Here is a 57,671-nt window from a genome sequence, read left to right as displayed (position 1 = left end):
ATCCGGACAGCGACAGCGGACCGCACCAGGTGGCCGTGCCGGTGGAGACGGTACAGCCCGCATTGGTGCCGGTCGAGGAGAGCGCCATCGAGGCGTACATCGCCGCGGAGGTGGCCGCCGGGTTCGATGTCACATCCGAGGTTCCGTTCCGGATCACTCTGCTGCGCAGCGCACCCGACGATCACACCCTGGTTCTGGTCGCCCATCACATCAGCTTCGATGGGTCGTCGCTCGCACCGCTGGCCGCAGACTTGACGACCGCGTACAAAGCCCGCGTCGGGCAACAGGCACCGCAGTGGTCTCCGTTGACGGTGCAGTACGCGGATTACACGCTGTGGCAACGGAAATTGCTCGGTACCGAGAACGATCCGCACAGTCTGACCGCCGCCCAGATCGAGTATTGGCGCGCGGCTCTCGCCGACTTGCCCGAGGTGCTCGACCTGCCGACCGATCGTGCTCGGCCGGCCAAGCAGTCCTTCCGAGGTGCGACGGTGTCGGCGACGGTGCCCGCGGGCCTCTATCGCGAGGCGATAGCGTTGGCCCGCCGCCACGATGCGACGGTCTTCATGGTGATGCACGCGGCTTACGCGGCGCTGCTGGCGCGGCTTTCGGGGAGCGGCGACATCGCGGTCGGCACACCGATCGCCGGCCGTGGCGAGCCCGGACTGGACGGTCTGATCGGAATGTTCGTCAATACGCTGGTATTGCGGACACGCGTCGAGCCTGCGGTGTCCTTCCTGCGGATACTCGATCAAGCCCGGGCCACCGATCTGGCCGCATTCGAGAACGCCGACATCCCATTCGAACGGCTCGTCGAGGTGCTGAATCCGCCTCGCTCAACGGCACACGCGCCGTTGACGCAAGTCGGATTCTCGTTCCAGAACATCGAGATCCCGACTGTGGAGTTCGAGGGCCTGACGGTTTCGGCCCGGATGGCCGATCCGAGCGTGGCCAAGTACGACCTGCATCTGAACCTCGTCGACACGCTGGGGCCGGACGGTGAACCCGGCGACATGACAGTCGAATTCGGTTACGCGACCGATCTTTTCGATGAGGCGACGATCACCTCGATGATCGACCGCTACCTGCTGCTGTTGCAAGCGATCGTGGCCGATCCCGCCCGCGCTGTCGGCGATATCGACCTGCTGACCGCCGATGAGGCGCGCGCGCTGGCGGCGCGGTCGAGCGGGGAGTCGGCGCGTGCTTCTTCCGCGACGATCGCGTCCCTGTTCGCCGCGCAGGCAGCGGCGAACCCGAACAGCATGGCGGTCGTCGATGCCGAAGATGGTGGCCGGCTCAGTTATCAAGAATTCGCGGCGCGGGTGAATTCGCTGGCCCGGGTGCTGATCGGACGCGGGGTCGGCCCGGGAACCGTCGTTGCCGTCGCGATGCGTCGCAGCGTTGATCTGCTGACCACGTTGTACGCGATCCACGCGGCAGGCGCCGCCTATCTGCCTCTGGATCCAGATCATCCGGTCGATCGGGTGCGTGCGGTGGTCACCGACGCGAGGCCGAGTGCCGTGATCACCCGGCAGGCCGACGAGGCGAATTTGCCCGATGACGTACCGGTGTGGGCGTTCGAGCAGCTCGGCGCCGAGCACGCGGATACATCGATGGTGACAGACGCCGATCGAACTCGGGCCTTGCGCCCGGATGATCTGGCGTACGTCATCTACACCTCCGGCTCCACGGGCGTGCCGAAGGGCGTGGCGGTACCGCATGCCGCGGTGGTGAATCAACTGCGGTGGCTGCGGGATCACTACGGGCTCGGCGGCGACGACGTCATGCTGTTGCGGACGCCGGTCACCTTCGATCTGTCGGTCTGGGAGCTGTTCTCCGCATCGACCTGCGGCGCGGCATTGGTTGTCGCAGGTCCCGACGCACACGGCGACCCAGGTGCCGTGGCCGGGCTGATGGTCGAACATCGCATAACCACCGTGGCTTTCGTGCCCTCATTGCTGTCGGCATTTCTCGATGCCGCCGGGGCGCACGAATTCCCCGACCTACGGCGGGTGCTGTGCATCGGCGAGGCACTGCCGGCCGACACCGTCCGCCGCTTCCGGGAACTCAGCACCGCGCGTATCGACAACCTGTACGGGCCGACGGAGGCTGCGGTCAGCGTCACCGCTCACCGCATCGACACGCTCGACGCCGTTGCGGTGCCCATCGGCATCCCCGAAGCGAATATCGTTGTGCGAGTTCTGGACTCGCGGCTGCACGCGGTTCCCGTCGGGGTGACCGGAGAGCTGTATCTGGGTGGCGTCCAGCTGGCTCGCGGTTATCACGAACGTCCCGGTCTGACGGCAGCGACGTTCGTCGCCGATCCCTTCGATGGTGCCGGCGGTTCTCGGCTGTACCGGACGGGCGACCTGGTTCGCTGGGACTCGGAGGGCAGCCTGCGCTATGTCGGCCGTGCCGACACCCAGGTGAAGGTCCGCGGTCTGCGGATCGAACTCGGTGACATCGAAGCCGCGTTGGTCGCGCACGAGCAGGTGACCGCGGCCGTCGTGCAGGTGCGCGCCGACCGCGGCGAGCAATTCTTGATCGCCTACGTGGTGGCCGCGGAGCTGTTGGACGTCAAGCAGGTCCGGAAGTTCCTGTTGGAACGGCTGCCGGCGTATATGGTGCCCTCGTCTGTGATGCGGATCGACGCGATTCCGCTCACGGCCAATGGCAAGGTCGACTACCGCGCCTTGCCGGTGCCGGACCCGAGAAGCCGGGAATCCGAATACCGCGCACCGCAGGGTTTCATCGAGCAGGCGGTGGCCGGGATCTTCGGCGACCTGCTCGATCTTCCGGAGGTCGGCGCGGACGACAACTTCTTCGACCTGGGCGGAAATTCGCTGGTCGCGGCGCGCGCGCTGAGCCGGATCGGCGATATCGCCGGCGTGGGTATACCGGTGCAGGTGATCTTCGAAGCACCCACCGTGGCCGAGCTCGCCGAACGTATCGTGCAGCTGCGTGCGATACCGAACCTGCCCGCGCCGGCTCGGAAGCCGCGCCCGGACAGCCTTCCGCTGTCGCTGGCACAGGCACGGATGTGGTTCCTCAACCAGTTCGACCCGGATTTGCCCGGATACGTTGTGCCACTGGCGATGAGGCTGGACGGCGTCCTCGACATCGATGCGCTCGCAGCGGCCGTCGGTGATGTCGTCGAACGGCATGAGAGCCTGCGCACCATGTATCCGGCCGTCGACGGCATGGCCTCACAGGTCGTACTCGATGCAGCCGACGTCGTCGGGACCTGGGACCTCGCACCGCAACCGGTCGGTGAGCGCGAGCTGCCGGCCCGATTGTCCGAGTTTTTCGGCGCCGGATTCGACGTGTCGAAGGGTGTGCCGCTGCGCTTTGCGCTGTATCAGCTGTCCGACCAGTCATGGGTGGCCGCGTTGGCCGTCCACCACATCAGTTGCGACGGTTTTTCGGTCGCGCCGCTGGCCGCCGACATCGTCACGGCCTACCGAGCGCGGTCGAGTGGCGACGCGCCGGACTGGGCGCCGCTGGCCGTACAGTTCGCTGATTACGCTCTGTGGCAGCGTGAAGTGCTCGGCTCGGCGGACGACCCGGACTCCTACGTGGCCCGCGATATCGGTTACTGGCGAACGCAACTCGCGGGCGTCCCCGATGTGATCGAAGTGCCGACCGACCGGCCGCGGCCGCTGGTGCAGACGCAACGGGGCGCGGTCGTCTACGCCGTGATCCCGGGTGAGCTGCAGGGCCGGGTGGAGGCGCTGGCGCGGCGCGCCGGAGCCACGACGTTCATGGTCGTGCACACCGCGCTGGCGGTGTTGCTGTCGAGGCTTTCGGGCAGCGACGACATCGTCATCGGCGTGCCTCATGCCGGCCGCGGCCACCGATCGCTCGACAACCTCGTCGGGATGTTCGTCAACACCTTGGTGATGCGCAGCAAGGTCGAGGTCGACCAATCGTTTTCGAGCCTGCTGAACCAGGTGCGACGCACAGCCATCGAGGCTTTCGACCATGCCGCGGTCCCGTTCGAGCAGCTGGTGGAAGCGCTGAATCCCGCCCGGTCGACGGCATATACGCCGTTGTTCCAGGTCATGCTCGCCTATCAGAACATGGCGCAGGCCCGGGTCGAACTTCCGGGGCTCTCGGTCGAGAACGTGGATCCCGGCGACAGTGCCGCGATCTACGACCTGCTGCTGATGATGACGGAGGGGCACGGCACCCACAACGAACCGACCGGCATGACGCTGCGCCTCACGTATGCCACCGACCTGTTCGACGAGGACTCCGTACGGCGTTTCGCCGAACAATTCGTGCGGGTGCTCGACGCCGCCGTGACCGATGCCGATACGGCTGTCGGCGGCATCGAGCTGCTGGATGCCGCGGAGCGGTACCTGGTGCTCGAGCGGTGGAACGACACCGGCGGCCCCGCCGCGGTCGGCCGAACGCTCGTCGACGCCTTCGACGAGCAGGTCGCCCGCACCCCGGATGCACGAGCGATCTGCCTTCCTGACGTCACCGTGCTGAGCTACCGGGATTTCGACACCCACGTCAACCGTCTGGCCCGATGGCTCATCGGCCGTGGCGCAGGCCCGGAAACCGTTGTTGCGGTGGCTATCCGGCGATCGGTCGATCTCATCACGACGCTGTACGCGGTGATCAAGTCGGGCGCCGCGTTCCTGCCGATCGATCCGGATCATCCGAGCGCACGGATCGCTGGTGTGCTGGACGCGGCGCAGCCGCTGCTGGTGCTCACCACATCCGGGGACGGTGACGCACTTCCGGGCGGATTCGAGACCGCACGCATCGATCGAGTCGATGTGGCTGATCTTCCCGGCACTCCGATCACGGATGCGGAGCGACGTGCGCCGCTGCGACCGGACAATGCGGCCTACGTCCTGTTCACCTCCGGCTCCACCGGAGTCCCGAAGGGCGTCGCCCTGACCCATGCCGCGACGGTGAGTCAGTTGGCATGGGCACAGCAGCAGTGGCCGCACGACGCGTCCGATACCGTCTTGTACAAGACCCCGATCACCTTCGATATCGCGGTATGGGAGTTGTTCTGGCCGTTGCAGGTTGGGGCGCAGATCGTGGTCGCCGAACCCGACGGACATCGCGACCCCGCGTATATCGCAGGCGTCATCGCGAATCATCAGATCAGTACCGTGCATTTCGTACCGTCGATGCTCGATGTCCTTCTCGAGACCACCACTACACGGCTGCCGTCGATCCGGCGGGTATTCGTCGCCGGTGAGGCGCTGGCGCAGCGTACCGTCGACGGCTCGGCGCGCGTGTTCCCGCACGCCGAGGTGGCGAACTGGTACGGCCCGGCCGAGGCGGAAGTCGTCACGGCTGCACGTTGCCTGCCGGGTGCGGCGACCCTTTCGACGGTCACGATCGGTACGCCGGTGGCCGGCATGCAGGTCTACGTGCTGGATTCACGGCTGCGACCGGTGCCGGTCGGTGTCGTCGGTGACCTCTATGTCTCGGGTGTCCAGGTGGCGCGCGGTTATCACGCCCGCGTCGACCTCACCTGCGGCGCCTTCGTCGCGGATCCGTTCGGTGCGCCGGGTGAGCGAATGTATCGCACCGGTGACCTCGGGCGGTGGACGAAGGCCGGCGAGCTGGAATACGTGGGCCGCAGTGATTTCCAGGTGAAGGTTCGCGGCCAGCGGGTCGAGCCCGGTGACATCGAAGCGGCGCTGTCCGCGCTCCCGGACGTCGCACGGGCTGTCGCCGTCGCCACCGCCGAACGCATCGTCGGATACGTGACGCTGGTGCCGAATGCGGCGACCGATGGGCGCGCGATTCGTGCCCAGCTCACCCGTTCACTGCCGTCCTACCTGGTTCCGGCCGTTGTACACGTGCTCGAGGCGATGCCGCTGACACCGAACGGCAAGCTCGATCGAGGCGCCTTGCCGCAGCCGGTGTTCGACGACGGCGAGGATGTCGTGCCGCCTCGCACCGAATGCGAAGCAGTCCTTGCATCGATCGTTGCTGAGATGATCACCGATAACGATCGGGTGAGCGTGACGGCGAACCTGTTCGAGATCGGGATCAACTCGCTCTCGGCCGCCCGCATCGCGGCCCGGGCCGCCACAGCGCTCGATGTCGAGGTCGGCATCCGCGACATCTTCGACGAACCGACGATCGCCGGATTGGCCGAACGTCTGGGCGGGCGAACCGGCTCCATTGTGGCCCCGCTCGTAGCCCGGCCGCGGCCGGCAGCGGTCCCATTGGCGACGGCGCAACGGCGGATGTGGTTCCTGAATCAGTTCGATACCGCCTCGGCGGCATACAACATCTGCTTCGCGGCCCGGTTGACCGGCCGGCTGCATGTCGATGCGCTGCAGGCGGCACTACTCGATGTGGTGGAACGGCACGAGCCGCTGCGCACGGTGTATCCCGCCGTCGACGGCGAACCGTGCCAGGTGGTGCGGGATGTGGCCGCCGTGGCCGGGGAGCTGGTGCTGGCCCCGGAGCCGGTCGCCGAGGAGGCGGAGCTGGCCGACCGGATCCGGCAGGCCGTCGAAACAGGTTTCGATGTCGCGCAATCGGTGCCGGTACGGGCACGGGTGTATCGCACCGGCGCCGAGGAGCACGTGATCGTGCTCGTGGTGCATCACATTGCGGCCGACGGCTCGTCGATGGCACCGCTGGCCGGCGATATCTTCACTGCCTACGCGGCACGCGTGAACGACGAAGCGCCGCAATGGCAACCGCTGGAAGTCCAGTACGCCGACTACGCCCTGTGGCATCGCGAAATGCTCGGTGCGGAGGACGATCCGTCGTCGCCGATCGCCCGGCAGATCGCGTACTGGAACGACGTCCTCGGTGATGCTCCGGAACTGCTCGACCTGCCGACGGATCGGTCTCGGCCCGCCACCATGTCGATGGCCGGTGGCAGTGTTGGCTTCGCGTTGCCGGCGCGGCTGCACGAAGACGTCGTGCGGCTGGCGCACCGTGAGGGCGTCACGGTGTTCGTCGTGCTGCATGCCGCACTGGCGATTCTGTTGTCGCGCACCGCGCACAGCGAGGACATCTCGATCGGCTCCCCGATTGCCGGTCGAGGCAGCCAGGCGCTGGACGATCTGGTCGGCATGTTCGTCAATACCGTGGTGTTGCGTACGCGGGTTCGGGACGACCTGTCCTTCCGCGATCTCTTGGCGGAGGTACGCGCCGTCGACGTTGATGCGCTCGCCCACGCCGACGTGCCCTACGAACGGCTGGTCGACGTCCTCGACCGCGCCCGATCCACGGCATATACGCCGCTGTATCAGGTGATGTTCGGGTTGCAGAACATGCGTGCGGCGCGATTCGAGCTGCCCGATGTCGATGTCGAACTGCTCGACCCTGGTATCGCGCAGGCGAAAACCGATCTCACCGTGCTGATGACCGAATGCGTCGACGGTGAACGGCTGGCCGGTATCGACGGCGAGATCATCTATGCCACAGACATTTTCGCGGCATCCACGGCGGAATCGCTCGCCCGGAGGTTCATTCGGGTCATCGAAGCGGTCACCGACGATCCGGGCCGCGTGGTGGGCGACATCGATCTGCTCGACGCCGAGGAGTCCGAACGGCTCCTCCCGGTGCGCGGCGGCGAGACCGCGCCGCCGCGTCTGCTGCCCGACCTCCTGGCCGAGGCCGTCGCAGCAGACCCTGCCGCGGTCGCCCTGATCGGGGACACCGAGACCCTCACCTACATCGAGCTCGATCAGCGGTCCAACCAGCTCGCCGCGCACCTGCTCACCCTGGGAGCCGGGCCGGGGACGTTCACCGCGCTGGCCGTGCCACGGTCGGTCGACTACCACGTCGCCATGTGGGCGATCGCGAAGACCGGTGCCACGTTCGTACCGGTGGATCTGCGATATCCCGCGGAGCGGATTGCGCACATGGTGAACGATTCCGGTGTCACCGTAGGGATCACGGTCGCGTCCGCGCGCATGTCACTTCCGGGCGATGTCCGATGGGTGGTGCTCGACGAACCGGATTCAGCCACCGAGATCGCCGCGCACTCCAGCCGGGCCGTCACAGATGCGGCTCGCGCCCGGGCCCTTCAGCTTCGGGATGCCGCATACGTGATCTACACGTCTGGGTCGACCGGAACACCGAAAGGTGTCGTGGTCAGCCACGAGGGATTGGCCGGCTTCGCCGCCGAGCAGCGGGTCCGCTATCGCGTGGACGCCACGTCACGTGTGCTGCAGGTGGCGGCGCCCGCCTTCGACGCGGTGCTACTCGAGGCATTGATGGCGTGCGCGGCCGGCGGTTGCTTGGTCGTGTCGCCGCCGGAAGTCTTCGGCGGCCCGGATCTTGCCGCACTGATCCGCGAGCATCAGGTGACGCATGCGTTCCTGACGCCCAGCGTGCTGGCAACGATGTCGCCGGCGGACTTCGCATCGGTGCAGGTGCTGGCGGTCGGAGGTGAGATGGTCTCCGCGGACCTGATCGCTTCCTGGGCGCCAGGGCGGCAATTCCACAACATCTACGGTCCGACCGAGACGACGATCGTGGTCACGATCAGCGATCCGGTACAGCCGTCCGACACGATAACCATCGGTGGCCCGATCCGTGGTGTCGATGCTGTGGTGCTCGACGCCCGGTTGCGTCCGGTGCCGGTCGGTGTGAACGGGGAGTTGTACTTTTCCGGTGGTGCGCTGGCGCGTGGCTATCTGAACCGCCCTGCCGCGACTGCGGGTGCGTTCGTAGCGAACCCATACGGTGGACGCGGGTCGCGGATGTATCGCACCGGCGATATCGTCCGCTGGACCGCGCAAGGTGCGCTGGAATACATCGGCCGCACCGACTTCCAGGTCAAGATCCGTGGCCAGCGCATCGAACTCGGCGAGATCGACGCCGCGCTGTTGGCACACCCACAGGTTGCTTCCGCTGTCACCGTGAGCCGCTCGGGACCCGGTGGACAACCCTTGCTCGCCGCGTACATCGTGGCGGAGCACGCGGCGAGCATCGAACCCAGTGTCGTGGTCGATCATGTCGCTGCTGTCCTGCCCGCCCACATGGTGCCGTCGACGATCACCGTGCTCGACCGCATGCCGCTGACTTCGACGGGCAAGGTGGATCGAAAAGCGCTGCCCGAACCCGTTTTCGATACTCGCGACGCCGATGCCGCCGCTGCGGCGACCGACCTCGAGCGCACCATCGCGGCCGCTTTCGCGGACGTGCTCGGCGTTGCGTCGGTCGGCGTGACGAGGTCGTTCTTCGCGCTCGGTGGTGACTCCATCATGTCGATCCAGTTGGCCTCGCGTCTGAAGACGGCAGGCGTCGTCGTGACGGCGCGGGACATCTTCGAGCGCAAGACCGTGCGCGGGCTGGCGCAGGTGGCTGCGGCGGCGGGCCGGGTGTCTCTCGCGGAGCTGCCCGGTGGTGGCGTGGGAGACATCCCCTTCACGCCGATCGTGTCCTGGTTCGTCGAGCGGCTCGGGAGAGCTGATCGGTTCGCGCAGTCGATGCTGGTTCGCTTGCCACGGGACGCGCGAGTCGACGATGTGACCGCGACCGTGCTGACAGTGCTCGAACAGCACGACATGCTGCGGTCGCGAATGCGCGAACGGTGCATGGACGTGCTGCCTCCCCACGCCGCCGATGCCGTCGGCGCGGTGTTCGTGCGCCGCTTCCGAGCGCACGAGGCGCCGGGCAGCGACGGTTTCACCGCCGTAGTGGAAGCGGCGTTGACCGAGGCATCCGGTCGTCTCGACCCCGCCGAGGGCCGGATGTTGCAGGTCGCGTGCCTGCTTCCGGAATCGGGCGTCGAGGCCGATGCCCGTGCCCTCATCGTGATTCATCACCTGGCCGTCGATGGTGTGTCGTGGCGGATACTGCTGCCCGACCTTGTCACCGCTTGGCAGCAGATCGGTCAGGGACGCACGGTCGAGTTGCCGGCACAGGGCACATCGATGCGGCGATGGGCGCACGCGTTAACCGCGGCCGCCATCGACCGTGGCAGCGAACTCGAGCTGTGGCAGCGGATGAGTACCGCAGCCGATCCACTCCTCGGGACCGCGGAATTGGATCCTGCAGTCGACACCCACGCTACGGTTCGGAACCTGACGGTCTCCGTTCCGGCCGCGGTGACCTCGGCGTTGCTGGACTCGGTGCCGCGGTCTGTGCGCGGCAGTGTCGATGATGCGTTGCTGGCCGGGCTGGCCGTCGCGCTGACCCGTTGGCGCAGACGGCGCGGCATTCCGTGCCCGGGCATGAAAGTCCTCCTGGAAGGACACGGCCGCGAAGAGCAGATTGCTCCGGGAGCAGATGTTTCGCGCACCGTGGGCTGGTTCACGAGTGCGTACCCCGTCAGCCTGGACCTGGCCGGAATCGATGACGCGGACCTGCGTACGGCAGTGAAGTCCGTCAAGGATCAGCTGCGCGAGATCCCCGACAAGGGCATCGGGTACGGCCTGCTGCGCTATCTGAACCCAGACACGGTCGACCGGCTGGCGGCGGCGCCCCAGCCACAGATCAGTTTCAATAATCTCGGCCGCGCCGGTGTGGATCTCACGTCGCTGTCGGATCTTGCCTGGGTCCCGACCGATGAGCAGTTCGACCGGCGATCCGCCTTCGATCCGGATATGCCTGCCGCAGCGGTGATCACGATCGACGTCAATATCGTGGACACCGAGATCGGACCGGAGCTGTCGGCACATATCGGCTACGCCTCGCGATTGCTCGAACACGATGATGTGGCCGAACTCGTCGCCGGATGGGTCGACGCCGTGACCGAGATCGCCACCATTGCCGGTGCCGACGACGAGTGGGGATTGTCCCGGGCAGATGTTCCGCTGGTCGACCTCACACAGCGCGATCTGGACGACTTCGCGGACCGGTACGGTCCGCTGAGCGACGTGTGGTCGTTGGCGCCGCTGCAGGAGGGTCTGCTGTTCCACGCCGAATTCGCCGCGGGCGAACTCGACGTCTACACCGCGCAGTCGGTCCTCACCCTCGCGGGCGCGGTCGACGAGAATCGGCTCGAGCGTGCCGCGCAAGCTCTGCTCGAGCGGCATCCCAACCTGCGGGCTGCGTTCACGCGAACGGCCGATGGCGTTCCCGCACAGGTCATTCCGGTCGACGCTGCGGTGTCCTGGCACAGCGTCGATCTCTCCGGCGGCACAAGGGAAGTAGATGAGCTGATCGAAGCCGAGCGGGCGGTCGTGTTCGATCCGGCCGACCCGCCGCTGCTGCGGTTCCTGCTCATTGCCGTCGGGCAGCGTGAGTTCCGGCTGGTGTTGACGGCGCACCATCTGCTGCTGGACGGTTGGTCGTTGCCGCTGCTGTGGCGTGAGCTGATCGGTTTGTATGCCGTTGCTGCACAGCCGGAGTTGCTTGCCCCCGCGGCCTCGTATCGGCAATACCTGGAATGGCTGGACCGACGCGATCGCGACGCCAGCATCGAGGTGTGGCGCGACGCGCTGCGGGAGATCAGCGAGCCTTCGCTCATCGCCGATCCGCGAACGGTGACGACGGCAGACATTCCGATCGATCTGCCAATCGTTGTCGATCGAGCCACCACGGCAGACTTGGTGACATTCGCGCGGGCATGTGGCGTGACAATGGCGACGATCATGCAGTTCGCCTGGGCGGTGGTGCTGGGCAACCTGCTCGGCGTCGAACGTGTGGCCTTCGGCAGCACGGTATCCGGCCGGCCCCCGGAACTGCCGGGCGTCGAGTCGATGATCGGCCTGTTCATCAATACGATTCCGGTCGTCGCCGATGTGCGGCGGGACCTGACCATCGAGGACGCGCTGCGCCTGCTGCAAGCCGGCAACACCCGTCTGCTCGACCACCACTACCTCGAACTGTCGCAGATCATGGCGGCCGCAGGCAGCAGCCAGTTGTTCGACACCCTGGTCGTGTTCGAGTCGTATCCGGTCGACAGCAGTGGCCTGGGCGATGCCGACATCGACGGCATGCGTGTGGTCTCAGCGGACGGCTCCGACGCGGCGCATTACCCGATCACGGTGCAGGCACACCACACCGACAAGCTGTATATCCGAGTCCGCTACCAACGAGCCCGCGTCGACGAGGTGATGGCGGCCGGTCTCGCGGCCCGTCTGGAAACCGTGCTGCGGAACCTGACCAGCGATCCGGCTACAAGTCTCGGCGCGATCGATCTGCTGACCGCGGACGAGCGGCGCGAGCTCGTGCCCGCGTCGGGCGGGAGCACCGTATCACCATGCCGCACAGCGGAGTTGCTGGCTGCGGGCGTGGTGGCGAATCCCGACGCCGTGGCGGTGGTGTCCGGTCCGCGTATGGTGTCCTACGCGGAGCTGGATGCCAGGTCCAACCAGGTGGCGCGACAGCTGATCGCGTGGGGTGTGGGACCGGGTGATCAGGTCGCCCTGGCGATGCCGCGGTCGATGGAATTCGTGGTCGGCCTGTGGGCGGTGACCAAAGCGGGCGCGGCGTTCGTGCCCATCGATACGCGGAATCCGGCCGAGCGCATCGCACTCATGGTGGCGGACGCCGAGATCCGGGTGGCGGTAACGGTCGAGGGGGCGCGAGATCTGCTGCCCGGCACAGTGCGCCCGCTGGTCCTCGACGATCCGGACGCACAGCTGTCGATCGCCGCGCAACCGACAGCCGGCATCACGGACCCGGAGCTCGTGCGTACACCGCACGTTCAGGATGCGGCATATGTTCTCTACACCTCCGGCTCGACCGGAACGCCGAAGGGTGTCGCGGTCACCCACGAGGGTCTTGCGAATTTCGCTGCCGTGCAACGGGACCGGTTCGGTGTCGACACAGAATCACGAGTGCTGCACGCCGCCGCTCCCGGCTTCGATGTGATGGTCCTCGAGGTGCTGCTGGCCCACACTAACGGCGGCGTGCTGGTGGCAGCGCCGCCAGCGGTGTTCGCTGGTCACGAGCTGTCGGAACTGATTCGTACACAGCAGATCTCGCATGCGTTCGTCACCCCCAGTGTCCTGGCGACGATGTCGCCGGCCGGTATGGATTCGCTGCGGGTACTGATGGCCGGGGGCGAGGCGGTATCGCCGGAAACGGTCGAGGTATGGGCGCCGGGCCGAACCCTGCTGAACGGGTACGGCCCGACCGAGACCACGATTCTCGCCGGGATCAGTGCTGCGTTGCGGCCAGGTGGTGCGGTGACGATCGGCGGGCCGAACCGTGGCGTCGAGGCCGTCGTGCTGGATGCGTGGTTGCGGCCGGTGCCGATCGGGGTGGTGGGTGAGTTGTATCTCGCGGGAGCGCAACTGGCGCGCGGCTACGTGAACCGGGCATCGGCTACAGCGGGCGCATTCGTGGCAAATCCGTTCGGTGCGGCAGGTTCGCGCATGTACCGCACCGGCGACCTGGTCCGCTGGACACCCGAGCACACCCTGGAATACCTCGGCCGCCGCGATTTCCAGGTCAAGATCCGCGGCCAGCGCATCGAACTCGGTGAAATCGAAACTGTTCTGGCCGAATATCCCGGGATCGAACAGGCGGTCGTCCTGCGACGGAAAGACCAACGTGGCGTCGACCGGCTCGTCGGCTATCTCGTCACCGACGATGACCCGGATCCGGGCGACCTTCGGGCCGCTGCGCGGTTGCGACTGCCCGCCCACATGGTGCCCGAGGTGTTCATGGTGCTCGACGAACTTCCTTTCACCAGGACCGGCAAACTCGACCGCTTGGCGCTTCCCGTCCCGGAATTCGCGGATGGCGGCGAATGGGTCGCTCCACGCACCGACGCCGAACGACGTGTCGCTGCGGTGTTCGGAAGCGTCCTGGGCGTCGACCGCGTAGGGGCGACGGACAGCTTCTTCGACCTGGGCGGCGATTCGCTGTCCGCCACCCGCGTGACTGCGCAGTTGAGCACCGCATCGGGAGTGCGTCTCGGGGTCCGAGACCTGTTCGAGGCGCCCATGGTCGACGAACTCGCTGCCCGCCTGGCAACCTTCGACCGCGACTCCCGGGTGGCGTTGACGCCGCGGCCCCGGCCTGCGCGCGTACCGCTGTCACCGGCGCAGCAGCGGATGTGGTTCCTCAACCAGTTCGACACCGCTGGCGGCGGGTACAACATCCCGCTGGTGATCCGTCTGCGCGGAGAACTCGACGTCGATGCGCTGCGGCACGCGTGTGAACTGGTCATCGACCGGCACGAGTCGCTGCGGACCAAGTTCCCGATGGTAAACGGACAGCCCTGCCAGGTTGCCGTCGCCACCGACGAGGTCGCTCCCGCGCTGAGTCCGGTCCACATCGACCAAAACCAGGTCATGGACCGGGCGATCACCATGGTCTCGACCGGTTTCGATGTGACACAGGCGCCCCCGTTGCGTTTCGAATTGTTCGCTCTCGACGATCGGGACCACGTTCTGGTCATCTGCGTGCACCACATCTGCGCCGACGGCCAGTCGATGATCCCGCTCGCGCGGGACGTGGCGATGGCATACGAGGCGAGCAGGCAAGGCACAGAGCCGATATGGCCGGTACTTCCGGTCCAGTACGCCGACTATGCACTGTGGCAGCACGAGATGCTCGGATCGGCGGATGACCCGGACTCGGTCATGTCCCAGCAGTTGCGATTCTGGAAGGACACCCTCGACGGGCTGCCCGAGCTGCTCGAACTGCCGACCGACCTTCCCCGGCCGGCGGTCGCGTCCATGCGTGGGCGCGCGGTCGAGTTCGAGGTTCCTGCCGAACTGCACGAGCGGATCATCGCCCTCGCACGCGCGAGAAACGCGACAGTCTTCATGGTCCTGCACGCCGCGCTGGCCGTGCTGCTGTCCAAACTCGCCGGCGTCGACGATATCGCGATCGGCACCCCGGTAGCCGGACGTGGAGAGCGTGACCTCGACGATCTGATCGGCATGTTCGTCAATACCCTTGTGTTGCGGTCACGGGTGTCGACACGGCAGCCGTTCGCCGAACTGCTCGCCTCGACCCGCGAGATGGATCTGGCAGCATTCGCGCACGCGGATGTGCCTTTCGAGCAGGTCGTGGAAGCGCTGAATCCGCCCCGGTCGACCGCGCATCTTCCGCTGTACCAGGTAACGCTCGATGTCCAGAACCTGAGCAAGGCCGCGTTGGAACTGTCGGAGCTGAGTATCGAGCCGCTGGAAAACGGTTTCGAGCAAGCCCAGGCCGACTTGAACGTGAAGCTGGTCGAGCAATTCGGTCAGGGAGGCCGTCCCGGTGGCATGGCGGGACGACTCACTTTCGCCACCGATCTCTTCGTGGACGAGACGATGACTCGGTTCGCTCACGCTTACGTGCGGATTCTGGAATACGTCACTGCGAATCCGGCGGTGCCGGTCGGCGATGTCAATATCGTCGATCCGGTACAGCGGCGCGAATTGCTGGACTCGGCAGGAGAAGAAGGCGCTGTGGTCGCAGATGCGACGCTCGCGCACTTGTTCGCTGCCCGAGCCCTGGCCCAGCCGGACGCTGTCGCAGTCACCGACGGTGTCTCGCAGCTGACCTATGCGGAACTGGATCGGAGGTCTGCCCAGGTCGCGGCTCGGCTGGTCGAACAGGGAGTGGAGCCGGAGTCACTGGTGGCCGTGGCTTTGCCGCGTTCGATCGAACTGGTCGTGGGCCTGCTTGCGGTGATTCGGGCAGGCGCCGGTTATCTGCCGCTCGACGTGGCGTACCCCATTGACCGATTGCGGTTCGTGCTCGACGACGCGCGTCCAGTTGCGGTGCTCACATCCGTGAAGACGGCTTCGGACGTGCCGGAGTGCGCGGTACCGATAGTGCACATCGAGGATTGTGGCGACGCCGCGGTCGGCTCCGTTCCGGTGGTGCCGAACCTGCGGCTGGACAACGTCGCGTACGTGATCTACACCTCCGGGTCCACGGGCCGTCCCAAGGGAGTGACGGTCAGTCACCGCGAAGCAGTCACATTGTTTGCCAATACGGCCGAGCGTTTCGACCTCGGCCCGGACGATGTGTGGACGATGTTCCATTCGTACGCCTTCGATTTCGCGGTGTGGGAAATGTGGGGCGCGCTGCTGTCCGGTGGCAGGTTGGTCGTCGTCGACTACGACACATCCAGGTCGCCGGAGGCGTTCGTCGATCTTGTGGCGCGGGAACGCGTGACGGTGTTGAGCCAGACCCCGTCGGCGTTCTACGGTTTCGCCGAGGCGGAGCGTGAATATCGCGAATCCGGTTGCACGGCTGGTGGACTCGCCCTGCGTTACGTCGTATTCGGCGGCGAGTCGCTGGATGTATCCCGGTTGGCCGATTGGTTTGCGGCTCACGATCTGCGATCACCGTGCTTGGTCAATATGTACGGAATCACCGAGACGACGGTGCATGTCACGTTCCGCGAGATAGACGAGACAAACGTAACCGGGATCGGATCACCGCTGCCGGGGATGCGGGTGTATGTGCTCGACGACCGGCTTCAGCCGGTGCCGATCGGCGTCGCAGGGGAGATCTATGTGGCCGGCGGGCAACTGTCGCGGGGCTACCTGCGCGCCCCGGCTCTGACCGCGGGCCGATTCGTGGCAAATCCCTTCGGTCCGCATGGTTCGCGGCTGTACCGATCCGGTGATCTCGGCCGGTGGAGCAAGTCCGCGCGCGGGCTCGAGTTGACCTACGCCGGCCGAGCGGACGCGCAGGTGCAGCTGCGGGGCTATCGCATCGAACTGGGTGAGGTGGAGTCCGCATTGCTCCGGCATCCTGATGTGGTGCGCGCTGCTGCGGCGGTGCATCGCCATGCGCAGGGCGTCGATCAGCTGATCGGCTACGTTGTGGGCATCGATGGCCAGCCGATCGATCCGGGCGAGGTCCGCGAGACCGCCGCCCAGGTACTGACCAGCTACATGGTGCCCTCGACGGTGATGGTGCTCCCCGATCTGCCGTTGACGGTCAACGGCAAGCTCGATCGAAAGGCTTTGCCCGTTCCCGATTTCGACGTTTCGTCGACCGAGTTCGTCCCACCGCGAACCCATTCCGAGAAAATGATCGCTGACGTTTATGCGCAGGTCTTGGGTATCCAGCGGGTCGGGGCTTCGGATAGGTTCTTCGACCTGGGCGGCAATTCGCTGCTGGCCACGATGGTGGTGAACGAGCTGCGCGCTCGTGGTGTAACGATCGCGTTGCCATGGATGTTCGACGACGCGACCCCGAAGGCACTGGCGCGCAGGGCCGACGAAGCTACGGGCGGCTCCGGTCTGGAGGTGGTGCTTCCGCTTCGCGCGAGCGGATCGAAGCCTGCGATATTCGGTGTGCACCCCGCCGGAGGGTTGGCATGGTTCTACGGCGGCCTGGTCGAGCATCTGGACAAGGATCGACCGCTGTACGGCCTACAGGATCCGCACGTCGTCGCGGGCGAACCGGGTGCAGAATCTGTGGATGAATTGGCCGAACGTTATGTGGCCGAGATTCGCCGAGTGCAGCCGCATGGTCCATACCACTTGCTCGGATGGTCGTTGGGCGGGCAGATTGCGCACGCGATGGCGGTGAAGTTCCAGCGAGACGGCGAACTTGTCGGAACTCTGACCCTGTTGGATTCCGCCGCCAACGTATCGGATCTGTCTGCTGAGTCGACGATCAGCACTGCGGACGAGCAAGCGCCGGGAAGCTTGATGGCAGACCTCCTCGGCGGCTGGCGGGAACTGTTCGAACTCGGCGATATGGTTCAGGCGCACACCCACGAGCAAGCATGGGCAGTCATCCGTAGCCAAGTGGTCGGGACCGGGCTGTTCACTGCCGAACAGACGGATCGGGTGATGGAGAGTTTCGAGACCGCGAGCGACATCGCCGGCGATTACCAGCCTGAGGTTTTCGAAGGAGACCTGCTCTTCTTCACCGCGGGCAAGGACCGCACGGATGTCGACGCTCTCGCCCAGACGTGGCGCCCGTACATCACAGGCAAGATTCACAACACGGTCGTCGACGCACGTCACCTCGAACTCAGTCATCCGCAAGCAATGGCCGTCGTCGGCTCGGTCATGGAAAGTTTCATGAACGAATGCTGATCATCTTCCGACCGGCGCCTACCCGACACCATCGAAAAGGGTTGTTTCGACGGGAAGCGCCGGCATAGCGGCTGATCTGATCTCGGTCCCTTCCTACCGGCCTGGCGGTCCGGCAGGAAGGGACCGACTCATGTCGGAGACATTCGAGTCCGCGGCGAACGAGACGCGGCGGACATCAGGAAGCTGGGCCGGCAGTCGCCGGCCCCGGCTCGAAGAGAGCACATCGCTCCGGTCGGCCCGCTGGTCGATCAGCCGGGCGGGACCGTGCATGAGACCGCCCCTGGCAGGCGGAGACGACCGTGCATGTCGGCTACGGGAGGACATGACCCTGGTCGCGGAATGCGCAACTCCTGCAACGGAGCTCGACCGGAGATGGTGATCGCCGACATCGGGTCCGTCGAGATCGACGTGCCGCACGGTCACCGGAATCGCGCATGAGTCTGGTGTGGTGAAAGTGGACATTGCCGGGCAGCTGATCGGCGATGTCGCCCACATCCGCACATGGGAGGGGTGGCTGGATCGGGCGATCAGCTTCGTGGCGCAGTTGCGGATCAGCCGATGGGCTGGTGGCCGCGGACGCGTGGCCCGGTGTGCACCGGAAGGCGCTCGTAACCGTGCAGGGTGAACAGCGGCCGCCAGGTGGGCGGATCAGTCAATCGCAGGTCCGGAAACCTCTCGAACAGTGCGCGTAGGGCGTGCGTTGCTTCCATACGGGCCAGACCGGCACCCAGGCACACATGGATGCCGTTGCTGAAGGACAGATGATTTTTGGCGTTGTCCCTGGTGATGTCGAAACGTGCCGGGTCGGTGAACACGGCGGGGTCACGGTTCGCGCCGGCCAGTGACAACACCACGGTCGACCCCTTGCGCAACCGAACACCGCCGATTTCGAGCGCGGTACGGGTGGTGCGAGCGGTAGTCTGCACCGGCGGATCGATCCGGAGAATCTCCTCCACCGCATTGGGCCAGAGTTGCGGTTCGGCGCGCAACCGGTCCAGCTGATCGGGGTGGCCCAGCAGCCAGACGATGCCCTTGCCGATCAGATTGACCGTGGTCTCGAAGCCAGCGGCCATCAGCAGGGTCGCCGATGCGCACAGTTCGTAGGTGCTCAGATCGCCCGCAGTGACCAGGCTGCTGAGGATGTCGTCGCCGGGTTCGGCGCGCAGGCGCTCGACGTGCTCGAGGAGATACCGGTGCACCCGCTCCGAAGACTCCATCGCCCGCTGGTGTGTCCGCCAGGAGATCCCGAGGTCGAACAACGGACTGATGTCGTCGCCCCAGCGCAGGAACATCTCGCGGTCGGAGTCCGGGAAGCCGAGCATTTCGGAAATGATCGCTATGGGCACCTGCGCCGCGTACTGCGCCACCAGATCGGTGGGCCCATCGTCGGGCAGCGCCGCGAGCAGTTCCTCGGTAACCGTCTCGATCCTGTCGCGCAGCCGGGCGATGGCACGCGGGGTGAAGGCCGCGGTGACCGGTTTGCGCATCCGGGTGTGCTCGGGCTGGTCGATCACCAGCATCGACGGCGGATCGGCCGGGTTCGGTGGGACGGGCCGGCGCTCCAGCGCGCGCCGCGCGAGCCGGGGCGTACCGAACACGGCCGGCACACCGACACCGAGACGGTTGTCGCGCAGTATCTCCCGGACCATATCGTGATCGAAGGTGATCCATACCGGAAGGGCCCGGTGCAACCCACCCTCCCCGCGCATCTCCTCGATCAGAGCGTATGGATTCTCGATACCCTCCGAGCTGCCGTTCAACCGTGCGAACAGGTCACCACGACGAAACGGTGCCTTCTTGAACAGGCGGATCAGCCCGTGATTGTTGACCCACCGATACACGTACTGCGGTTTCATCGAGCCCCTCCATCGTCGAAGCTTCCCGTCCCTTCTCACCCATCCCGAACGCCGCCTACGCGCATAAAGGTCGGTGAGATCGCCTCGGTGGCAACGGAGTTCTCGGCGCACACCACACCCCGGCAGGGAGGACTTCGCGGCCGCCTTCACCAATCGGCGGACCGATGGAAGCCGGTGCCCACGCCTGTGTTGTGGCCCTCGTCGACCGGTCGGCCCGACTCCAGATCCCCACGACGGCAAATCGGGCCGACTACCGGTGGTTTCAGTCGTCGACCGTCCGCGGGGGTGCGCTGAGTGCTTGCACCGCACCGAGAGATGCGCCTATGCCGGCACCGATGACCGCGAATGGAACCTCCATGAGGGCCATGCCGTAAACGGCGCCTATGGGACCCGCTGCAAGGCCGATTGGCGCAAATGGCAGGCCGATCGCCGTACCCATCATGCCGCCGACGACCCCACCGAACAGCCCGAAGGGGCTCACGACCGCTGCTCCCACCACCGCGCCGGTCACGGCGCCGCCGATCGTTTCTCCTGCGACGCGGTCGGACCGGCTGCGCTCCATTCCGATCGAGTCGAGGAAGGTTGCTGCGCCGGCCTCGGCTTGGGCGGCGCCATCGTTCAGCTGGATTGCCAGCTCACGATTCAGGAACCCCGGTGAATCGACTTGCACGTCACCGAAACGCAATTTGCCCGGCGGGGGCGCAATTGGCGGCACCGGGGCTACCGGCCCGGGCCCGTGCAACGCTCCGAGGGGAGCGAGGTACCTGTTCTCCGGTATCGGCCGCGCCCACTGCAGCGAACTCAGCGTGTTATCCGGAATCCGAAACCCCTGGTACGGATGCACATTGGGTGCTTCAGCCGCGGGCCACTGCACCGGCTGGTCGCCTCCGGGCTGGTCGGGTTGGGTCTGGTCGGGCTGAGTCTGGTCGGGTCGATTCTGATCGGGCTGATTCGGGTCGGGCTGATTCTGGTCTGGCTGATTCGGGTCGGGCTGAGATTGTTTGGTGCGCTCGGTATGCGCGGCGTTCGCGGCCCCGGTTCCCGCCAGCCCGAATGTCAATGGAACTACTCCCGCGACGACCAACGACACCATTTTGTATCGGACCAAGTGGGGAGCTCGATGTTTGCCTGTGCCCATGGATCGCCTTTCATGTGGAAAGAGATTTCAACTCCCACGTACGCGCTGATTCGGCTTCGGGTCAAGCGTCGACGACCTGAGCTACCGCGGCATCGGCGGATATCGACTGCCTCAGGGTTTTCGGACGCATATCAGTCCAGTTCTTCTCGATGTATTCCATGCAGGCGTTTCGGCTGTCCTCGCCGAACGCTCGATGCCACCCGTTCGGGATCTCGGCAAAGCTTGGCCACAAGCAATACTGTTCTTCGTGGTTGATCAGAACGGAGAACTGGCCGTCTTCGTCGTCGAATGGGTTCGTGCTCATTTCACCTCACTAGATAATGGCATTGTGTGCGGATGTATGGCATCTGCCCTGCGTTGTAGAAGTTCGGGCAAAATCGGCTGGACCCGCCGAAATTCCGAACAATTGCAGCATTAATTGCGTAGTGGGGGAGCAGGACAATAATCCCGGGTGCGTACATGCCTTGTACGCACCCGGGATGACTAGATCAGCACCATCTGTTCTCCGTCCGTGCGAGTCGACATGCCCGCAGATCACGCCTGCGAACCGCACAGTATTCGGTACCGGACGGCGCACGGATGGGAACTGGCCGGAAATCTATCCACCGTGGACCAGGACGTCAAGCACTGCCGCACAGCTGGCGTGTCATAGGACTTGTTCGTGCAGAACGGGCAAAATGTGAAGATTGGTCATGGGTGCGGGCCACCGGCGCGGCGAATTGCCCCCATCTACGACGGCCGTAGCTTCGAACTGCACATAGTGTTCCCCGCGGACCGCAGCATGGAAAGGCAAATGTTACGTGCGGCATGCCACTTCGCAGCAGGACCCCCAGCTCCTGGATCGCTGCTGCCCGTCGCTAACTGGGCATGTGACCGAGAGATGCATATATCGGCACCCGGGAAGATCGAATATTGCTTGCTCTCATCAGCGGACTATTCGCTACAAAATGTGGTGAGTTCATTCTGGAGGATTCGTCCATTGATGCCCCAAACGCAGGCGTGGTCGACAAGCGCGAGGTTGTCAGTGGCCGCGACGCTCGTATTCATTACCTCCACTATGGCGGTGGGGTCGGCAGTGGCCGAGCCTGCAGATGGCGCTACCTTGGATTTGCGCTCGTGTCCGAGCCTGTTTCTTCTCGGGGTGCAGGGAACGAGTGACTCGTCGCCCGACACGCCCGTTTCCGTCGATGGTGGCACATTATCGGCGGTCTTCGTTCCGGTAATGTCCGCCGTCGGTCAGGCTGTAGCGAGCCGTGCATATGTTCCTTACCAAGCATCTTTCGGCGGATTCATGCCCGGTAGCCGGGTGCCGTACGCGAAGTCCATGACCGGTGGTCTATCCCGTCTTCGGTCGATGGCCGGCGAAGTCGTCTACCGCTGCCCGAATACAGAACTTGGGTTGGTCGGGTATTCGCAAGGTGCACATGTTGTTTCGATATTCGCGCGCGAGATTGGCGCCGGAGAAAGCCTGGTGCCTGCGGATAAGGTAGCGGGGGTGGCGTTGTTCGGGGATCCGACCCGTAGCCCAGCCGCGCCTGTATTTCCCGGAGATCCGGGCAAGGACCATCCTGACCCGGCCCCCGGCACTGTCGGGACAGAAGTGGCTGCGCTGCCGAAGTTTTCGCTTCCAACGCCGTCTGGTGGAGGCATCGGGCCGGTGCGCGATATCGCCGAAGACTTCGGGCAGCTCACCGGGCGGGTTGCCTCGGTGTGCCTGCCCGGTGACCTCGCTTGCGACGCACCTACCAGGTCTCCGCTGCTGCATATGATCGTGACCATGGTCGGCCAGATCGAATTCACGCCGGCCAACCCCGTCGTGACGCTATCGTCCATCCACCGCGTAATCCAGGCGACAATCGCGAAGACTCTGATGGCAGTGGTGGACGAGGACCTACACGGCTACTCGCTCGGAACGCTGTCGTTGACTCCGGAAAAGACGCTCAGCATCCGCCTGGCCGAAGCCGCTGATCTGCGCGTCCCGGCCGACCTGCAGTCTCGCGAGGCGCTGCTGAAGCTGGCCACCGCTGCGTTCAACACACTCCTTTCGATCACCGGGGCCGTGGTGTCCAGCTCCGAATATGCCGACATCGCCAGCCTTGCGACGCTCGACCCGCTTGCCGCCATCGCCCGGCTGGACAGGGCTATCGGGTCCGCGTCGACCAGCCAGCCGCCACAACAAGATGTGTTCCGCCTGCTCATTGAGATCTTCGATGCTCTCGGACAGATCGGTGCCGACAACGCGGAACTTCTCGACCCGCAAACCTGGCTTCGCTTCGCTGACACCGCTCGCCGCCACGTCGGTTATACCCGCGCCGATGGCGGCGACCGCCCCAGCACTGCAGTGCTCAGCGACTGGTTCACCGCACTGGCTCGTGACTTGGCTGGTCGCAACCTCCCCTCACACAGCAGCGAGGCGGTCGGGTCGGCCCCATCCCAAGGTCCGGCAGGAACCGAGCACGACTCTCCGATCGCGCCTCCTGTCTCTACATCTGCACCGCAGATCGGCACCACTGCCCCGACCGCGGCGCCACCGATCAAGACCAACTCCGACGATGCTCTCGGCTTGCTCGACCGCGTGTCGAGTCGACTAGCGGTGTTGGTCCTGCTCGGTCTCACCGTCGCCCTGGTAGTGGGTCGACGTGTTTCCGATCTCCGCCGCGCAAATCGCTCGCCTGCACGCGACCGTGCCGTCCCGGGAGAAACGGAAGAGGACATCGATCGGAAGTGACCGACGCTGGCAGTGGTGACCGGCTACCTGCCCGGAGTGGCTACCCGTCGTCTGGGGAAGCTCTCGAATCTCTCGGCATCACAAGACTTTCCAGGTTGGAAGTCTCGATGATCGCGTACGGCGTGAACGTTCGTCGAAGCGTTGCGCACCAGGCCACTCGATCAAGCGTCTTACACATTCGTCGGCCCCGCTGATACCGAGTTGCGCGAGAACGAGCGCATGGTCGAGCCGGCAGCGCTGTCGCGCACAGTGAACTTGATGGCGGTCCGTCCGATGAGCTCATGGCTGCTGCGCCTCTGCCTGTTGTCGGCCGCTCTGATGAAGCGTCGAAACTCTTTGGATATCAGGCTCTCTGGCGAATTGAGCGCGGTAGCGGTTGGCGGCGGTGGCAAGTGAACCGGTCGCGGTGGGCCCGAAATGCCCGACGCTGAAACGCCGCCGGGAAGCGCGTAGGAGAGCGCCCCGTGTGGCTACACTCATCGACGCTGCTGAAGGATGGCTGATGGACGGATTTCTCAGCGAATGTTCATCGGCTGCGACCTTTCCGATCGTAAGATGCTGGGAGGTATCGCAACGTGGGGCTGGGAGAAATCGTCGCACGTCGGTGCCGAGCCGCATCCCGGCAAGTGACGCGCTGAGCTGAATAGTTGTCTCGCGAAAACGCCTTGGGTAACTGGCGTGGTGACGCCGCTTCCATGTCGACGACGTTGCCGTGCAGGTGATCTCGAGGATCAGCAGGAGCCAGGTTCACTGTGCTGCGATGCCGCCGAGTGTGAGCGAGAGAAGAAGCGAATGCGACCTCAGCTGGAAAGTGTTCGTGTTCGATGAAAATACGGTATGGATCCACTGCTTACGCACACGCGTAGCGCCTTTGTCACCGGCCATAACCGGCACCAACACGGTCGTCGGCGCGCAAGTCTGCCCAGAGCTGAGAAACCCCGGACACTCTGGCCGTCGTCGGCCCCGACTGAAAGGTTCACCAACGTATGTTGACCACCCTCCAGCCGTTGCGACTCGACGATGACAGGATGGTGACTTGCACGAGTCCGGCCGAGGCGCGCATGCTGTGGCGCGAGGCGATGGCGACGAACGGTTTCTACCGACACGCCGCTGGGCGCCTGCGGCCCGGAGAGATCGTCCTGGATATCGGCGCGAACATCGGACTCACCGCGATGATGTTCGCCGAGTCCTGCCCCGGAATTCGGGTCATCGCGGCCGAGCCCGTACCGACGATTTTCCACTGTCTGCAGCGCAACATGGCCACTCATGTGCCTCAGGGGGTGTCGCTGCAGGTTGCGGTCGGCGCCGTGCCCGGGATCATGCCGTTCACCTGGTACCCGCGAGCGTCGGCCAATTCCGGTCTGTATGCCGACCGCGAAGGAGACGACGAAACGACCAAGATCTTTCTGCGCAACAGCGGCCTGGATGACGAATCGATCGGACACATCACTGCCGGTCTGCACGACGGCCAGCAGATCGACGTGGAGGTCACCACGGTATCGGCGCTACTGGCCGAACACGCCCGTGACGCCGAGATCGGATTGCTCAAAGTGGATGTGGAGCGGGCGGAATTGGACGTATTGCACGGGATTTCCGAAATGGACTGGCCCCGTATTCGCGCCGTTGTGGCCGAGGTTCATGACACCGACGGCCGCCTGGCCCAATTCTGCGAGTTGTTGAGCCGACACGGACTGTCCCCACACAGTAGGCAAGACCCCTGCTTGGCCGGAACCGAATTGCACGAGATCTACGCAGCCCGGTCGTCGGCCAGCTGACCCGATTCGATTGGAAGAGGGACTTTCGAAATAGCGGCGGATCTTGACCTTGGTCCGACTGGCCGAACCTGACGGTTCGGCCAGGAAGGATCGTGCGGTGTCGGAGATGCTCTACGCCGTCGCGAAGAAGGGCGCGGCAGATCCTGCGAAGACCGCGAAAGGCCTTACCGCCAGGGAGATCTCGGCCTACTTCGCCGAGTTATACGGGCGTCGGTGTCCAAGTGCACCGTCTCGGCGATCATACGGGCGAATGTCGCGACCATGGCCGCAAGGCACTGCGGCTCGCGGTCGATTCTGCTGACGATGCTGGGTCGCCGGTGACGCCGAAGTCGCCACTGCTGCAAGCTCATTCAAAGTTTCCAGGGCTCGTCGGTCACGACGATCGGCAGTCTCGCCGCCGTCGGCGGCCAAATTCGAATGATTCGACGACAAACCGTGCTGTCCCGCGTGGGACAGGGACCGGCCACCGGATCTGATCCGCACATTCGAGCTTCCGGAACAGGCCGCTCGTCCGTACCCGTTTCGGCGTCGTCGGCGGCGACACGGACCCTCGCACCCCATGGACGAATGGTGTGGGTCGTTGGCTTTCGGGACCGGCGGTCCCGAATCGCCTCGGCTCCCGGGGCCGCCGGGTTACTTCCAGGCGGCGAGGTCGGGGAGATTGCCGGTGAGGTCGGTGCCGGGGGAGCGGCCGATGAGCCAGGCGGCCAGTGCGGCGGCAGGGCCGGTGACAGTGGTGGTCGGGGTGCCGACCGTGCCGGTGTAGCCGGTGTCGGTGGCGGTCACCGTGAAACCGGTGCCGTCCACGGGTTTGACCTCGCTGATGGATTGGGTCAGGAGGCGGGTGGTGAAGTCCTCGGACCAGTCGGCGGGGGTATAGCCGACGGCGAGATCTACATGGTGGATTTCCACTTCGAGCAGGCGCATCCAGGGGATGCGGGTGGCAGGGATTTCGCCGCCCTGGCGGTTGCGGACGAGGGTGGGCCAGCGGTCGGCGGGCATGACCCGGGCCAGGTCCAGCCAGCGTTCGGCGGAGGCGGTGAAGTCCTCGAGCTGGTCGCGCAGGGGGCGGTTCGCGCCGGCCTCGATGTCGGCCTCGCGGAGGAATTGGCTTGCGTACTGCGGGGTTTCGATGCCGGTGCGGGCCCACAGCAGCAGATTGACCAGGCTGTCGGCATTGCGGGAGAGGTGGGCGAGCACGTGGCCGCGGGTCCAGCCGGGCAAGAGTGAGGGTTCCACCAGGTCGGCGTCGCCGAGGGCGGCGATCGCGGGGAGCAGGCGCTCGGTCGCGGCGGCGACGGTGTCGAGCAGGGCTGCGGTGTCGGCGAGTTGCGCATCGCTGGTCACGAGTCCGACCCTACCCAGTCGGAGCGGTCAATGGCCGGATGAGCGCGCGATGCGCCAATGCCGGGTCGGGATTCCGGAATCCCGTTCGGCCACAACGATTTGCACCGCCAGCGCCACCAGCCACAGCGACATGGCCCCGACCTGGATGCGTTGTGCGATGCCCAGGCCGTAGTTGCCGGGCAGATTGTCGGCGATCAGCATCCACGCCGTCACCGCCGAACCGACGATCAGAATCCACAGTCCGGTGTGCCGCAGAATCGGCCAGCGCCGGTATTTGAAGGCCGCCACGGTGAACGCGATCATCGCGATGTAGATGGAGAACACCGCCAGCGAGCTGGTCAGCGCATGGATCTGGTGCAACTGCGGGAACAAGCCGGTGTCCACATACCGTTTGGGCCCGTTCGGATCGTCCGGCACGATGGGCCATTGCGCGTCCGCGATGGTGGACGCGCCGAAGCAGACCAGCGCCGCCCAGCCGATGGTCGAGTACCGCCGCCGCGAGAACAGCAGCAGTCCGCCCAGTCCCGCCCCCACCAGCAGCGTGCCGGACCCGGTGTCGCTGGTGTTGAACACCCAGCTGAACGGCGCGCCCTTCTCGGCCAGCTGGCTCAGGAAGGTGTTGGTGGGGTTGCTCTTGATCGGGAGGATGAATTCCAGGACCCAGGAGGAATAGCCGAGTCCGGCGACCGCGATCAAGATCGCGATGAACCAGCGCAGCACCCGCCGCCATCGCGGCTGGAGGGTGTCCTCCACGGGAGCCGCCTCGGCTAGTTTCTGCTCGGTTGGCATCACCGCACTCGCTTTCGCTGGCCTCGCTTACTCGTACTGCCCTGCCCGCAGTTTCTGATCTGTCCGGACTGGTCCGCTGGTCCGGTCGTAGGACCATTGTCTCCCATGCGCCGGCGAGGACGTCAGACGCCGCGCGCCAAAGCCCGCATCACCAGGTCGGCCGCCGACTCCGCGGCCTCGTGTTCCCACACCCGCACCACGGTCCAGCCCGCCGCAGCCAGCCGGGCATCGGTATCGCGATCGCGTGCCACATTGCCCGCCAGTTTGTCGGCCCACCACTGGGCATTGTTCTTCGGGCGTGTCGCATGCTGCGGGCAGCTGTGCCAGAAGCATCCGTCCACATAGACCGCCACCTTTCGCCGCGGGAACACGAGATCGGCCCGCCGCCGCAGTCCCGGCAGCGGAGCCCGGTCCACGAAGAAGCGTTTTCCGCGCCGATGCAATTCCCGCCGCAGGGCCAGCTCCGGCTTCGTCCCCGCGCGCCGCTGCCTGGCCATGCGCGCGCTGGTCGCCGCATCGGTGCCCGGTGCTCGCGCATCCGCCATCGGGCCATCCTCGCCGCGCCCGGCGCCGCCGGCAAGGTGCCCCTCCCGGCGCCGCCGGCAAGGTGCCCCTCCCGGCGCCGCCGGCAAGTGCCCCAGAGGTGTCATGCGGCCTCGCGCGGTGCGCCCCCCATACGCTCCAGATGGTTCTCCACATCGTCGAGGAACCCGTCGGGGAAACGCAGCGAACCCATCCGGGTGCGACGCAGGAAACCCGCGGTCGCCCGCGCGGACAGCAGCCGGGAGTCGTCGAGGAACCAGCGCAGATCCTCGTACGGCGCGTGAACGGGCCAGGTGGACACCGGAACCCGATGCACCTCCCCGCGATGCCCCCAAGCCGCCATTGGCCAGCTGCGGCGGGTCAGCGGTTCGCCGTCCGGGATCGGATCGTCGGACGGGTTGGTGACGCGCTCGGCGATCCAGGACGCCATGCGCACACTCACCGCATTGCCGACCAGTTTCCAGCGATGCCCCGGCCGCACCCCGGGCACGGCGAGAGCGGCTGTGGTCCAATCCCGGTCGAAGCCCTGCAGCCGCTCGGCGTCGGTGATGCCGGGCGTGACCAGTTCACCCGATGGGAGTCGCACCGCGGGCGGGCTCGCAATGCCCAGGGCCGAACCGCCTTTCAGGGTGGGCACGGCATTCACCGCCCAGCCCAGGCCGCGGGTGCCCTCGGTCCAGTAGAAGCCGCATGGATCGTGCGCCGGGTCGCCCACCTCGCGGGGCCCGGCGTCCGTGCCGAACAGAATCGGCCGCGGATCCTCGGTGCGGGAGGCCAGCATCAGCACCCGCTCCCGCCGCTGCGGCAGCCCGAACGCGCGGGCGTCCACCACCCGGTAGGCCCAGGTGTAGCCGAGGTCGGTGAGCGCGGCGGTGATGTGCCGCATCGCCGCGCCGCCGCCGAGCTGCAGCATGAACGGCACATTCTCGATGAGCAGCCAGCGCGGGCCCTTCTTGCGCTTGACCAGCCGGAACACCTCGTCCACCAAACCCGAACGGGCCCCGGTGATCCCGGCCGTCCGCCCGGCCTGTGACAGATCCTGGCAGGGGAAGCCCGCCGCCACCAGCTCCGTCCCCGACGGCAGTGCGCGCAGCTTCGTCACATCGGAATGTAGTGGTACGTCCGGGAAATGCGCCGCCAGCACCGCCTGCGCTCCGGAGTCGATCTCGCACAGCAGTTCACTGCGCCATCCGTGCGCCGCGAGCCCGAGCTCCAGCCCGCCGATGCCGGCGAACAGGCCGACCATCCGCGCGCCCGTCACAACAGTCCTTTCACCCCGGATTCCCCCGTGCCCCAGAGCACGTTACTCGAGTCCCCGCACCCCCACCGTGACCAACACCCCTGCCCACCCCCGGTCCAGAGTCCCTCGCTATGACTCGGGTGGGTGATCGGTACTCGATGTCGTGCGCGAACACCGGGAACCGGTCGGCGCCGTTGCATGTTGATCACGATGTGCCGTCTGGGGAGTGATACCGGCCGGGGATCGCCGGTGCGCGGGCGCGGGGAACTACGGTTATAGGCGTGACGGATAACGGGAGTGAGGACGCCAACCCGGTTGCGCCGCGGTGGCCGGCCATTCTCACCTGGCGGGCGCACAATGCGTCGCGCATGGAGTCGGTGCGGGTGGTGCTGAGCGGCAACCGGATTCGCGCCGCGGGCCGCATCATCGCCGGCGACTGTGAGGACCACCCGGCCTTCAGCGCATCCTACGACCTGGTCACCGACGAATCCGGGGTGACCAAGCGGCTGTCGCTGCGCAGCACCCTCGCCTCGGGCGAACGCCACGCCTCGATCGCCCGTGACGAGGAGAACTACTGGCTCATCGACGCCGGAAACACCCACGTGCGCTCCACCTTCGGCGGCGCGCTGGATGTGGACGTGGTGCTGAGCCCGTTCTTCAATACCCTGCCCATCCGTCGCTACGGGCTGGCCCACGCCAGCGAGGACGTGCAGGTTCCGGTCGTCTACGTGCGCCTGCCCGATCTCCTCGTGCAGGAAGCCGGCCTCACCTACAGCAGCGGCCCCGACGGCATCCACGTGCTCTCGCCCGTCTCCAGCGCGACCGTCACCGTCGACGAGGACGGCTTCCTGCTCGACTACCCGGGCCTGGCCGAACGGATCTAGCCGGGGCCGGGCCTGCCTAGTCCAGGGTGGTCAGGACGCCGCCGGAGCGGCCCGCGTCGATGAGCTTGGTGAGCCAGTTGTGGTCGCCGGGGCGGACATCGGTGATGACCCAGCGCTCGTTGTCCTCGTAGTCGTTGCGGGCGTCGTGCCCGGCTTCGGTGAGTTCGATGATGGTGCCGTTGGCACGCAGGCTGTCCCGGGCCTGGGTGAGGACCTCGAGGGTGTCGTCGAGCACGTCCAGCAGCGCTGCGGCGTTCGGTTCGCAGATGGCGCGGACCAGGTCGGGGGCGGTGGCGGCGACGCGGGTGCCGTCGCGGAAGGAGCCGGCCGCGAGTCCGAGGGCCAGCGGGCCACCGTTGGAACCCTCGATGGCGAGGGCCTCGGCGAGGACGTGGGGCAGGTGCGAGATGCGGGCGACCGCGCGATCGTGTTCCACCGCCAGTACCGGCACCACCACCGCGCCGCAGTCCAGTGCGAGCTGCGCGACGCGCCGGAAGGGGGCGGCATGTACGCCCGGATCGACGCTCACCGCCCACGCCGCGTTCTTGAACAGCTCGGGAGAGGATGCGGCCCAACCGGATTCGCTGGTCCCGGCCATGGGGTGGCCGCCGACGTAACGGGCGCCCAGTTCGTGACGCTGCACGGCCGCCGCGACCGGCGCTTTCACGCTGACCACATCGGTCAGTACGCAGCCGGGAGCGAAGGTCTTCACGTCCGAGAGCACGGCGTCGATGGCTGGCATGGGCACGCCGATCACCACCAGCGCATCGCGTTCGGCCGCCCGGGTGAGCACCGCCTGTGCATCGCTGATCACGTCGTATCCGTCCAAGCGGGCCGCCTTCGCACCGACCTCGGACCGGTTGTAGCCGAACGCCTCGTACCCGGCGACGGCAGCGGCGCGCAACACCGAACCGCCGATCAAACCGGTACCCAGGACGCAGACAGCTGGTTTCGGAGTGCCCGTCATGCGACCAGATTCGCATACGACTTCAACATTTCCCCCGAAGCGGACTACCGTTGCGGCCATGGCAGCACAGCGCTCGAGCACGAACAGGGCGGCGTCGGATGAATTCGACGACGTGGAAGGGTTCGCAGTGGCGGTTGTCCGCGAGGAAGCCAACTGGAAAGTGACGCCCCTGAGCGACGCCTCACTGTCCAGTCTGTCCGCGGCCGAGCACGAGCTGCGCGCATTGCGAAGTTCCGGCGCGGTGTTCGGCCTGCTCGATGTCGACGACGAATTCTTCATCATCCTGCGCCCGGGCCCCACCGGCAGCCGCATCCTGCTGTCCGACGCCACGGCCGCCATCGACTACGACATCGCGGCCGATGTGCTCGAGGAACTCAATATCGAGATTCCCGACATCGACCCGGACGAGATCGACGATGTCGAGCCCTGGGAGGAAGGCGACCTCGGCGTCCTCGCCGATCTCGGCCTGCCCGAGCCGGTGCTGTCGGTCATCCTCGCGGAGACCGACCTGTACCCGGACGAGCAGCTCGGCATGATCGCCCAGCGCCTCGGCTTCGCCAACGAATTCTCCGCGGTCCTGGACAAGCTCCCGCGTTGATCGGCTCGCTCGCCTCGGACGAGGCGATGATGCGGGCCGCCATCGCCGCGGCAGCTGCCGCCGACCCGCGCGATGTCCCCGTCGGTGCGGTCGTTTTCGATGCCCAGGGCCGGGAGCTGGCGCGTGCCGCCAATGCCCGTGAAGCCCTGGGCGATCCGACCGCCCACGCCGAGGTCCTGGCCCTGCGCGCCGCCGCCCGGGTGCTGGGCGACGGCTGGCGCCTCGAGGGCGCGACCCTGGCCGTCACCCTCGAACCGTGCACCATGTGCGCCGGCGCCCTGGTCCTCTCCCGCATCGGCCGCCTGGTCTTCGGCGCCTGGGAACCCAAGACCGGCGCCGTCGGCTCCCTGTGGGACGTGGTCCGTGACCGACGTCTCAATCACCGCCCCCAGGTCCGCGCCGGCGTCCTCGAACCCGAATGCGCCGCTCTCCTCGCCGATTTCTTCGATTCCCACCGCCCCTAGCCCTCTCTCCAGGCGATTTCAGGATCCGGCGGGTGCTCAGGTAAAGTCACCAGCGGTGGCGTGTCCGAGCGGCCTAAGGAGCACGCCTCGAAAGCGTGTGAGGGGTAACCCCCCTCCGAGGGTTCAAATCCCTCCGCCACCGCCACAGCCCCTGGTCTGCGAAAGCAGGTCAGGGGCTGCTTCTTTGATCGGGCAAGGGCGCCGATCTCTGCTCGGGCGCCGGATCAGTCCATCAGTGCGCGCAGCAGTGGCTGATTCCAGCGCTGGGTCTCGAGGTCGTAGAGGGAGAAGACAGGGGCGAAAGACCAGCAGCCCCAGGAGAATCCGTGCTCCTCGGCCAGCCGCCGGTTGAAGTCGGTCCACCGGGCACGGCTAGCGGTGTCGGCATTGGTGCTGGTACCGAATTCGCCGACGAAGATCGGGCGGTCGTTGGCCGCGGCCCAGGCGGCCAGGCCGGCGTAGCCCGCCGTCAATTCGCCGCGCTGCTGGTCGGTTCCGGTCCAGGTGGTGCCGAGCCATGAGCGCGGATCGCCGAACGGGTTGTCGGTGCCCAGCCATTCCTCACCCTGCATGGTGAAGGTGATCGGCCAGTACTGGTGGATGGTGACGATCAGATTGGGGTCGTCGGGTAGCGACAGCTGAGGCAGCATGCGGAGGTTGTTGTAGGCGCCGGGGCCGAAAACGACGGCGCGCTCGGTGTCGGCCGCGCGGACCACCGCCAGCAGCGCGCGCAGGGTGTCGTTCCACAGCGGGTCGAGGGCGTCGCGGGGTTCGGTGAACGGCTCCAGCACCACCGACCGCGGGCGGTCGGCGAACGCGGTCACGACCTGGTCGGTGATCGACAGCAGCCGCGGCATCTGCTGGGGTGGGTTCGCGATCAGGTCCGGGTCGAGGAAATTGGTGAGCACCACCGCCAGGTCGCGCTCGGCCGCCAGGTCCAGGTAGGCGTGGACGCGGTCCAAAGCCTGTGGCGCGATCCGGAAGTCGGGTGCGCCGCCGCAGTGCGCCGCCCAGTAGACGCCCAACCGGACCGCGGAGAACCCCGCCTGCCGGAAGAGGTCGAATTCGCGGGCGGTCAGGTCGATCGTGTAGCCGGACTCCAATTCGGAACCGAGGTTCGGGCACACATTGATGGTGCGAGCCAGCAAACGGTTGACGTCATGAATGGTCATCGGGGTACTCCTCATCCGCGAGGGGCCAGGACAGGGTGCCCTGACGGAGGTCGGCCGCGAAGGCGAGCAGCCAGTCACGCTCGGCGCGGCGCAGTGCTTGGGCGTAGGTGTGATCGGCGAGGAAGACCGGCTCGACGCCCAGCGCGGCAGCGAGCCCGGCATCGACCTCCCCGATGGTGCTGTCGATGCCCTCGGCCCGGCGTGAGACCAGTTCCGCCACTTCACTTCTGGGCAGCGCGAACATGAAGGCCAGCGCCACCGCGAAGGCGGCCGCGCCGTGCACAGGATCGCTCAGCAACTCCCGCAGCCACTTCCGCAGCGCGGCGACCCCGTCCGGGGTGATGCGATAAACCGTGCGCTCCGGCCGATTTCCGGTGCGCGCCGGATCTTCCTGCTCCACCAGCCGTGCCGCCACCAGCCGGGGAACCAGGTCATACAGCGTCGCGTGTTTGAGGCCGAGGGTGCGATCGATCCCGCGTTCACGCAGTACGGCCCGCATTTCGTACGGATGCCGTGCGCTTTCCGCCAAGAGGCCCAGCACGGCCAGAGCCGGAGGACTGAGCAGCGGCCTGGGTGGCATGTGGCCCCTTTGGTCGAACTCGATTGGTCGAATTCGACTATATCAGCGGCGCTGCTCCCGCATCGGGAAGCCCGTGTGGGGTTTTGTTTTTCAGGGGCGTAGGCCGTCGAGGAGCAGGTCGAGGACGCGGTTGATCGCGGTGGGGTAGGGCTCGGTGGGGGCGGCGTAGATCTGCAGGGTCATCAGGCGGGCGATGTCTTCGGGGGTGACGTCGGGGCGCAGTGTGCCTTCGGCGCGGGCCCGCGCCGTGAGATTCGCGATTCGGTCGGTGATGCTGATGCGGACTCCGCTGAGGGCGGGGTCGGACTTCATGTCGGCGCGGAGGCCGGATTCATCCGCCACCTGGGTATGTACGTCGCGACCCTGCCGGTGGACCGGGCCTTCGGCGACGAGCGTGAGGTGATCATGTTCAACCGCCCGGGCCGGGCTATCACCGTGCACCCGTCCAAGGGGAAGGCGGTGGCGGCCTTCATGTTCCGTCGCGAGGCGGTGACGGGCTTCGACCACCGCGACCTCGATCTGCACAAGCGGCTGGTCGCCGACGCCTTCTCCGGGCCGATCGGCATCTTCGGCGACCTGCTCGATCAGCTGAAGGCTGCCGACGACCTCTACTTCGACTCGGTGAGCCGAGTTCGGTTGCCGCGCTGGTCCGATGGCCGTGTCGCCCTGGTCGGCGACGCCGGATCCTGCCTCTCCCTCTTCGGTGACGGCTCCACCCTCGCCATGGCGAGCGCCCACACCCTTGCCGAGGAACTGACCCGCACCCCCGACCATCCGCACACCGCTCTCGCCGCCTACGAGCGGCGCCACCGCACGCTGGTCGGGCCCAAGCAGCGCGGCATGCGCGCCGCGTCGGCGCTGATGGTGCCCGCCACCTCCGCGGGCATCGCGGTCCGCAATGCCGTCACCCGCTTCATGCGGTGAAACAAGCAGTGACACAAAAGAACTCGGCCCCCATCCGGGGAATCGGGTGGGGGCCGAGCGGCTTTCGTGCGGGGGTCAGCCGACCGTGGCGGGCTGCTTGTCCTCGACGGGGGTGGCGGACTGCTTCAGCTCGGCGAGCTTGGCGCCTTCCACGTCGATGTCGGGGAGGATGCGGTCCAGCCACTTCGGGAGCCACCAGGCCCACTTGCCCAGCAGGGCGAGCAGGGACGGGATGAGGACCATGCGGACGATGAAGGCGTCGAAGAAGACGCCGGCCGCCATGGCGAAGCCCATGGACTTGGCCACCACGTTGTCGTCGAGCATGAAGGCGCTGAACACCGAGATCATGATGATGGCGGCGGAGGTCACGACGCGGGCGCCGTGGTGGTAGCCGCTGACCATGGCGTCCTTGGCGGACTTGCCGTGCACGTACTCCTCACGCATGCGCGTGACCAGGAAGACCTGGTAGTCCATGGCGAGACCGAAGACCAGGCCGATCAGCATGATCGGCAGGAAGCTCACCAGCGGATGCGCCTCCACCAGGCCGAAGTGGCCCTCCTGGAAGATCAGCACGGTCGCGCCGAAGGTGGCCGCCATGGAGAGCAGGAACCCCAACGCGGCGGTCAGCGGCACCAGGATGGATCGGAACACCAAGAGCAACAGGATGAATGCCGCGCCGGCCACGATCGCCAGGTACGGAATGATCTTGTTCAGCAGCGCCTGCGAGACGTCCGCGTAGATGGCGGTGGTGCCGGTGATGCCGTACTCCATGCCGTACCGGTCATGGAATTCGGACTCGGCATTGCGGGCGTTCTTGACCAGGTCCTTGGTCTCCTGGTTGTTCGGTCCGGACTTGGGCACGCCCATGAACATGGCGGCCTGCTTGTCCGCGCTGGGCCGGGCCGGGGTCAGGTAGTCCATGCCCGGGTAGGAGGCCAGCTTGGAGCGCAGCGCGTCGAGGGCCTCGGTGCGCTGGTTCTCGGGCGTCTTGCTGAGGTCGACGGCCACCAGCAGGGTGCCGTTGGCGCCCTCGCCGAAGCCCGCGGTCTGCAGGTCGTACGCCTTGCGGACAGTGGTGTGTTCGGGCATGGAGTCGCCACCGGGCAGACCCAGTTGCAGGTTCACGGCGGGCGCGGCCAGCAGACCCAGCAGCACCACGGAAATGCCCAGCGTCAGCGCGGGCGCCTTGCCGATGAGGCGGGCGAAGCGCATGCCGTTGGTGACCGAGGTCTCGTCCTCGGGATCGTGCTTGGCGACCAGCGGCAGCTTCGGCTTGAACAGGAAGCGGCCGAACGCGCCCATCAGCGCCGGCATCAGGGTGACGGCGACCAGCACAGCCATGGCTGCGGAGACCGCGCCGAAGATGCCCATGTAGGTGAGGAAGCTGACACCGACGAAGCTCAGGCCCGCCAGCGCGATGATGACGGTCAGACCCGCGAAGATGACGGCCGAACCCGCGGTGCCGACCGCGGTGCCCGCGGCCTCTTCCGGCGAATTCGACACGGCCAGTTCGTGTTTGTAGCGCGAGACGATGAACATGGCGTAGTCGATGGACAGCGCCAGGCCGATCATGGAGGCCAGGATCGGGGTGAAGGTCGGCACGGTCAGGAAGTGGGTGCCGAACATGATGATGGAGATGGCGGTGCCCACACCGACGAGCGCGGTGAGGATCGGCACGAAGGCAGCCACGATCGCGCCGAACGCGATCACCATGACCACCAGCGCCACCGCGATGCCAATCAGCTCGGAGGAGCCGTTCGACCCGCCCGGATCCTGCGCGATCGAACCGGTGAGCTCGACCTGCAGCCCGGCCGCCCGCGCCTCGTCGCCCACCTTGTAGGCGGCGTCGCGGTCGGCCTGCTTGATGTCGGAGAACTTCGCGATGTTGAACTTGGCCTGGACCGTCGCCACCGAATCCGGGTTGGTCTTGTTCAGCACGTTCAGCGGCGCGCTGGAGCAGATCGCGGAGAAGTTCGGGTTGGAACGGTCGCTGCCGAGGCAGTCGATGCCCGCCTGCTCACCGATCTTCTTGGTGGCGTCGATGGGATTCATCAGCGGCGACGACTTGTCCATGATGGGCAGGTCACCGAGCTTGGTCAGGAACTGCGACAGCGCGGCCTGCGGCCCGGGATCGGTCAGCTTCTGACCCTCCGGCGCGGCGATCACATAGGTGCCGCTGACGGCATTGGGGTCGAACTCCTTGGATGCCCCCGGGAAATGCGCGTCGAGGATTTCCGTGGCCCGCTCCGAAGGCAGGTTCGGCATGGTGAAGGAGTCCTGGAACGGCTTGGCGAGGGCCCCGCCGAGTCCGCCGATGACGAGCAGCGCGGCGATCCACGCCGTGATGACTATCCATTTCCGGCGGAAGGCGAACTTTCCCCACCGATAGAGGTATACGGACACAGGGGTTCTCCTGGCGATGGTCTGTGCGGGCGAAAACTGGGGTGCTGGTGTGCGAGCGCGTAGACAGCACTGCCGCCGGGAGCACTCGGGCTCCCCGCCTCCACGAAACTAAATCTGCCTACCGTGCGGTAGGTAGACTACCGAGCAAATAAGCGGAGGAACAACCTCGACTCTAGGTGGCGTTGATCGCACACCGAGCGCGGGTGAGAGGATGAGAACATGGGTGGCCAGGTCGGTTCCGGAACAGTTGTCGCAGGTAGAAGCACCAAGAATGCAATCCGGGATGCTGCTCTGCAGTTGTTTTCGACCAAAGGGTTCGATCACAGCAGCCTGCGCGAGGTCGCCGATGCGGTGGGAATCACAAAAGCCTCGCTCTACTATCACTATGCTTCGAAGGTCGATCTTCTGGTCGCGATCATCGAGCCGATGTTCGAGGAAGTGCGTGATCAGGTCGAGAGTCTCGATGACATTCCGCACACCCCCGAGAACGTGCGCGAGGTCATCCGCCGGCGCCTGCGGTCGACACTGGCCAACCGTCAGGTGGGCGTGCTCTGCATGCGCGACACCGTCGCGATCGTGAACGCCCTCGGCAACCGCTATCCCGACATGATCGAATTGCATCACCGTATGTGCCGCTGGATGGCCGGGCCCGATGCCGACAATGACACCCTGCTGCGCGCCGCCGCGGCCATGCAGGTGCTCAGCACCGCGATGATGTCCCAGGAGATCGTGCCCGACGCCGATGCCGATCACGTCGAGACGACATTGTTGAATGCCGCACTCGGCGTGCTGAATCCGGCGCGATAGGGTTCTCCCTCACCACCGATCTGTTTCAGGAGTTCTCGTGCACATCACCGCGAAGGTCGATTACGCGGTGCGCACCCTTGTGGAAATCGCGAAGGCGCAACGGGATTCGGTGAAGGCCGACGCCATTGTGGCCGCCCAGGCCATTCCGCCCAAGGTGCTGGAATCGGTGGTGGCGGATCTGCGCAAGGGCGAACTGGTCGTCAGCCGCCGCGGTCCCGACGGCGGTTATCGCCTGGCCCGCCCGGCCGCCGAGATCAGCATCGCGGATGTGATTCGCGCGGTGGAGGGTCCGCTGGCCTCGGTGCGCGGGCAGCGGCCGGAGGACGTCAGCTACCCGGGTGCGGCCGAACCGCTGCAGCGGGTGTGGATCGGGCTGCGGGTGAATATCCGCTCGGTGCTGGAGCGGGTCACCGTCGCCGATATCGCCCACGATCTACTGCCGTCCTTCCTGGACGAGCTGCTGCACGATCCTGATGCCTGGACCCGCCGTCCCCGCCCCGCGAGCGGACCGGTCGCGGCAGGATCGGCGTCCGATGGGGGATCGTCGGGTGCGCCCGCGGCGGGCGAGTGGCGAGATCTGGATCAGCCCGACATCTGAGCGAACGTGCCGAGAGCGGCCGATCCGCGCCGTTGTCCGACGGTGCCGGAAAACGTCGCGGCGAGCTCCGGAGGATGGCGGTAGCCTGCCACCATCATGTTGATCCGACTTCTACGCACCTTCCTCTGGCCCTACCGCAAGCAGTTGGCGGGGGTCGTCGTGCTCCAGCTGATCTCGGTCATCGCCATGCTGTACCTGCCCACGCTGAACGCCGACATCATCGACAACGGCGTCACCAAGGGCGATATCGGCTATATCTGGTCCACCGGCGGGTGGATGCTGCTGGTGACCGGCATCCAGATCGTCGCGCAGGCCATCTCGGTGTATCTGGGCGCGCAAGCGGCCATGGGCGCGGGCCGCGATATGCGCGCGGCGCTGCTGCACCGCGTCGGCACCTTCTCAGCGCGGGAGGTCGGCGTGTTCGGCGCGCCGTCGCTGATCACCCGCAATACCAATGACGTCGGCCAGGTGCAGCTGCTCGTGCTGATGAGTGCCACCATCCTGGTGATGGCGCCGATCATGTGCATCGGCGGCATCTTCATGGCGTTGCGGGAGAGCTTGCAGCTGTCGTGGCTGCTGCTGATCGCGGTGCCGGCGCTGGGCCTGTCGATGGCCTTCATCATCAGCCGCATGGTGCCGGGCTTCCGGCGCATGCAGGAGCGCATCGATGCGGTGAACCGCGTACTGCGCGAACAGATCACGGGCATTCGCGTGGTGCGGGCCTTCGTGCGGGAGCGGCAGGAGACCTGGCGTTTCGGGGTCGCCAATACCGAGCTGACCGAGCAGTCGCTCTATGTCGGCAAGTACATGGCCCTCATGTTCCCGGCCGTCATGCTCATCTCGAACGTCACCACGGTCGGCGTCATCTGGTTCGGCGGACACGCGATCGACAACGGGGAGATGCAGATCGGCTCGCTCACCGCGATGCTGGCCTACATCATGCAGATCCTGATGGCCGTCATGATGGCGTCCTTCCTGGCCATGATGGCCCCGCGCGCCGCCGTCTCGGCCGAGCGCATCGGCGGGGTGCTGGACACCGAGTCCTCGGTGTCGGAGCCGCGGCTGTCGCAGCCGTTCAAGGGTGATCCGGGCACGGTGGATCTGGCCTTCGCGGAGTTCAAGTTCCCGGGCGCCGAGAAGCCGGTGCTGCGGGCCATCCGCTTCGAGACCCGGCCGGGCACCACCACCGCCATCGTGGGCGCGACCGGTGCGGGAAAGACCACGCTGATCAACCTGATCCCGCGGCTGATCGATGTCACCGACGGCGCGGTCCACGTGGGCGGCACCGACGTCCGGCACCTGCCCCTGGAGACATTGCGCTCCGAGATCGGCCTGGTGCCGCAGAAGGCGTACCTGTTCTCCGGCACCGTGGCCTCCAACCTGCGCTACGGCAAACCGGACGCCACCGATGAGGAGCTCTGGCACGCGCTCGAGATCGCGCAGGCCGCCGACTTCGTGCGCGAGATGCCGCAGGGCCTGGAAACGCCTGTGGCACAGGGAGGTACGACCGTCTCCGGTGGTCAGCGCCAGCGGTTGGCCATTGCTCGCGCGCTGGTGCGCAAGCCGCGCATCTACCTGTTCGACGACTGCTTCTCCGCCCTCGACGTCGCCACCGATATGCGGGTGCGCGAGGCGCTGCGGCCGGAGACCTCGGACGCGTCGGTCATCATTGTGGCGCAACGGATCTCGACGATCCGCGATGCCGATCAGATCGTGGTGCTGGAGGACGGCGCGATGGCCGGCATCGGCACCCACGAGCAATTGCTGCGGGACTGTCCCGAATACCGCGAGATCGTGGAGTCGCAGTTCAGCGCGGAGGAGGTGCGATGAGACATAATCGCGAAGCGCTCATTGCGCCGACGGGGTGCGGGATCTCCCGCATGGCACTGCTGGAGGTGCGATGAGACATAATCGCGAAGCGCTCATTGCGCCGACGGGGTGCGGGATCTCCCGCATGGCACTGCTGGAGGTGCGATGAGGCCCGGAGCCGTCAATCCCGGTGCGCCGGATGCCAAGGCGAAGTCCTTCGGCCCGTCGCTGAAGCGCCTGCTGCGCCTGCTCGCCCCCGACCGGTTCTATCTGGTCGTGGTCTTCCTGCTGGCCGTCGGTTCGGTGGTGCTCAACACCCTGGGCCCGCAGATTCTCGGCAAGGCCACCAACCTCATCTTCGACGGTGTGGTCGGCAAGCAGCTGCCCGCCGGGCAGAGCAAGGACCAGCTGGTCGAGGGGCTGCGCGCGAACGGCAACAACACCTTCGCGGACATGCTGGCCAGCATGAACGTGATTCCCGGCACGGGAATCGATTTCACCGCGGTCGGGCATGTGCTGGCCTGGGTGCTGGCGCTCTACATCGGCGCCTCGGTGTTCGGCTGGCTCGAAGCCCAACTGCTGATCATCGTGATCAACCGGACCGTGAAGCGGTTGCGCGCGCAGATCGAGGAGAAGATCCACCGGCTGCCGCTGCGCTACTTCGACTCGATGCCGCGCGGCGATGTGCTCTCCCGCGTCACCAATGACGTCGACAATGTCGCGCAGACGCTGCAGCAGACCATGTCCCAGCTGATCATCAATGTGCTGTCGGTGATCGGCATCCTGATCATGATGTTCTGGATCTCGTGGCTGCTGGCCCTGATCGCACTGCTGACGGTGCCGCTGGCGGTCATCGTGACCGCGCAGATCGCCAAGCGCTCCAAGCCGCACTTCGTGGATCAGTGGAAGCTCACCGGCGAGGTCAACGCTCAGGTCGAGGAGGCGTTCACCGGGCACGAGGTGGTCAGTGCCTTCGGGCGGGTGCGCGAGGTCGGCGAGAAGTTCGACGAGACCAACGACAAGCTCTACAACTCCTCGTTCAAGTCGCAGTTCATCTCCGGCCTGATCATGCCCGCCATCATGTTCCTCGGGAACCTGAACTACGTGCTGATCGCCGTGGTCGGTGGCCTGCGGGTGGCGTCGGGCAATCTGTCGCTGGGTGAGGTGCAGGCGTTCATCCAGTACTCGCGCGGGTTCACCCAGCCGCTCACCCAGATCGGCTCGATGATGAACCTGCTGCAGTCGGGGGTGGCCTCGGCGGAACGGATCTTCGAGATCCTCGACGCCGAGGAGCAGTCGGCGGATCCGGATCCGGAGGATTCGCGGCCGGTGGATCGCGGCCGGGTGGCGTTCGAGGACGTGTCCTTCCGCTACGAGCCGGAGACGCCGATCATCGAGGATCTCTCGCTGGTGGCCGAGCCCGGGCACGTGGTGGCCATCGTCGGCCCGACCGGCGCGGGCAAGACCACCCTGGTCAATCTGCTCATGCGGTTCTACGAGGTGGATTCCGGCGCCATCACCATCGACGACGTCGACATCACCCGCATCACCCGCGACCACCTGCGGTCGCGCATGGGCATGGTGCTGCAGGACACGTGGCTGTTCGGCGGCACCATCCGGGAGAACATCGCCTACGGCAATCCCAGTGCCTCCGAGGAGGAGATCCTCGAGGCCGCCCGGGCCGCCTATGTGGACCGGTTCGTGCACGCGCTGCCGCACGGGTACGACACCGTCATCGACGAGGAGGGCTCCGGCGTCAGTGCCGGCGAGAAGCAGCTCATCACCATTGCCCGCGCCTTCCTGGCCAAGCCGTCCATCCTGATCCTGGACGAGGCCACCAGCTCGGTCGACACCCGCACCGAACTGCTGGTGCAGCACGCCATGGCGGCGCTGCGTCGGGATCGCACGAGTTTCGTGATCGCGCACCGCCTTTCGACGATCCGCGATGCCGACACCATCGTGGTGATGGAGAAGGGCAAGATCGTCGAGCAGGGAACGCACGAGACGCTGCTGCGATCCCGGGGCGCGTACTACCGGCTCTACGACGCGCAGTTCGCCGCCGCCATCACCGACGGCGAGGGCAACAATGTGGACGATCCGGAACCGGATGCCGTCGGAGCGGCCGCGAACTGAGCCCTCGGCAATCCACATCGGCCGCGGCCCACACCCGGCGGGCCCTGCCCTGATCGACCCGAACTGGCCTGGCCCGCACCCTCCGGTGCGGGCCAGGCCACTTTTCACGAAGTGAGAAGATGGCTCGGTGTCTGCTGCTTCGGAGTTCTCGTTCAAGGTCGGTTCGCGCCTGGAAGGGCGGCACGGCCGAACCGGTGTGATCAGCACTCCGCACGGTGACATCGCGACTCCGGCCTTCATCCCGGTCGGTACCAAGGCCACAGTCAAGGCGGTGCTGCCCGAGACCATGAAGGAGCTCGGTTCGCAGGCACTGCTGGCGAACGCCTATCACCTGTACCTCCAGCCCGGTCCCGACATCGTGGACGAGGCCGGGGGTGTGGCCGAGTTCATGAACTGGCACGGCCCGACCTTCACCGACTCCGGCGGCTTTCAGGTCATGTCGCTGGGTGTCGGCTTCAAGAAGGTGCTGGCCATGGAGTCGGTCGGCGTGCAGAACGACGATGTGATCGCCAAGGGCAAGGAGCGGCTGGCTCACGTCGACGACGACGGCGTCACCTTCCGCTCGCACCTGGACGGCTCCAAGCACCGCTTCACTCCAGAGGTGTCCATGGGCATCCAGCATCAGCTGGGCGCGGACATCATGATGGCCTTCGACGAGCTCACCACGCTCATGAACACCCGTCGCTACCAGGAGGAATCGCTGGAGCGCACGCGCTTGTGGGCCAAGCGCTGCCTCGACGAGCACGAGCGGCTCACCGCGGCCCGCTCGCACCGGCCGTACCAGGCGCTGTTCGGCGTCGTCCAGGGCGCGCAATATGAGGACCTGCGCCGCAAGGCATGTCGCGATCTGGAGGACCTGCGCGGCGCGGCCGGAACGGAATTCGACGGCTACGGCATCGGTGGCGCGCTGGAGAAGCACAATCTGGGCACCATTGTCGGCTGGTGCTGTGACGAGCTACCCGAGGGCAAGCCGCGGCACCTGCTCGGCATCAGCGAGCCGGAGGACATCTTCACCGCGGTGGAGAACGGCGCGGACACCTTCGACTGCGTGAATCCCTCACGTGTGGCCCGCAATGCGGCGCTGTACACCGACGAGGGCCGCTTCAACATCAATACGGCCCGGTTCAAGCGGGACTTCACGCCCATCGACGAGACCTGCGACTGCTACGCCTGCGCCAACTACACCCGCGCCTACATCCATCACCTGTTCAAGGCGAAGGAGATGCTCGCGTCCACGCTGTGCACCATCCACAACGAGCGCTTCACGGTGCGGCTGGTGGATCGGGTGCGGGAGAGCATCGACGGCGGCTATTTCGACGACTACCACGCCGAGTTCCTCGGCCGCTGGCGCGGACGCATCAAAGCCCCTGGGCTGTAAGGGAATTCGTTACGACCGCGCCGCGTGTTCCGGGCTGTGGCCCCGGGGCTCACACTCACTCGTAGATGGCGGACCGTTCGCGCGGCCGGTACGAGGGCTCGTGATGCTTCAGAAAGGCGATGCAGCGGTAGCTGATCGGCAGCACCATCATCTCGACGAGGGTCTTCCAGATGAAGCCCACCAGGGTGTAGTTGACGTAGTCGCCCCAGGTGTGGATGCCGATGGCGGTGGCGGCGATGGAGCAGAACACGAAGGTGTCTCCGAATTCGCCCGCCACGGTGGAGCCCAGCAGCCGCGCCCACAGGTGCTTCTCCTTGGTGCGCTCCTTGATGAGCACCAGGGTGACGGAGTTGAGGAACTGGCCCACGAAATAGCCCGCGATGCCGGCGAACGCCAGCTGCGGAGTGTGGCCGAGCACGTCCCCGAACGCCGAACCGTTCTGATCCAGGTCTCCGGTGGGCAGCTTGATGACGATCTGGAAGCAGGCGATCATCAGCAGCAGCGCGCCGAACCCGTAGTAGACGATGCGGCGGGTGGCGCGGAACCCGTAGACCTCGCTGAGGATGTCGCCGATGACGTAGGCGAGCGGGAAGAGGAAGAATGCGCCGTCCATGGTGAGCGGCAGCACGGTGATGGGGCCGAAGGACACATGGTGTCCGGTGAAGAATTGGACGCCTTTGGCGACACAGACGTTCGAGATCAGCAGGACAGCGGTGAAGGCCACCGCCACCGGCGTGAAGTATCCCCCCGCCGCGTCCGCGAATGCCGCGTGTTCGGGCGTGGGGTGCCCAGATCGGTCGGTGTCGACCTTTTCGATTTCACTCACGCCGAAAAGTATCCCTGCCTCGATCTATGGGCACGGGACCGATGGGTTGCCCTAGGCTGAGCGAATGACGAGTCCCGGCGATTCCGACGAGTGGTGGAAGCAGTACGGCGGTGAGGGCGTGACGCCCGAGACTCCGCCCGCCGCGCCACAGCAGCCGGCTCCGCCCCCGGCCGGCTACACCTCCGCTCCGCAGTACCAGAACCCGCCGATGACCCCGCCGCCGCAGCCGGTGTATCCGAATTATCCGCCGCCGCAGGCGAATCCGACGCCGTCCTATCCGGCCGCCGGGCAGCAGCCCCCGGCCTACGGGTATCCGGGCTATCAGCCCTACGGCTACGGTCCGCCGGTGCAGCAGACCAATTCGCTGGCCATCGCCTCGCTGGTGGTGTCGATCATCGGCGTGCCGGCCATGTTCTTCTGCGCCTTCCTGCCGGTCGTCTCGATCGTCGGCCTGGTGCTCGGCATCGTGGCGCTGAACCAGCTCCGGAACACACAGCAGCAGGGCCGCGGGCTGGCGCTGGGCGGCGTCTGGGTGGGCGGCATCAGCATCGTGGTCGGCCTCGCGCTGTTCCTGATCCTGATCATCGCGGGATCGACGGGGTCATCCTGACGGAAGGCTTTGCGCAGCAATGAAAGAAGGCTTTGCGCAGCAATGAAAGAAGGCTGTGCGCAGCAATGAAAGAAGGCTGTGCGCAGCAATGAAAGAAGGCTGTGCGCAGCAATGAAAGAAGGCTGTGCGCAGCAATGAAAATGGGGACGCATCCCGGAAGGACGCGTCCCCGTTTCGCGCTCAGCGGAGCCGGGCTCAGCCCTTCAGCACCTGGGTGCCACCCGCGAACTTGTCGTGCCAGCCCTGCTTGTTCGGGTCCTGCTCGATGGTGATGGCGATGTAGATCGCCATACCGAGACCGATCAGCCAACCCAGGCACGGGATCAGCTGGACGATCACGTACAGGTTGCGCTTGGCGGAGGTGGCCGGGTCGAGCGGGCCGCCGCCGGGGCCGACCACGCGCAGACCCAGCAGCTTCTTGCCGAGCGTCTGGCCGCCCTGCTGGGTCTCCATCAGGATGAAATATCCGAACAGGATGATCGGCAGCAGCACGTCCCAGGCCCAGGCGATGCTGTTGGGCAGCAGCGCCGCGATGATGCCGCCCGGGATACCGATGATCAGGCCGTCGATGACGCGGGCGGCGAACCGGATCCACAGGCTACCCGGCTGCTCGCCACCGAAACCGCCGGCGCCGAAACCGGGCTGGCCGCCGCCCGGGTAGGGCTGGTACGGCTGCTGGCCGTAGGGCTGCTGCTGGCCGTACGCGTCGGACTGGCCGAACGACTGCGGCTGCTGCCCGTACGGGTCGGGCTGCTGGCCGTAAGGCTGCTGCGGCTGCTGGCCGTAGGGGTCGGACTGCTGGCCGTAAGGCTGCTGCGGCTGCTGACCGTAGGGGTCGGACTGCTGGCCGTAAGGCTGCTGCGGCTGCTGACCGTACGGCTGCTGGCCGTAGGGATCGGACTGCTGTCCGTAGTGCTGCTGACCGTATGGCTGCTGGGGCTGTTGCGGCTGCCCGTACGGCTGGCCACCCTGCGGATACTGGTTGGGGTCGTACCCACCGCTCGTCATTGTTTCGCCGTCCTCGTCGAATTCGTTCGGGATCTGGTCGAGTGCGTACGTTACGGATACGAACTGGGTTGCAACAACCCGTCGGGGTCGAGTGTCCACGGTTCGCGTGGCAGGCTTTCCGGATCGAATTGTGTCAGCAAGGCGGACGGCGTAGTTGCACCCGAGTAGCCCAATGACGCCGCGAGCAGTCCCAGCACATGTTGCGGGGATTCGCCTAGGGCCATCCGGTCGCGCAGGGTGACCGCGCCGTCGCGTTTCGCGAGCCGTTGCCCGGAGGTGTTGAGTACCAAGGGGACATGGGCGTATTCGGGCACGGGCAGCCCGAGCAGGGTCGCCAGATACGCCTGCCGCGGAGTGGAGGGCAGCAGGTCGTCGCCGCGCACCACCTGGTCGATGCCCTGCTCGGCGTCGTCGACCACGACCGCGAGGTTGTAGGCGGGGGTGCCGTCGCCGCGCCGCAGCACGAGATCGTCTACCGCGCCGCGGTATTCGCCGAGCAGGCGGTCGATGACGGTGAATTCGCCGACCTCGGCGCGCAGCCGCAGCGCGGCGGTCCGGCCCGCGTCGCGCCGGCGCTGCTTCTCGTGCTCGGTGAGGTTGCGGCAGGTCCCCGGGTAGGCGCCCATCGGGCCGTGCGGGGCGGTGACCGCCTGCTGGATCTCCTTGCGGGTGCAGAAGCATTCATAGGTGTGGCCGACGGCGGTCAGGCGATCGATGGCGGCGTCGTAGAGCGGTAGCCGCTGCGACTGCCACACCACCGGCGGATCCCAGTCCAGCCCGATGGCCGCCAGATCCTCCAGCTGTCGCTGTGCCGCACCCTTTTTCACCCGATCCAGGTCCTCCACCCGCATGAGGAATCCGCGGCCGGTGGAGCGAGCGAACAGCCAGGCCAGCAGTCCGGTGCGGAGGTTGCCCAGGTGCAGGTCGCCGGACGGGCTGGGCGCGAAGCGGCCCACGCCGCGCGTGGTCGGACCGGGGCCGGGGCGGGGATCCCGACGGCCGGTTGTTGCTGTGGCGGGGTCGGTGGGCACGATTGTCGATGGTAGTTCGCACCCTTCGCAAGGCAGCTGGTCCTTCGCATTCTTGCGGGCGCACACACCGGGTGCGCTGTGGCAGCGGGATTGCGAATTCAGTGTGGGATTGTGAGCCGGGGCCGAAGATCGTTGTCGGAGATGGGTTTTCCCTGGTCGAGCGCGGTGAGCAGGGCGTGTGCGCGGGCCTCCAGGCCGGGTGTGTCGATGTCGTAGGGGGCGGGTCCGTAAGCGGCGAGGCGCTGTGTCGCGCGCTCGAGCAGGGTGCGCGCCCCCTTCGGATTTCCGCGCTGAATGTGGGTGAGTCCAACGGCAAATTGCGCGAGGCCCTGCCACAGCGATTTCTCGGCGAACGGACCGCTCTTCCAGGCGGCCTCGAGGACCTCGTGTGCGTTGAAGGCCAGGCCGTCGTCGAGCAGGCGCTGGGCGTAGTCGAGGGTCTCGAGGGGCGGTAGGTCGAGATCATCGGGTATGCGGGGGACACCGGCGCTGCCGAACGGGAGAGGTCGCCCGAACCGGTCACGAGGTCGGGCATTCCGGGCGCGTCCGTTCTCGTCGCGGTCCCGTCCGGTGTCGTCCTGGGTCGGCTGGGGCATGCCCTCCATGATTCCCCATGGCCGCCGCCGGAGGCGCGCGCGGAGTATGCCCGCGGGTGTGCGAATGGCCGGGCAACGGAATTCGGACTTCTGAAATCCAAAAGCCTCAATTTCGGGCTATTTCCGTGCAAATAATTAGCTGGCTAACCTTGCTGCAAATTTGCTGGTTGAAAACGAAAGAATGCGATCTCCCTATGACGAACCCTGCTAGGGTTTAGCGCGGGAACGGCCATCGGGGGTGCATTCCCATCGCGAAGTGCAAGAACAGGTTGCACGGAGCGTTTGCGTGCGACCCGCAGCACACCTGGGATTCGTGATTATGGATGGATCTCGAGGTCGCCAAGATCGATGCCAGCAAGATTCCAAGCTTGACGCAGAAAAGGAGCTAGTACCGTGAAGGTGGATTTCACCGGCGCCGTGTGGCGCAAGAGCAAACACAGCGGGCCCAACGGCAACTGCGTGGAGGTCGCTTTCCTCGGAGACGGCAATGTCGCGGTCCGCGACAGCAAGGACCACGGTGGCGGGCCGATCCTGGCCTTCACCCCCGGAGAATGGGATGCCTTCGTGGCGGGCGTCTCGGATGGCGAGTTCAAGCGGGCCTGACCGCTGCACCACCGGGAAGAAATTGAAGCCCCCGAGCCCCGGAGACTCGGGGGCTTCGCTTTGAGTGGCTGTTTCAGCGGGCGCGGTCCTGGGCGGTGCGCAGCACCGTCAGCTGCGCGTGCTCGGCCGCATGATCGTTGGCGGCATTGAGCTCGCGCTCCTCGGGCGGATCGGCCCAGAAGAACGCGCCGGTGCCGGGGCGGCCGGCGATCCCGAGTTCGTTCATCTTCCGGGGTACGCGGGCACCCTGATACGCCAGGGGAATTGGATGGCCGTGCTCGTCCACCGGCCCCAGCGGCTGGTGCACCTCGATGTACTCGCCGTGCGGAAGCCGCCGCACCACACCGGTTTCGATGCCGTGCTCGAGTACGCTGCGGTCGCCGCGCTGCAGACCCACGCACAGCCGGTAGGCGATGGTGTAGGCCAGCGGGGGGACGGTCAGCAGCGCGATGCGGAAGGCCCAGGTGGTGGCATTGAGCGAGATGTCGAACTTGAAGGCGATGATGTCGTTGACGCAGGCCAGGGTGAGGATCAGGTAGAAGCTCAGCGACATGGCCCCAATGGCGGTGCGCACCGGCACGTCGCGCGGCCGCTGCAGCAGGTTGTGCCGGGCTCGATCGCCGGTGAGCCGCTTCTCGATCCATGGGTAGGTGATGATCAGCGTGAAGATGAGCGGCATGAACAGCGCCACCGAGAACGCGCCCGGGACGGTGTGTCCGAAGGGATAGGCCTCCCAGGCCGGGAACAGGCGCAGGAAGCCGTCGGTCCACATCATGTAGAAGTCGGGCTGGGTGCCGGCGGAGACCTGAGAGGGGTTGTAGGGCCCCAGGTTCCAGATCGGATTGATTTGCAGCAGCCCGCCCATGAGCGCCAGCACGCCGAGGGTGAAGGCGAAGTACGCGCCCTGGTCCAGCGAGAAGACCGGCACGATGCGGGTGCCGATGACGTTCTTCTCGGTGCGGCCCGGGCCCGGATACTGGGTGTGCTTCTGGTACCAGACCAGCGCGATGTGAACTCCGATGAGCGCCAGCATGATTCCTGGTAGCAGCAGCACGTGCGCGATGTAGAGCCGCGGGATGATGATGCTGCCGGGGAAGTCCCCGCCGAACATGAGCCAGTGCAGCCAGGTGCCGATCACCGGGCTGCCCAGGGTGATTCCGGCGAAGGCGGCGCGCAGGCCGGTGCCGGAGAGCAGGTCGTCGGGCAGCGAGTAGCCGAAGAAACCCTCGAACATGGCCATGATGAACAGCAGTGCGCCGATCACCCAGTTGGCCTCGCGGGGCTTACGGAAGGCGCCGGTGAAGAAGACCCGGCCCATGTGGATGATCATGGCCGCGGTGAACAGCAGTGCGGCCCAGTGGTGCACCTGCCGGATGAAGAGTCCGCCGCGGACGTCGAAGGAGATGTCGAGCGCGCTCTGGTAGGCGCGTGACATGGTGACCCCGCGCAGCGGCTGATAGGCCCCGTTGTAGGTGACGTCCTGCATGGACGGGTCGAAATACAAGGTCAAATAGACGCCGGACAGCAGCAGGATGATGAAGCTGTACAGCGCTATTTCACCGAGCAGGAACGACCAGTGGGTCGGAAATACCTTGTTGATCGATCTTTTGAGGAATGCGGCGCCTTTGTAGCGCTCGTCCATGCCATCGGCTTGTTGCGCAAGTCGACCGGCGAGCCTGTTGGTGGTTGCCATCGCGGTCACCCCGCCCCCGGGAGAATGGTAAGGCTTCTACTACAAACGGTAGCACCCAGAGCCGCTGTGTCGTCCGGGGTTTCGTTATGGTCATCGGGTGAAATCCCTGGCCGCCCGGGACGCCACCATGTACTGGCTGTCCGCGCGTACCCGCAACGACTTGTTCCTGCTCTACTGCTTCGCCGACACCGGACGCGAGGCCGGCGAGCTGCGGGCGGCCGTCGCGAACCGGGTGGTCGATATTCCGGATTTGCTGATACACGTGCTGGATACGCCTGCAAACATTGCGTACCCGATTTGGGCGACTTGCGAATTCACGAACGAGCAGTTCGTCGACCATCACCACGTGGAGGCCACGTGGGCGAATGTCACTGCCGCCGTGGGTGACCTGCTCGGCACGGGGCTGAATGCGAACGACCGCCCCTGGCGACTGCACGTGTTCCGAAATATTCGGGACGTCCCGGGGTTCGCTACCGGTGAGTCCGCCCTCGTAGCTGTGCTCCAGCTATCCCACGCCCTGGCGGACGGCCGCCGCGCGGCCGCCATCGCGCGAGCATTGTTCTGCGGCAGTGAATTTCCGGCATCTGCCGCCTCGAACCGCTCGGGCGGGCTCGTCGATCGGTTCCTCCCGCGCGACCTTCGTGATGCGGTGACGAGCGCCCTCGCCGCTACTGTTGCGCTGCCAGGCATACCGATCGGCATGGCACGCACGGTCGTTCGCGGTCTGGCCGCCGCCCGAGCGCAGCGCGGGCTGGCCGAGCTCACGGCCGCCGGGGAACTGCCGCCACCCGCACCCGATGTCGAACCGACGGCCCTGAACGGCACCGGCGCACCCCCTGCCGGGCATATCGTGCGAATGCTGGTGTGCGACAAGAACCGGCTGCGGGTATCGGACCACTCGATAACGGTCGTGGCGCTCACCGCCATCTCATTCGCGTTGGAGACCTATCTCTCGGGGCGCGGCGCCGCGGTTGCCGACCTCCGCGCCCAGGTCCCCATGGCGATGGTCATCGCAGCAGGCGGCCGCAACAGTTACCGCGACCTGTCGGTGGATCTGGCCGTCGCCGCGCCCTTGCCTCGTGCCCGCGCCGACCGCATCGCCGCCGACCTCGCCGCGCGCCGAACTCGCGCCGCGCATCCGCTCCAGGCCGCGCAGGACTCGGTGACCGCCGTCCTCCCCGCCCCGCTGCTGCACCATGACGTGACGCACGCCCCGATCGATACACTCCCCGAACGAGTTTCGGGTCATACCGTCGTCTCCAGCGTCGACCGCGGTCCCGCGGACCTCCGGTTCGGCAGCGGCACAGCCCGATTCACGGCCGGCTTCCCAGCCCTCGGCACGGTCATGCACCTGACCCACGGCATCCACGGACTCGGCGACACGGTCACCGTCTCCATCCACGCCGATCCCGCCGTTCTCCCCGACATCGACCACTATGCCGACCTGCTGGAGTCCGCACTCGATGAGGTCGCCTGCGCATTGCGGGAATCCGGCGCGGCGGGATGACCGGGTCGCCGGGGCTGGATATGTCGCCGGGTTGGATATGCGGAAGGCTCCGGCCGGACCGAGTCCGGCCGGAGCCTTCGAAGCGAAGGATAGGGGACGGCTCCCCTGATCGTTTGCGGGCCCGGCAATGCTGCCTGTTTGCCCAGATTACCTCTGATGCTTTCGATCAAGCGAATGGATGGTCGAGTTCAACGGCGGGTCAAACCATTCCGTTGACCAGCGGATGATCCGATACGCCCTCGGGGAGGCCCCATTGGCTATGCGCGAGTGCTTCGAAAACACAGATCAACAATAATTTTCGGGCGCGTTGCCCGGAATTGCCTTCGGATTCGACACCTGCTTCCTGGCTACGTATACCGACCACTGGGCCGCGCCGCAGTCCGGGCTCGGACAACATCCAGAACAGTTCCGGCCCCATCAGTGTCGAGCGTCCGCCCGTCTCGCTGAACCACCGGCCGGAGTATTCGATCATCAGATCGGTGAATGCTTCGACGTTGCTGACTGCGTCGGTGAACTGTGTCATCGCACCCGATCGATCCAGACTGTTTTGGATGATCGAAGCCAGCCGGCTTGCGATTTCTCGAAACTGATCTACTCCTTGGTCTTGCCACATGGTCATCGCCATTTTTCGCTCCAGAGAGGGTTTCAGAGGGGACTGAGGGTCGATCGAGCTGTGTCGGCCATTACATTTGCGCGGCTGTTGTCGAGACCTGGGGTCGTTCGACGCCGTCCGGCGAAACTGACCTGTGCTGTGAGCCGACTCCGGCGGTCTGCCCTCGGGAAGGCCCGGGCCCGATGGATTCGAGCGGGTAGAGCCGGGGCTGACGCACTGCAAAGGGTTCAGGGGAGCGCTCCAGATCCTGTGAGGCGGACGAGTCGGCTTCGAGCCGGGTGGCCTCGAGGTCGGCCTCGGGCTGGGTGGCCGCGAGGTCGGCCTCGGGCTGGGCGGCCTCGAGGTTGGCTGCACGCTCGGCCGCGACCTGCTTGCCGCGTTGCCAGAGCATCAACGTGAGGTGCACTGCGAACAGCATTGTCAGCGGCATGCCGGCGTAAATGATCATGGCCACAGCGCCGCCGCCGATCTCGTAGGCATACTGGACATTCCCGGCAATCGAGAGCAGGGTTGAAAGAACGAACAATACGGTCGAATACCACCAGCCCGCGCTCCATTGCCGGAACGAGGCGGTGGCGATGATCGAACCGACCACCAGGCCGTCGATGGCGACCGGCACGTTCGAGGCAAGGTCGGGTGGCACCAGATTGCGTATCGAGAGTTGGTGCAGGGCGGCGAAAGACATTTGAAATGACTTGACCGCCACTACGCCCGCGACAATTAGCGAAGCATGTGCTAGCCGGGGTCTGAACGAACTCAGTCGTCCGATGATTGCCCCCGCTCTGCGTAGCGGGGGCGCTTGCGCGTCGCCGTCTGTGGGTCTCGCTGATGTGATCTCCATCATGGCGGCGAGGGTACTGTGCGCTCGGTCTCGGATGGCGCACCGCCTGATTTTCAGATTTGGGGCCATGTGCATGCGCGCAATAGAGTCCTTCGCGGTTAGCCAGTTGTTAACTCAAATCCCATGGGCTGCAACGCATCACGCCTGTCCGCACCGATCGGGGGCCGCAAGTACTCAACCGATAGGTGTTTCATGTCAATAATCCGTTTTGGTCGGTCATCTCGTTGTGCCCCAGGGTGTTTCCGGTAGCGAATCATGAATTGACGCATGGTGGATGAAACCTCAGGTGGCCTGATCGGTTGCGACTGTGCGGGTGGTGGGCGTGGTCTCCGTTCTCCGCACGCTGCGTGTCCGGGGTGCCCGTGTGACCGTGAACGTGATGGCCCGGGCTGTGATCGCGACTAACCGCCAATCCGGTGCCGCCGAGGATGAACCCTCGTGCGGGTGCGGGTGCGATCAGCGCCGCAATGACGGCCATGCCCGCGGTCCCGGCCGAACGCATCACGGTGTTGTCGACCATGTGTAGCCGCGGCCTGGCGGGCTGGGGGTGCGAGGCCGGCTGGGTGCCGAGCGTGATCGAGATGAAAGGAGTCATGAACCCGGACCGTGCCGCATCGACACGGGATATGCGGAAGGCCCCGGCGGACTGGGTCCGGCCGGGGCCTTCGAAGCGGAGGATAGGGGATTTGAACCCCCCGCAATGACCAGCGGAAACGCGACTTCCAGCGGATTCCAACGATCTTGGAAAAACCGGCGCTTTTCTGACCAGGGACGTTAGACCTCGCCGTTGACGGCGTCAACGCGTGCTGAGTGGCTGCGACCTAGTGGATCACTGGTGCCACGGGCGGCGGCCCGCAATCTCGTCGTTGACACGCTGGACCTCTTTCGCGGTGAGATGGCGAAGCCGAATTCTGAGTGTGGAGAGGTCGACCCAGAGCTCCTCGGCTAGCTCGTAGAGGCTCGTGGGCGCTGCCCACATGAGAGCCTCGATCAGCTGGTGCAGGGTGATCAATCGCTTGGCTGCGATGACGCTGACGATTCGCTCTTCGATGACTGCGAGCCGTGAATCGGCTGGGACGGGACCGCGCTCGAGATGGACGATTTCGTGAGTGAGGGCGCACCGCCGGGCGGCCTGGCCGAGCGATCGGTCTATGTAGATGCCGTCAGTCGTCCATGACGCACGTGCTTTTCCTGGTAGGTCAGCCAGTGCGGACACGCTGATATGCGGGTGATTTCGACCTAGGTGTCGCCAGGGATTCCATCGGGTGTCATGTCTGAGCGTGCGATTCCCCATATTGTGGATTAGAACATGTGTTCGAGTGTGATAGCTAGGGGGTCGCGCAGGGGTGTCTATGACATGGCGTGCCAGGCTGCTACGGCAGGTTGTCCCAGTCGGGATCCAGGTTCTTGTCGAGATCGCCGTCGTCCGGCGCGAACGCCGCAAGCTGCCGCTCGGGATTCCATGCCGGCATTGGATGATGCAATCGGCCCTGTTTGAGCTCGGCGAGCGCGACCTTGAAACCGGGAGGTGCGTGAACGATGTCGGCGACAAGGGACCGTGCGTCGTCCCACGACCGGCTTCCCGAGAGGTACGAATCGAGGATTGGAATCGCGAGGTCGACGCGGTCGGCGGCATCGCTCAGGGGCCCCGCGAACAGGTTGTGTCCTTCGATCGTGAGGTGGTTGGGGATCCAGTTGCGCAGCGTCTCCGCAAGCTGCGGGAGTTGCCGGGCATTCTCCTGGACGAGCTCGCGAATCTCGATATCGACATCGTGATCCTCATACTCGGACAGTTCGGTCAGGCGCTCCATCCAGGTGACGACCTCTACGGGTAGCCGGCGGAAGAGCGCACCAACGTCGATGTCGGTCTCCTCTTCGCCGAGCCGAAATGCTTCGATCAGGTCTTGCCACGTGTTCACGACAGCGGTTTTCGCGTCGAGGTAGTGCCGGACCGGCAGTGGCGTGGCCGGCGCGTACAAGGCTTGGTTCGTTCCTTTGATTCGCCGATGGATCTCTGCCAAGAGGGCGTCTGTGGATACCTCGCCGAGGTCAATACGGAGGGGCTGCCCTTCGTCGATGAAGCCCGTCAGCGCCCGAGACGCGGCGGTGCGCACAACGTCAACCGGGATGCCGAAGCCCTGCGCGATGCCTTCAAGGGTCGCCTCCTCGGGCATCTGGCCGAGGTTCGGACGATTGTCGCGGAGGATATTCGAGATCAGCTGACGACTAAGGCCCGACTTGCGGGCAAGATCGGCCTGTTTCCACCCTCGGGCGTCTAGCTCGGCCTGGACAAATCGGCGGTACTCATGCACGAGGAACAGCCTCCGTTGGTGGTAGGTGAACCATCAAGCGATGGCGTGGCTGAGCGTCAACCGGCGACGCGTGTCACTCATTGCCATTGTGTCAACCAGTATGCGTCATTGTCGCGTCACCCTTGACCTGCTACGAGGGAAGTTATTCCCAATCTGCCGTTGACCAATCGTCAACCCATATGCGACAGTTTGTCGCATATTGCTTGACAACTAGAGCCCAGGGGGACAAGATCGTGAACGCCGCAGTACGACGCAAGAAATCGAAGGGAGTCTGGATGCAGGTTCGAGATCCCGACCTGCTGGTCCGGTACATGGAGAACGCCGATTTTTCGCAGGCGCGTTTGGCGCGCTACGTGGGTTGCAGTCGCCAGTTCATCCACATGCTGGTCAGCGGCGAGCGAAGGACGTGCACGAAGCAGGTCGGCGCTCTTGTTGAGGAGGCCCTCCGCGTGCTCCCTGGCACGCTTTTCGTGCCACGGAAGTCGTGCACTACGACTACTACTGTCAAACGTCAACGGACGGTGGCGACGGCATGACCAACGCAGATGAAACCCGTACACACGCCCTGGATTACGCCGCCGAGCGGATTGGCTGCCGATCCGAAGACTGGCTGCTCCGTCAGGTGCGAGCCCGAAAGTTGCCCGCCCGCAAGGTCGGAACGGTCTGGCGCATGACCGATGCCGACATCGCTGAGGCAATTCACCGGCTCGCCAGCCCCGCAATTCTCCCCGCCCCGTTGCCGCTTCCGGCTCCTGATGAGCGGGGGCTCACGCCCTCAAGCCGACGACGGCTCGCCCAGCGCGCCCGTAAGTCCGTCGCCTGACAAGACGTCCCGCGACGGTCTCCGCCGACGCCGACGCGGGCCGCGTGCTCCGGAGAGAGACCGCTCGAGGCCCCCACCCTCGTCTCTCCGGGGCGCGCACCTACTTCGAGAAAGGACCGCCGAATGTCCGGCATCCCTTGCCGTTTCAAAGACGGGACGCCCGTCTCGCCCGCGATTGCCGAAATGCTGGCTCGCGCGTTCGGATTCAGCTCGGCCGACCACATGGAGCAGGCGATTGCCGCCGGCGAGAAGCGCCGCCGGGCGCGCATAAATCGGGCAGCCGCATGAATCTCCCACGGCCGCACATCGATTCGGACACAGCCGCCGTCATCGGCTGGGACATCGTCGCCCTTCTGATCGTGGTCGGCTGCTGGCTGACCGGAGTGTGGCTCACCACCTGCGGAGCGCCGCTGTGATCGCCTGGCTCGCCTTCGCCCTCGTATGTCTCGCTGTCGGACTCACCGTGCTCGCCGTCGTGTGCATCGGGGGCCGGTACTGATGGCCCGCGAGCCCTGGTACCTCGCCTACGAGCGCGCGGCCGCCAATAGAGCACCGCTGAAACAGATCCGGCTGCCGCTACCCGAGCCCCTCGAACCCGCCGAACTTGCGCTCATCGGCGACGTCGTCGACACCAGCGCCGCGATGGCCGGCCACATCCTCAAGCCCCGCGCCATCGCTGATATCGCCCGAGCGGTGATGCAGCTGTTCGGGATCGGGTCGCCCGCCGTCGTGTCACCGGCGACGGGTGCCCAGTCCAACCCCTAGCAATTGCGGCCCGCCGAGCTCATACCTCGGCGGGACGCGCCAGAGATCAAGGAGCAAGTCTAATGGTGAGACATCGTCGAGGTTGGCGTGGCTGGAAGCCCTTCCGGCGCACCCCGGATCCGGTGATCGCGGCCGCGATCAGGGCCCGACAGCTCACGGAAGCCCCCACCGATGTGTTCCCCGTCTATGACGAGCGGAGCGAGATCTACGTTCCGGCGGCTGAGGCCGCGACCGAGCAGCTGCCCATCGTGCGCGGCGGCACACTGACATCGGACTACACCAGTCCGGCCTGGATGGGCCTTGCTGGCCTGCTCGACGGCGGCCCGGCGGTAACTCAGTGAGCATGCCGATTCCGTTCCCGAAGCCGGGGCCCGCCTCGGCCGACAGCGTGCCGATTCTCG

Annotated in this window: 42 protein-coding genes, 1 tRNA gene and 1 pseudogene (2 of these 44 only partly in view); 23 read left to right on the top strand and 21 right to left on the bottom strand. The window is 66.0% G+C overall.

All coding sequences use genetic code 11. The features are described 5' to 3' along the window. Positions 1-17,909: the 3' portion of a non-ribosomal peptide synthase/polyketide synthase gene (locus ABZ909_RS19205; RefSeq protein WP_357001183.1), read on the top strand. It extends 6,559 nt beyond the left edge of the window; 17,909 of the gene's 24,468 nt are visible here — the last part of the coding sequence; its start codon lies off the left edge, out of view; the stop codon is at positions 17,907-17,909. Positions 17,910-18,460: 551 nt separating this feature from the next. Here ABZ909_RS19205 and ABZ909_RS19200 read toward each other — a convergent pair. The 3 genes from ABZ909_RS19200 to ABZ909_RS19190 form a co-directional block, all read right to left on the bottom strand. Next, the gene (locus ABZ909_RS19200; RefSeq protein WP_357001180.1) at positions 18,461-19,765 is read right to left on the bottom strand and encodes a cytochrome P450; all 1,305 of its coding nucleotides are present in this window, start codon (positions 19,763-19,765) and stop codon (positions 18,461-18,463) included. Positions 19,766-20,027: 262 nt separating this feature from the next. Next, on the bottom strand, positions 20,028-20,825 hold the full coding sequence (locus ABZ909_RS19195; protein ID WP_357001179.1) for a hypothetical protein: 798 nt from the start codon (positions 20,823-20,825) through the stop codon (positions 20,028-20,030). Positions 20,826-20,964: 139 nt separating this feature from the next. Further along, positions 20,965-21,207: an MbtH family protein gene (locus tag ABZ909_RS19190; RefSeq protein WP_357001177.1), complete on the bottom strand. Its 243-nt coding sequence runs from the start codon at positions 21,205-21,207 to the stop codon at positions 20,965-20,967. Positions 21,208-21,927: 720 nt separating this feature from the next. Between ABZ909_RS19190 and ABZ909_RS19185 the strand changes: the two genes are divergently transcribed. The 3 genes from ABZ909_RS19185 to ABZ909_RS19175 all read left to right on the top strand — a co-directional run bounded on the left by ABZ909_RS19185 (position 21,928) and on the right by ABZ909_RS19175 (position 25,406). Then, the gene (locus tag ABZ909_RS19185; protein ID WP_357001175.1) at positions 21,928-23,631 is read left to right on the top strand and encodes a cutinase family protein; all 1,704 of its coding nucleotides are present in this window, start codon (positions 21,928-21,930) and stop codon (positions 23,629-23,631) included. Between the two features lie 201 nt (positions 23,632-23,832). Beyond that, positions 23,833-24,027: a hypothetical protein gene (locus tag ABZ909_RS19180; RefSeq protein ID WP_357001173.1), complete on the top strand. Its 195-nt coding sequence runs from the start codon at positions 23,833-23,835 to the stop codon at positions 24,025-24,027. A 590-nt stretch (positions 24,028-24,617) separates the two neighbouring features. After that, the gene (locus ABZ909_RS19175) at positions 24,618-25,406 is read left to right on the top strand and encodes an FkbM family methyltransferase (protein ID WP_357001170.1); all 789 of its coding nucleotides are present in this window, start codon (positions 24,618-24,620) and stop codon (positions 25,404-25,406) included. Positions 25,407-26,039: 633 nt separating this feature from the next. Here the strand turns inward: ABZ909_RS19175 and ABZ909_RS19170 are convergent. The 4 genes from ABZ909_RS19170 to dcm form a co-directional block, all read right to left on the bottom strand. After that, positions 26,040-26,753 (bottom strand): maleylpyruvate isomerase family mycothiol-dependent enzyme, encoded by a 714-nt coding sequence (locus ABZ909_RS19170; RefSeq protein WP_357001168.1) that lies wholly within the window; start codon positions 26,751-26,753, stop codon positions 26,040-26,042. Positions 26,754-26,780: 27 nt separating this feature from the next. After that, positions 26,781-27,542 carry a DUF998 domain-containing protein gene (locus ABZ909_RS19165; protein ID WP_357001165.1) on the bottom strand — a complete coding sequence of 254 codons (762 nt, stop codon included), beginning with the start codon at positions 27,540-27,542 and terminating at the stop codon, positions 26,781-26,783. A 122-nt stretch (positions 27,543-27,664) separates the two neighbouring features. Further along, positions 27,665-28,087 carry a very short patch repair endonuclease gene (locus ABZ909_RS19160; protein WP_357001162.1) on the bottom strand — a complete coding sequence of 141 codons (423 nt, stop codon included), beginning with the start codon at positions 28,085-28,087 and terminating at the stop codon, positions 27,665-27,667. A 101-nt stretch (positions 28,088-28,188) separates the two neighbouring features. Beyond that, positions 28,189-29,331 (bottom strand): DNA (cytosine-5-)-methyltransferase, encoded by a 1,143-nt coding sequence (dcm, locus tag ABZ909_RS19155; protein ID WP_357001214.1) that lies wholly within the window; start codon positions 29,329-29,331, stop codon positions 28,189-28,191. Positions 29,332-29,606: 275 nt separating this feature from the next. On the opposite strand from dcm, the gene ABZ909_RS19150 reads away from it, so the two are divergent. Then, the gene (locus tag ABZ909_RS19150) at positions 29,607-30,209 is read left to right on the top strand and encodes a putative glycolipid-binding domain-containing protein (RefSeq protein ID WP_357001159.1); all 603 of its coding nucleotides are present in this window, start codon (positions 29,607-29,609) and stop codon (positions 30,207-30,209) included. A gap of 16 nt (positions 30,210-30,225) precedes the next feature. On the opposite strand, the gene ABZ909_RS19145 is transcribed toward ABZ909_RS19150, so the two are convergent. Continuing rightward, positions 30,226-31,176, bottom strand: a complete 951-nt coding sequence (locus tag ABZ909_RS19145; RefSeq protein WP_357001157.1) for a prephenate dehydrogenase — start codon at positions 31,174-31,176, stop codon at positions 30,226-30,228. Between the two features lie 58 nt (positions 31,177-31,234). On the opposite strand from ABZ909_RS19145, the gene ABZ909_RS19140 reads away from it, so the two are divergent. The 3 genes from ABZ909_RS19140 (at position 31,235) to ABZ909_RS19130 (ending at position 32,383) form a co-directional block, all read left to right on the top strand. Further along, positions 31,235-31,774: a tRNA adenosine deaminase-associated protein gene (locus tag ABZ909_RS19140; RefSeq protein ID WP_357001154.1), complete on the top strand. Its 540-nt coding sequence runs from the start codon at positions 31,235-31,237 to the stop codon at positions 31,772-31,774. A gap of 26 nt (positions 31,775-31,800) precedes the next feature. Continuing rightward, on the top strand, positions 31,801-32,238 hold the full coding sequence (locus tag ABZ909_RS19135) for a nucleoside deaminase (protein WP_357001211.1): 438 nt from the start codon (positions 31,801-31,803) through the stop codon (positions 32,236-32,238). Between the two features lie 54 nt (positions 32,239-32,292). After that, positions 32,293-32,383: transfer RNA gene (locus ABZ909_RS19130), tRNA-Ser, on the top strand. Positions 32,384-32,462: 79 nt separating this feature from the next. On the opposite strand, the gene ABZ909_RS19125 is transcribed toward ABZ909_RS19130, so the two are convergent. The 3 genes from ABZ909_RS19125 to ABZ909_RS19115 form a co-directional block, all read right to left on the bottom strand. Next, positions 32,463-33,410, bottom strand: coding sequence for a cellulase family glycosylhydrolase (locus ABZ909_RS19125; protein ID WP_357001152.1), 948 nt, complete (start codon positions 33,408-33,410; stop codon positions 32,463-32,465). Then, complete coding sequence (locus ABZ909_RS19120) at positions 33,397-33,990, bottom strand: PadR family transcriptional regulator (protein WP_357001149.1); 594 nt, start codon at positions 33,988-33,990, stop codon at positions 33,397-33,399. Before ABZ909_RS19120 ends, ABZ909_RS19125 begins: the two co-directional genes overlap by 14 nt. 90 nt (positions 33,991-34,080) lie before the next feature. Further along, positions 34,081-34,332: a hypothetical protein gene (locus tag ABZ909_RS19115; RefSeq protein ID WP_357001146.1), complete on the bottom strand. Its 252-nt coding sequence runs from the start codon at positions 34,330-34,332 to the stop codon at positions 34,081-34,083. Positions 34,333-34,338: 6 nt separating this feature from the next. Between ABZ909_RS19115 and ABZ909_RS19110 the strand changes: the two genes are divergently transcribed. Beyond that, positions 34,339-34,914, top strand: coding sequence for a hypothetical protein (locus ABZ909_RS19110; RefSeq protein ID WP_357001143.1), 576 nt, complete (start codon positions 34,339-34,341; stop codon positions 34,912-34,914). Positions 34,915-34,989: 75 nt separating this feature from the next. On the opposite strand, the gene ABZ909_RS19105 is transcribed toward ABZ909_RS19110, so the two are convergent. Further along, positions 34,990-37,317, bottom strand: a complete 2,328-nt coding sequence (locus ABZ909_RS19105; protein ID WP_357001140.1) for an MMPL family transporter — start codon at positions 37,315-37,317, stop codon at positions 34,990-34,992. Between the two features lie 219 nt (positions 37,318-37,536). Here ABZ909_RS19105 and ABZ909_RS19100 point away from each other — a divergent pair, with 219 nt between their 5' ends. From ABZ909_RS19100 to tgt, 5 genes and pseudogenes are all read left to right on the top strand, one after another. Then, complete coding sequence (locus ABZ909_RS19100) at positions 37,537-38,124, top strand: TetR/AcrR family transcriptional regulator (RefSeq protein ID WP_357001137.1); 588 nt, start codon at positions 37,537-37,539, stop codon at positions 38,122-38,124. A gap of 37 nt (positions 38,125-38,161) precedes the next feature. Then, positions 38,162-38,629, top strand: a pseudogene (locus tag ABZ909_RS19095) (Rrf2 family transcriptional regulator); the annotation flags it as partial. A gap of 189 nt (positions 38,630-38,818) precedes the next feature. After that, complete coding sequence (locus ABZ909_RS19090; protein WP_357001134.1) at positions 38,819-40,552, top strand: ABC transporter ATP-binding protein; 1,734 nt, start codon at positions 38,819-38,821, stop codon at positions 40,550-40,552. A 144-nt stretch (positions 40,553-40,696) separates the two neighbouring features. Next, positions 40,697-42,664, top strand: coding sequence for an ABC transporter ATP-binding protein (locus tag ABZ909_RS19085; protein ID WP_357001132.1), 1,968 nt, complete (start codon positions 40,697-40,699; stop codon positions 42,662-42,664). A gap of 127 nt (positions 42,665-42,791) precedes the next feature. Continuing rightward, positions 42,792-44,042, top strand: a complete 1,251-nt coding sequence (gene tgt / locus ABZ909_RS19080; protein WP_357001129.1) for a tRNA guanosine(34) transglycosylase Tgt — start codon at positions 42,792-42,794, stop codon at positions 44,040-44,042. Positions 44,043-44,097: 55 nt separating this feature from the next. On the opposite strand, the gene ABZ909_RS19075 is transcribed toward tgt, so the two are convergent. Further along, on the bottom strand, positions 44,098-44,772 hold the full coding sequence (locus ABZ909_RS19075; protein WP_357001209.1) for a queuosine precursor transporter: 675 nt from the start codon (positions 44,770-44,772) through the stop codon (positions 44,098-44,100). A 160-nt stretch (positions 44,773-44,932) separates the two neighbouring features. Between ABZ909_RS19075 and ABZ909_RS19070 the strand changes: the two genes are divergently transcribed. Further along, entirely contained in the window at positions 44,933-45,478 is a 546-nt protein-coding gene (locus tag ABZ909_RS19070) for a DUF4190 domain-containing protein (protein WP_357001127.1), read from the top strand. A 195-nt stretch (positions 45,479-45,673) separates the two neighbouring features. Here ABZ909_RS19070 and ABZ909_RS19065 read toward each other — a convergent pair whose 3' ends face one another. The 3 genes from ABZ909_RS19065 to ABZ909_RS19055 form a co-directional block, all read right to left on the bottom strand. Continuing rightward, complete coding sequence (locus tag ABZ909_RS19065) at positions 45,674-46,486, bottom strand: RDD family protein (protein ID WP_357001125.1); 813 nt, start codon at positions 46,484-46,486, stop codon at positions 45,674-45,676. A gap of 50 nt (positions 46,487-46,536) precedes the next feature. Further along, the gene (gene gluQRS / locus ABZ909_RS19060) at positions 46,537-47,442 is read right to left on the bottom strand and encodes a tRNA glutamyl-Q(34) synthetase GluQRS (protein ID WP_357001206.1); all 906 of its coding nucleotides are present in this window, start codon (positions 47,440-47,442) and stop codon (positions 46,537-46,539) included. Between the two features lie 173 nt (positions 47,443-47,615). After that, positions 47,616-48,113 carry a DUF309 domain-containing protein gene (locus ABZ909_RS19055; protein ID WP_357001123.1) on the bottom strand — a complete coding sequence of 166 codons (498 nt, stop codon included), beginning with the start codon at positions 48,111-48,113 and terminating at the stop codon, positions 47,616-47,618. 393 nt (positions 48,114-48,506) lie between these two features. Here ABZ909_RS19055 and ABZ909_RS19050 point away from each other — a divergent pair, with 393 nt between their 5' ends. Continuing rightward, on the top strand, positions 48,507-48,716 hold the full coding sequence (locus tag ABZ909_RS19050) for a DUF397 domain-containing protein (RefSeq protein WP_354838731.1): 210 nt from the start codon (positions 48,507-48,509) through the stop codon (positions 48,714-48,716). Between the two features lie 73 nt (positions 48,717-48,789). Here the strand turns inward: ABZ909_RS19050 and ABZ909_RS19045 are convergent, their stop codons facing one another. After that, positions 48,790-50,409, bottom strand: a complete 1,620-nt coding sequence (locus ABZ909_RS19045; RefSeq protein ID WP_357001121.1) for a cytochrome bc complex cytochrome b subunit — start codon at positions 50,407-50,409, stop codon at positions 48,790-48,792. A 97-nt stretch (positions 50,410-50,506) separates the two neighbouring features. On the opposite strand from ABZ909_RS19045, the gene ABZ909_RS19040 reads away from it, so the two are divergent. Continuing rightward, positions 50,507-51,916: a wax ester/triacylglycerol synthase domain-containing protein gene (locus ABZ909_RS19040; RefSeq protein ID WP_357001119.1), complete on the top strand. Its 1,410-nt coding sequence runs from the start codon at positions 50,507-50,509 to the stop codon at positions 51,914-51,916. A 199-nt stretch (positions 51,917-52,115) separates the two neighbouring features. Here the strand turns inward: ABZ909_RS19040 and ABZ909_RS19035 are convergent, their stop codons facing one another. The 4 genes from ABZ909_RS19035 to ABZ909_RS19020 form a co-directional block, all read right to left on the bottom strand. Further along, positions 52,116-52,541, bottom strand: coding sequence for a hypothetical protein (locus tag ABZ909_RS19035; protein ID WP_357001116.1), 426 nt, complete (start codon positions 52,539-52,541; stop codon positions 52,116-52,118). 58 nt (positions 52,542-52,599) lie between these two features. Continuing rightward, positions 52,600-53,373, bottom strand: a complete 774-nt coding sequence (locus ABZ909_RS19030; protein ID WP_357001114.1) for a DUF2637 domain-containing protein — start codon at positions 53,371-53,373, stop codon at positions 52,600-52,602. 826 nt (positions 53,374-54,199) lie between these two features. Continuing rightward, positions 54,200-54,586, bottom strand: a complete 387-nt coding sequence (locus tag ABZ909_RS19025; RefSeq protein ID WP_357001111.1) for a hypothetical protein — start codon at positions 54,584-54,586, stop codon at positions 54,200-54,202. A 157-nt stretch (positions 54,587-54,743) separates the two neighbouring features. Next, a complete protein-coding gene (locus ABZ909_RS19020; RefSeq protein WP_357001109.1) occupies positions 54,744-55,682 on the bottom strand; it encodes a helix-turn-helix transcriptional regulator in 939 nt (312 codons plus the stop codon). A gap of 532 nt (positions 55,683-56,214) precedes the next feature. Between ABZ909_RS19020 and ABZ909_RS19015 the strand changes: the two genes are divergently transcribed. The 6 genes from ABZ909_RS19015 to ABZ909_RS18990 form a co-directional block, all read left to right on the top strand. Next, positions 56,215-56,505, top strand: a complete 291-nt coding sequence (locus ABZ909_RS19015) for a hypothetical protein (RefSeq protein WP_357001106.1) — start codon at positions 56,215-56,217, stop codon at positions 56,503-56,505. Between the two features lie 123 nt (positions 56,506-56,628). Then, the gene (locus ABZ909_RS19010) at positions 56,629-56,793 is read left to right on the top strand and encodes a hypothetical protein (protein ID WP_357001103.1); all 165 of its coding nucleotides are present in this window, start codon (positions 56,629-56,631) and stop codon (positions 56,791-56,793) included. After that, positions 56,790-56,921 (top strand): hypothetical protein, encoded by a 132-nt coding sequence (locus ABZ909_RS19005; protein ID WP_357001101.1) that lies wholly within the window; start codon positions 56,790-56,792, stop codon positions 56,919-56,921. The genes ABZ909_RS19010 and ABZ909_RS19005 overlap by 4 nt, the downstream gene beginning before the upstream one ends. An 82-nt stretch (positions 56,922-57,003) precedes the next feature. Then, positions 57,004-57,270, top strand: a complete 267-nt coding sequence (locus ABZ909_RS19000; protein WP_357001099.1) for a hypothetical protein — start codon at positions 57,004-57,006, stop codon at positions 57,268-57,270. 62 nt (positions 57,271-57,332) lie between these two features. Beyond that, positions 57,333-57,611: a hypothetical protein gene (locus ABZ909_RS18995; protein ID WP_357001096.1), complete on the top strand. Its 279-nt coding sequence runs from the start codon at positions 57,333-57,335 to the stop codon at positions 57,609-57,611. A gap of 2 nt (positions 57,612-57,613) precedes the next feature. Further along, positions 57,614-57,671: the 5' portion of a hypothetical protein gene (locus ABZ909_RS18990; protein WP_357001093.1), read on the top strand. 131 nt of this gene lie beyond the right edge of the window; the window shows 58 of its 189 coding nt (coding positions 1-58); it begins with the start codon at positions 57,614-57,616; its stop codon lies beyond the right edge, outside the window.

Source organism: Nocardia sp. NPDC046763 (assembly GCF_040645495.1).
GTDB lineage: Bacteria > Actinomycetota > Actinomycetes > Mycobacteriales > Mycobacteriaceae > Nocardia.
This window is presented reverse-complemented; position numbering and strand designations above follow the sequence as displayed.

What these genes read in the sequence shown, in the direction of transcription:
- ABZ909_RS19200 (WP_357001180.1), bottom strand. Translation starts at nt 19,765, where the DNA reads ATGAAACCGCAGTACGTGTATCGGTGGGTCAACAATCACGGGCTGATC.
- ABZ909_RS19190 (WP_357001177.1), bottom strand. Translation starts at nt 21,207, where the DNA reads ATGAGCACGAACCCATTCGACGACGAAGACGGCCAGTTCTCCGTTCTG.
- ABZ909_RS19175 (WP_357001170.1), top strand. Translation starts at nt 24,618, where the DNA reads ATGTTGACCACCCTCCAGCCGTTGCGACTCGACGATGACAGGATGGTG.
- ABZ909_RS19165 (WP_357001165.1), bottom strand. Translation starts at nt 27,542, where the DNA reads ATGCCAACCGAGCAGAAACTAGCCGAGGCGGCTCCCGTGGAGGACACC.
- ABZ909_RS19160 (WP_357001162.1), bottom strand. Translation starts at nt 28,087, where the DNA reads ATGGCGGATGCGCGAGCACCGGGCACCGATGCGGCGACCAGCGCGCGC.
- dcm (WP_357001214.1), bottom strand. Translation starts at nt 29,331, where the DNA reads ATGGTCGGCCTGTTCGCCGGCATCGGCGGGCTGGAGCTCGGGCTCGCG.
- ABZ909_RS19145 (WP_357001157.1), bottom strand. Translation starts at nt 31,176, where the DNA reads ATGACGGGCACTCCGAAACCAGCTGTCTGCGTCCTGGGTACCGGTTTG.
- ABZ909_RS19140 (WP_357001154.1), top strand. Translation starts at nt 31,235, where the DNA reads ATGGCAGCACAGCGCTCGAGCACGAACAGGGCGGCGTCGGATGAATTC.
- ABZ909_RS19135 (WP_357001211.1), top strand. Translation starts at nt 31,801, where the DNA reads ATGATGCGGGCCGCCATCGCCGCGGCAGCTGCCGCCGACCCGCGCGAT.
- ABZ909_RS19125 (WP_357001152.1), bottom strand. Translation starts at nt 33,410, where the DNA reads ATGACCATTCATGACGTCAACCGTTTGCTGGCTCGCACCATCAATGTG.
- ABZ909_RS19120 (WP_357001149.1), bottom strand. Translation starts at nt 33,990, where the DNA reads ATGCCACCCAGGCCGCTGCTCAGTCCTCCGGCTCTGGCCGTGCTGGGC.
- ABZ909_RS19110 (WP_357001143.1), top strand. Translation starts at nt 34,339, where the DNA reads ATGTACGTCGCGACCCTGCCGGTGGACCGGGCCTTCGGCGACGAGCGT.
- ABZ909_RS19100 (WP_357001137.1), top strand. Translation starts at nt 37,537, where the DNA reads ATGGGTGGCCAGGTCGGTTCCGGAACAGTTGTCGCAGGTAGAAGCACC.
- ABZ909_RS19090 (WP_357001134.1), top strand. Translation starts at nt 38,819, where the DNA reads ATGTTGATCCGACTTCTACGCACCTTCCTCTGGCCCTACCGCAAGCAG.
- ABZ909_RS19085 (WP_357001132.1), top strand. Translation starts at nt 40,697, where the DNA reads ATGAGGCCCGGAGCCGTCAATCCCGGTGCGCCGGATGCCAAGGCGAAG.
- ABZ909_RS19070 (WP_357001127.1), top strand. Translation starts at nt 44,933, where the DNA reads ATGACGAGTCCCGGCGATTCCGACGAGTGGTGGAAGCAGTACGGCGGT.
- ABZ909_RS19065 (WP_357001125.1), bottom strand. Translation starts at nt 46,486, where the DNA reads ATGACGAGCGGTGGGTACGACCCCAACCAGTATCCGCAGGGTGGCCAG.
- ABZ909_RS19055 (WP_357001123.1), bottom strand. Translation starts at nt 48,113, where the DNA reads ATGCCCCAGCCGACCCAGGACGACACCGGACGGGACCGCGACGAGAAC.
- ABZ909_RS19045 (WP_357001121.1), bottom strand. Translation starts at nt 50,409, where the DNA reads ATGGCAACCACCAACAGGCTCGCCGGTCGACTTGCGCAACAAGCCGAT.
- ABZ909_RS19035 (WP_357001116.1), bottom strand. Translation starts at nt 52,541, where the DNA reads ATGGCGATGACCATGTGGCAAGACCAAGGAGTAGATCAGTTTCGAGAA.
- ABZ909_RS19030 (WP_357001114.1), bottom strand. Translation starts at nt 53,373, where the DNA reads ATGATGGAGATCACATCAGCGAGACCCACAGACGGCGACGCGCAAGCG.
- ABZ909_RS19015 (WP_357001106.1), top strand. Translation starts at nt 56,215, where the DNA reads ATGACCAACGCAGATGAAACCCGTACACACGCCCTGGATTACGCCGCC.
- ABZ909_RS19010 (WP_357001103.1), top strand. Translation starts at nt 56,629, where the DNA reads ATGTCCGGCATCCCTTGCCGTTTCAAAGACGGGACGCCCGTCTCGCCC.
- ABZ909_RS19005 (WP_357001101.1), top strand. Translation starts at nt 56,790, where the DNA reads ATGAATCTCCCACGGCCGCACATCGATTCGGACACAGCCGCCGTCATC.
- ABZ909_RS19000 (WP_357001099.1), top strand. Translation starts at nt 57,004, where the DNA reads ATGGCCCGCGAGCCCTGGTACCTCGCCTACGAGCGCGCGGCCGCCAAT.
- ABZ909_RS18995 (WP_357001096.1), top strand. Translation starts at nt 57,333, where the DNA reads ATGGTGAGACATCGTCGAGGTTGGCGTGGCTGGAAGCCCTTCCGGCGC.